49 protein-coding genes and 5 tRNA genes (2 of these 54 only partly in view) are annotated in these 57145 nt (G+C 70.1%); 34 read left to right on the top strand and 20 right to left on the bottom strand.

What is annotated here, in order from left to right; genetic code table 11:
• Positions 1-398, bottom strand: the 5' end (the start) of a protein-coding gene (locus ACIP6U_RS26710) for an NADP-dependent oxidoreductase (protein ID WP_401722611.1). Its footprint begins 592 nt before the window's first position; 398 of the gene's 990 nt are visible here — the first part of the coding sequence; it begins with the start codon at positions 396-398; the stop codon falls past the left edge of the window.
• A gap of 101 nt (positions 399-499) precedes the next feature.
• On the opposite strand from ACIP6U_RS26710, the gene ACIP6U_RS26715 reads away from it, so the two are divergent.
• Positions 500-1411, top strand: a complete 912-nt coding sequence (locus ACIP6U_RS26715; protein WP_401723105.1) for a LysR family transcriptional regulator — start codon at positions 500-502, stop codon at positions 1409-1411.
• 245 nt (positions 1412-1656) lie between these two features.
• Complete coding sequence (locus ACIP6U_RS26720; protein WP_123997543.1) at positions 1657-1788, top strand: hypothetical protein; 132 nt, start codon at positions 1657-1659, stop codon at positions 1786-1788.
• Between the two features lie 79 nt (positions 1789-1867).
• Here ACIP6U_RS26720 and ACIP6U_RS26725 read toward each other — a convergent pair whose 3' ends face one another.
• Positions 1868-3454, bottom strand: a complete 1587-nt coding sequence (locus ACIP6U_RS26725) for a purple acid phosphatase family protein (RefSeq protein WP_401722614.1) — start codon at positions 3452-3454, stop codon at positions 1868-1870.
• 164 nt (positions 3455-3618) lie between these two features.
• On the opposite strand from ACIP6U_RS26725, the gene ACIP6U_RS26730 reads away from it, so the two are divergent.
• Positions 3619-4662: a 3-isopropylmalate dehydrogenase gene (locus ACIP6U_RS26730; RefSeq protein ID WP_401722617.1), complete on the top strand. Its 1044-nt coding sequence runs from the start codon at positions 3619-3621 to the stop codon at positions 4660-4662.
• A gap of 263 nt (positions 4663-4925) precedes the next feature.
• Positions 4926-6014, top strand: coding sequence for a branched-chain amino acid aminotransferase (locus tag ACIP6U_RS26735; RefSeq protein WP_401722620.1), 1089 nt, complete (start codon positions 4926-4928; stop codon positions 6012-6014).
• A 6-nt stretch (positions 6015-6020) separates the two neighbouring features.
• Here ACIP6U_RS26735 and ACIP6U_RS26740 read toward each other — a convergent pair whose 3' ends face one another.
• Positions 6021-7448: a cytosine permease gene (locus ACIP6U_RS26740; RefSeq protein ID WP_401722623.1), complete on the bottom strand. Its 1428-nt coding sequence runs from the start codon at positions 7446-7448 to the stop codon at positions 6021-6023.
• A gap of 138 nt (positions 7449-7586) precedes the next feature.
• Between ACIP6U_RS26740 and ureA the strand changes: the two genes are divergently transcribed.
• From ureA to cimA, 7 genes are all read left to right on the top strand, one after another.
• Positions 7587-8267 carry an urease subunit gamma gene (gene ureA, locus ACIP6U_RS26745; protein WP_401722625.1) on the top strand — a complete coding sequence of 227 codons (681 nt, stop codon included), beginning with the start codon at positions 7587-7589 and terminating at the stop codon, positions 8265-8267.
• On the top strand, positions 8264-9949 hold the full coding sequence (locus ACIP6U_RS26750) for an urease subunit alpha (RefSeq protein WP_401722628.1): 1686 nt from the start codon (positions 8264-8266) through the stop codon (positions 9947-9949). Before ureA ends, ACIP6U_RS26750 begins: the two co-directional genes overlap by 4 nt.
• Before the next feature lie 49 nt (positions 9950-9998).
• Entirely contained in the window at positions 9999-11018 is a 1020-nt protein-coding gene (locus ACIP6U_RS26755; protein WP_401722631.1) for an agmatine/peptidylarginine deiminase, read from the top strand.
• 25 nt (positions 11019-11043) lie between these two features.
• Entirely contained in the window at positions 11044-11643 is a 600-nt protein-coding gene (locus ACIP6U_RS26760) for a TetR/AcrR family transcriptional regulator (protein ID WP_401722634.1), read from the top strand.
• 123 nt (positions 11644-11766) lie between these two features.
• Positions 11767-13833: a hypothetical protein gene (locus ACIP6U_RS26765; RefSeq protein ID WP_401722637.1), complete on the top strand. Its 2067-nt coding sequence runs from the start codon at positions 11767-11769 to the stop codon at positions 13831-13833.
• A 49-nt stretch (positions 13834-13882) separates the two neighbouring features.
• Positions 13883-15148 carry a TolB family protein gene (locus ACIP6U_RS26770; RefSeq protein ID WP_401722638.1) on the top strand — a complete coding sequence of 422 codons (1266 nt, stop codon included), beginning with the start codon at positions 13883-13885 and terminating at the stop codon, positions 15146-15148.
• A gap of 307 nt (positions 15149-15455) precedes the next feature.
• Positions 15456-17060, top strand: a complete 1605-nt coding sequence (cimA, locus tag ACIP6U_RS26775; protein ID WP_401722641.1) for a citramalate synthase — start codon at positions 15456-15458, stop codon at positions 17058-17060.
• Positions 17061-17091: 31 nt separating this feature from the next.
• On the opposite strand, the gene ACIP6U_RS26780 is transcribed toward cimA, so the two are convergent.
• Together ACIP6U_RS26780 and ACIP6U_RS26785 are read right to left on the bottom strand one after the other, a co-directional pair.
• On the bottom strand, positions 17092-17580 hold the full coding sequence (locus ACIP6U_RS26780) for a hypothetical protein (RefSeq protein WP_401722643.1): 489 nt from the start codon (positions 17578-17580) through the stop codon (positions 17092-17094).
• A 37-nt stretch (positions 17581-17617) separates the two neighbouring features.
• Positions 17618-19483 (bottom strand): ricin-type beta-trefoil lectin domain protein, encoded by a 1866-nt coding sequence (locus ACIP6U_RS26785; protein ID WP_401722645.1) that lies wholly within the window; start codon positions 19481-19483, stop codon positions 17618-17620.
• Between the two features lie 114 nt (positions 19484-19597).
• Between ACIP6U_RS26785 and ACIP6U_RS26790 the strand changes: the two genes are divergently transcribed.
• From ACIP6U_RS26790 to ACIP6U_RS26800, 3 genes are all read left to right on the top strand, one after another.
• Complete coding sequence (locus ACIP6U_RS26790) at positions 19598-22612, top strand: glycoside hydrolase family 3 protein (protein WP_401722648.1); 3015 nt, start codon at positions 19598-19600, stop codon at positions 22610-22612.
• Positions 22613-22672: 60 nt separating this feature from the next.
• Positions 22673-24040, top strand: coding sequence for a hypothetical protein (locus tag ACIP6U_RS26795; RefSeq protein ID WP_401722651.1), 1368 nt, complete (start codon positions 22673-22675; stop codon positions 24038-24040).
• Positions 24041-24137: 97 nt separating this feature from the next.
• On the top strand, positions 24138-24701 hold the full coding sequence (locus ACIP6U_RS26800; RefSeq protein ID WP_401722653.1) for a hypothetical protein: 564 nt from the start codon (positions 24138-24140) through the stop codon (positions 24699-24701).
• A 6-nt stretch (positions 24702-24707) separates the two neighbouring features.
• Here ACIP6U_RS26800 and ACIP6U_RS26805 read toward each other — a convergent pair whose 3' ends face one another.
• A complete protein-coding gene (locus tag ACIP6U_RS26805) occupies positions 24708-25367 on the bottom strand; it encodes a response regulator (RefSeq protein WP_401722656.1) in 660 nt (219 codons plus the stop codon).
• Entirely contained in the window at positions 25364-26575 is a 1212-nt protein-coding gene (locus ACIP6U_RS26810; protein ID WP_401722659.1) for a sensor histidine kinase, read from the bottom strand. Before ACIP6U_RS26810 ends, ACIP6U_RS26805 begins: the two co-directional genes overlap by 4 nt.
• A 101-nt stretch (positions 26576-26676) precedes the next feature.
• Here ACIP6U_RS26810 and ACIP6U_RS26815 point away from each other — a divergent pair, with 101 nt between their 5' ends.
• The 3 genes from ACIP6U_RS26815 to ACIP6U_RS26825 are packed head-to-tail and all read left to right on the top strand — an operon-like array spanning position 26677 to position 29932.
• Positions 26677-27627 carry an ABC transporter ATP-binding protein gene (locus ACIP6U_RS26815; RefSeq protein WP_401722662.1) on the top strand — a complete coding sequence of 317 codons (951 nt, stop codon included), beginning with the start codon at positions 26677-26679 and terminating at the stop codon, positions 27625-27627.
• Positions 27624-29189, top strand: coding sequence for an ABC transporter permease subunit (locus tag ACIP6U_RS26820; RefSeq protein ID WP_401722664.1), 1566 nt, complete (start codon positions 27624-27626; stop codon positions 29187-29189). The genes ACIP6U_RS26815 and ACIP6U_RS26820 overlap by 4 nt, the downstream gene beginning before the upstream one ends.
• On the top strand, positions 29186-29932 hold the full coding sequence (locus ACIP6U_RS26825) for an ABC transporter permease (protein ID WP_401722667.1): 747 nt from the start codon (positions 29186-29188) through the stop codon (positions 29930-29932). Before ACIP6U_RS26820 ends, ACIP6U_RS26825 begins: the two co-directional genes overlap by 4 nt.
• A 65-nt stretch (positions 29933-29997) precedes the next feature.
• Here ACIP6U_RS26825 and ACIP6U_RS26830 read toward each other — a convergent pair whose 3' ends face one another.
• Complete coding sequence (locus ACIP6U_RS26830; protein ID WP_401722670.1) at positions 29998-30606, bottom strand: YceI family protein; 609 nt, start codon at positions 30604-30606, stop codon at positions 29998-30000.
• Between the two features lie 158 nt (positions 30607-30764).
• On the opposite strand from ACIP6U_RS26830, the gene ACIP6U_RS26835 reads away from it, so the two are divergent.
• The 3 genes from ACIP6U_RS26835 to ACIP6U_RS26845 all read left to right on the top strand — a co-directional run bounded on the left by ACIP6U_RS26835 (position 30765) and on the right by ACIP6U_RS26845 (position 35013).
• A complete protein-coding gene (locus ACIP6U_RS26835; protein WP_401722672.1) occupies positions 30765-33011 on the top strand; it encodes a polysaccharide lyase 8 family protein in 2247 nt (748 codons plus the stop codon).
• A gap of 154 nt (positions 33012-33165) precedes the next feature.
• The gene (locus tag ACIP6U_RS26840; protein ID WP_401722675.1) at positions 33166-34758 is read left to right on the top strand and encodes an acyl-CoA carboxylase subunit beta; all 1593 of its coding nucleotides are present in this window, start codon (positions 33166-33168) and stop codon (positions 34756-34758) included.
• A gap of 57 nt (positions 34759-34815) precedes the next feature.
• Positions 34816-35013 carry an acyl-CoA carboxylase subunit epsilon gene (locus ACIP6U_RS26845; RefSeq protein WP_401722678.1) on the top strand — a complete coding sequence of 66 codons (198 nt, stop codon included), beginning with the start codon at positions 34816-34818 and terminating at the stop codon, positions 35011-35013.
• A gap of 66 nt (positions 35014-35079) precedes the next feature.
• Here the strand turns inward: ACIP6U_RS26845 and ACIP6U_RS26850 are convergent, their stop codons facing one another.
• The 10 genes from ACIP6U_RS26850 to ACIP6U_RS26895 form a co-directional block, all read right to left on the bottom strand.
• Entirely contained in the window at positions 35080-35265 is a 186-nt protein-coding gene (locus ACIP6U_RS26850) for a hypothetical protein (protein ID WP_401722681.1), read from the bottom strand.
• A 29-nt stretch (positions 35266-35294) separates the two neighbouring features.
• Entirely contained in the window at positions 35295-36335 is a 1041-nt protein-coding gene (locus tag ACIP6U_RS26855) for a hypothetical protein (protein WP_401722684.1), read from the bottom strand.
• Between the two features lie 94 nt (positions 36336-36429).
• Positions 36430-37011 carry an ATP/GTP-binding protein gene (locus tag ACIP6U_RS26860; protein WP_026248371.1) on the bottom strand — a complete coding sequence of 194 codons (582 nt, stop codon included), beginning with the start codon at positions 37009-37011 and terminating at the stop codon, positions 36430-36432.
• Complete coding sequence (locus ACIP6U_RS26865; RefSeq protein WP_123997516.1) at positions 36992-37573, bottom strand: DUF742 domain-containing protein; 582 nt, start codon at positions 37571-37573, stop codon at positions 36992-36994. Before ACIP6U_RS26865 ends, ACIP6U_RS26860 begins: the two co-directional genes overlap by 20 nt.
• A 95-nt stretch (positions 37574-37668) precedes the next feature.
• Positions 37669-38082, bottom strand: a complete 414-nt coding sequence (locus ACIP6U_RS26870) for a roadblock/LC7 domain-containing protein (protein ID WP_005479603.1) — start codon at positions 38080-38082, stop codon at positions 37669-37671.
• A gap of 10 nt (positions 38083-38092) precedes the next feature.
• Positions 38093-41398, bottom strand: a complete 3306-nt coding sequence (locus ACIP6U_RS26875) for a nitrate- and nitrite sensing domain-containing protein (RefSeq protein ID WP_401722687.1) — start codon at positions 41396-41398, stop codon at positions 38093-38095.
• Between the two features lie 391 nt (positions 41399-41789).
• The gene (locus ACIP6U_RS26880) at positions 41790-42365 is read right to left on the bottom strand and encodes an ATP/GTP-binding protein (protein ID WP_015657619.1); all 576 of its coding nucleotides are present in this window, start codon (positions 42363-42365) and stop codon (positions 41790-41792) included.
• Positions 42346-42741, bottom strand: coding sequence for a DUF742 domain-containing protein (locus ACIP6U_RS26885; RefSeq protein WP_016432454.1), 396 nt, complete (start codon positions 42739-42741; stop codon positions 42346-42348). The genes ACIP6U_RS26880 and ACIP6U_RS26885 overlap by 20 nt, the downstream gene beginning before the upstream one ends.
• Positions 42742-42852: 111 nt before the next feature.
• On the bottom strand, positions 42853-43266 hold the full coding sequence (locus tag ACIP6U_RS26890; protein WP_030667329.1) for a roadblock/LC7 domain-containing protein: 414 nt from the start codon (positions 43264-43266) through the stop codon (positions 42853-42855).
• A 9-nt stretch (positions 43267-43275) separates the two neighbouring features.
• Entirely contained in the window at positions 43276-47181 is a 3906-nt protein-coding gene (locus tag ACIP6U_RS26895; RefSeq protein ID WP_401722692.1) for a nitrate- and nitrite sensing domain-containing protein, read from the bottom strand.
• 605 nt (positions 47182-47786) lie between these two features.
• Here ACIP6U_RS26895 and ACIP6U_RS26900 point away from each other — a divergent pair.
• The 10 genes from ACIP6U_RS26900 to ACIP6U_RS26945 all read left to right on the top strand — a co-directional run bounded on the left by ACIP6U_RS26900 (position 47787) and on the right by ACIP6U_RS26945 (position 52389).
• On the top strand, positions 47787-47975 hold the full coding sequence (locus ACIP6U_RS26900) for a hypothetical protein (protein WP_401722694.1): 189 nt from the start codon (positions 47787-47789) through the stop codon (positions 47973-47975).
• Positions 47976-48109: 134 nt separating this feature from the next.
• Positions 48110-48895: a fumarylacetoacetate hydrolase family protein gene (locus ACIP6U_RS26905; protein ID WP_123997513.1), complete on the top strand. Its 786-nt coding sequence runs from the start codon at positions 48110-48112 to the stop codon at positions 48893-48895.
• Entirely contained in the window at positions 48888-50369 is a 1482-nt protein-coding gene (gene gltX, locus ACIP6U_RS26910) for a glutamate--tRNA ligase (RefSeq protein WP_401722697.1), read from the top strand. Before ACIP6U_RS26905 ends, gltX begins: the two co-directional genes overlap by 8 nt.
• A 160-nt stretch (positions 50370-50529) precedes the next feature.
• A complete protein-coding gene (locus ACIP6U_RS26915) occupies positions 50530-51030 on the top strand; it encodes a hypothetical protein (protein WP_401722700.1) in 501 nt (166 codons plus the stop codon).
• A 22-nt stretch (positions 51031-51052) separates the two neighbouring features.
• Entirely contained in the window at positions 51053-51784 is a 732-nt protein-coding gene (locus tag ACIP6U_RS26920; protein WP_401722703.1) for an HAD family hydrolase, read from the top strand.
• 91 nt (positions 51785-51875) lie between these two features.
• Positions 51876-51947, top strand: a tRNA-Gln gene (locus tag ACIP6U_RS26925).
• Positions 51948-51989: 42 nt separating this feature from the next.
• Positions 51990-52062, top strand: a tRNA-Glu gene (locus tag ACIP6U_RS26930).
• 62 nt (positions 52063-52124) lie between these two features.
• Positions 52125-52197 (top strand) — tRNA-Glu (locus ACIP6U_RS26935).
• A gap of 19 nt (positions 52198-52216) precedes the next feature.
• A tRNA-Gln gene (locus tag ACIP6U_RS26940) sits at positions 52217-52288 on the top strand.
• A gap of 28 nt (positions 52289-52316) precedes the next feature.
• Positions 52317-52389 (top strand) — tRNA-Glu (locus ACIP6U_RS26945).
• A 198-nt stretch (positions 52390-52587) separates the two neighbouring features.
• Here the strand turns inward: ACIP6U_RS26945 and ndgR are convergent.
• Positions 52588-53304, bottom strand: coding sequence for an IclR family transcriptional regulator NdgR (gene ndgR, locus ACIP6U_RS26950; protein WP_123997509.1), 717 nt, complete (start codon positions 53302-53304; stop codon positions 52588-52590).
• Between the two features lie 186 nt (positions 53305-53490).
• Between ndgR and leuC the strand changes: the two genes are divergently transcribed.
• The 4 genes from leuC (at position 53491) to ACIP6U_RS26970 (ending at position 56800) form a co-directional block, all read left to right on the top strand.
• On the top strand, positions 53491-54915 hold the full coding sequence (leuC, locus tag ACIP6U_RS26955; RefSeq protein WP_401722706.1) for a 3-isopropylmalate dehydratase large subunit: 1425 nt from the start codon (positions 53491-53493) through the stop codon (positions 54913-54915).
• A gap of 5 nt (positions 54916-54920) precedes the next feature.
• Entirely contained in the window at positions 54921-55514 is a 594-nt protein-coding gene (gene leuD, locus ACIP6U_RS26960) for a 3-isopropylmalate dehydratase small subunit (protein ID WP_401722708.1), read from the top strand.
• 264 nt (positions 55515-55778) lie between these two features.
• The gene (locus ACIP6U_RS26965) at positions 55779-56009 is read left to right on the top strand and encodes a hypothetical protein (RefSeq protein ID WP_123997506.1); all 231 of its coding nucleotides are present in this window, start codon (positions 55779-55781) and stop codon (positions 56007-56009) included.
• A gap of 137 nt (positions 56010-56146) precedes the next feature.
• Positions 56147-56800 (top strand): HU family DNA-binding protein, encoded by a 654-nt coding sequence (locus tag ACIP6U_RS26970; protein WP_401722711.1) that lies wholly within the window; start codon positions 56147-56149, stop codon positions 56798-56800.
• A 150-nt stretch (positions 56801-56950) separates the two neighbouring features.
• Here ACIP6U_RS26970 and ACIP6U_RS26975 read toward each other — a convergent pair whose 3' ends face one another.
• A protein-coding gene (locus ACIP6U_RS26975; RefSeq protein ID WP_123997504.1) for a hypothetical protein crosses the window boundary here: on the bottom strand, positions 56951-57145 show its 3' portion. The gene runs 9 nt beyond the window's last position; only the last 195 of its 204 coding nucleotides appear in the window; the start codon falls outside the window, past its right edge — the gene reads right to left on this strand; its stop codon occupies positions 56951-56953.

The following is a 57145-nucleotide window of genomic DNA, read 5'->3' on the forward strand; positions in this document are numbered from 1 at the left end:
CGGGTGAGGCCGACGTACGCCGTCAGGCCCGTGCCGCCGAGGACGCTCAAGTACGCGGAGAGGGGCACGCCTTCGTGCCGGGGGAGCCGTCTCACCTCGGCCGGGGACACCACCGAGTGGGTCCGCCAGCCCTTGCGGTGGAAGACGATCTCGCCCTCGGGCAGGGACGGTTCGCGCGAGGCGGTGATCCGGCCCAGCGCGCGTCCCTCCAGCGGGGAGTTCAACTCGAAGTCCCCGTCCATCATTTCGCGGTGGTAGGGGTCGACCGACCAGTAGAGGTTCTCGACCACGGCCGTGCCGGGCGCGGGGGAGGGGACGGGGGACTGGGTGAAGCGGAAGTGGTCGGGGGTCGGGAAGCCGGTGGGGCGGGCGGTCTGGTGCACGGTGAGCGCGGTCATGAGGGCGACCGTAGGGAGGAATGGCCGGCGTGGGCAGGGGGTTGGGTTCATGGGACGGGCGGATCCATGAGCCGCTCGCATACGGGCAGGTGGTGGCGTGGATGGAGGGCAGGGTCGGCACGGTCGATCTCGCGCCGCAGGAGCTTAGGACGCTGGTCGCCGTGGCCGACGAGGGCGGTTTCTCGGCCGCCGCGATACGGCTCGGGAGCACCCAGTCCGCCGTCTCGCATGCCGTGCGCGGCATCGAACGCAAGCTGGGGGTCGTGCTGTTCGAGCGCGGGCGCTACGGGGCCAGGGCCACGCCCGCCGGTGCCCGGGCCGTCGCGCACGCGCGGCGCGTCCTGCGGCTGCTGGAGGTGATGGTCGCCGAGACCAGGGGGCTCGGGACAGGACCGGGTACGGGTCTCGGGACGGGCGTCGTCGGCGGCCCCCTGCGCATCGCCGCCTTCCGGAGCGCGGCCCTGCATCTCCTGCCGCCCGTGCTGGAGCGGCTCACCGCCGCGCACCCGGCGATCGAGCCGACCGTGCGCGTGGTCCGCGAGGTCGGGGCGGGCACCGCCGGTGAGGTGGCCCAGGGCCGCGCCGATCTCGGCATCGCGACCATCGGCACCGGCTCGCCGATCCCGCCGGAGCTGGTGGGTGACGTACTCCTGGAAGAGCCGTACGCGCTGGTGCACCCGGCCGGTCATCCGGCGCCGCGCTCGCTGCCGCTGGTCGACTGGGCCGAGAACTGCTCCTCCTACACGCGCGCGTGGTGGGCCGCGCAGGACTGGATCCCGGCGGCGAGCGTGCGCGCGGAGGACGACGGGGCGGTGCTGTCGCTGGTGGGCAGCGGGTTCGGGATGGCCATCATGCCGAGGCTCTCGCTCACCGGAGCGCCGCCGTCGGTCGCGGTCACCGATCTCGGGGCGGAGCGGCCGACGCGGACCGTCGGCTATGTGACCACTCCCGAACTGGCGGCGACGGCCGCCGTCCGGGCCCTTGTGCGCGAACTGCGGGCCGGGAAGAAATAGCAGGTCAGCGTGGTGTGACTCATGGCGCCGTCTCAGATAGTAGGAAGTCCGACTAATTGTGGAGACAGACCGGCCCCCCTCACTTAACTTTGTAGGAGCCGAACGTCTCGCTCGATCAAGCGAATGGCGGTCGTGAGCCGGACACCGTGCAGGCAACCCCTGTGGTCCGTCGCTCCACCGCCCCATCCGGCGTCTCGAATCCCCCCATTTCCGCACTCCGTTGATGTCGAAGGAGTCGATTTCCCATGGCCGAGACGACCGCACGCCGCCGAGTCCGTCACACGTCCCGCACGAGCGAGTCCGACCGCAAGAACGCCGCCGCCGCGCTCCAGCGCGCCCTCGACCGCCGGGACAACGGCGGCGAGACCGGCCACTGAGCCGACGCGATTTTCCGGGCGCCGCTCCTGAGCGCACGCCCGTAGGCCGGGAGCCGCCCGCAAGGGGTGCGGCGCGGGGTCAGCTCCCGCGCCGCACCTCGAAGTGATCGATGCGCTCGCCGCTCTGCGCGAGCGCCGACACCTTCAGGGCCGGCCTGCTGCCGCTCTCCGCCTCCACCGAGAGGAAGGAGAACCCGCGGTAGCGCACCCGCGACCACTCCACGGTCTCCTGGGCCGAGCCGTGCGACTTCGTCCACCGGAAGGTGTCGACCGAGTCGTGCCGCGTGACGTGCCCCTCGTAGCTCTCCTTCACGCCCGACGGGAAGCCGTACAGATCACGGCCGCCGCCGCCCGCGGTGACGTAGACGATCCCGTCCTTCGTCGGATCGGTCGACGCGCCGATGGGCACCGCCCGGCCGACCTTGTCGCCCTTGACGGCGTCCGTGCGCTCGTAGACGTGGTTGTGGCCGTTGATCACCAGGTCCACCTCGTGCTTCTCGAACAGCGGCAGCCACTCGGTGCGCACCCCGCCGTCCGAGGCGTGGGCCGAGGTCGAGTAGGCGCAGTGGTGGAAGAAGACGACCACGAAGTCGACGCCCTTCGCCGCGCGCAGCTCACCCAGTTTCGTGTCCAGCCACTTGGTCTGCTTGCCTTGCGAGTAGCCGAAGTTGGCGGGGATCTCGTACGACACGTCGTTGGCGTCCAGCGCCACGAAGCCGACGTTGCCGTACGTGAACGCGTACACGCCCGGCGAGTTGCGCGGGTCGAAGCCGTTGTCCGGGAGGGACCAGCGGGCGAGCTGTCCGCCGTAGCCGTCCGGCGAGTACCAGGCCTCCATGTCGTGGTTGCCGGTCGTCACCATCCACGGCACGGACCTCGCCACCGACTCGTTCTGCTTGAGGAACAGGTCCCAGTAGCCGGGGTCGTAGCCGTCGGCCTTCTCGCCGCGGCCGTTGGTGTCCGCGTAGCAGATGTCACCGGCGTGCAGATGGAAGGCGGGCTCGCGGCGCAGGATCGCGTGGTCGCCGGTGGCCGCGGCCTGGCTGACGCCCTGGTCGCCGAAGGCCGTGAACACGAACTTCTCCGGGCTCGCCGGCGCCGTGCGGAACTCGCCGATGGTCGAGCGGTGTCGGGGCGCGGTCGGGTCGAAGCCCTCGTGGCCCACGCCGTAGTAGTACGTGGTGCCGGGGCGCAGGCCGTCCAGGGCCGCGTGCACGTAGTACTGCTCCAGGGCGGAGCGGACGCCGGTCAGGCCCGGGGTGTGCAGGTCGCGGATCTCCGCGGTGACGGTACGGCCCAGGTCGTCCGGCTTCGTGCCGACACGGACGTACGGCTTCTTGACCGCGAACGGCACCTGCCAGGAGACGCGCATCTGCGACTTCGGGTCGGCGCCGAAGGCGAGATGGCGGCCGAAGGGGGTGACGACCGCGCCGGACACCTTCGAGGTGGCGGGGCTGCTCGCGGCGCCGGGGCTGCTGGTCCGTCCGCCGGTCGACCTGCCGTCGGTTCCCGTGCCCGCGCACCCCGTCAGCAGCCCGCCCGCCACCGCGCCCGCGGTCACCAGCGTGCGGCGCCGGGACAGCTTGGTGCGCAGGTACTCGTACTGCTCGGCCATGGTCATCCGGCGTGCGAGCTGCTCCGGTATGCCGACATCAGGTGTCTCCATGTCGATGAAGTTCCCAGTGAACCTCAACGAGGGCCATGCGTAAGGGTGAACGGAGGTCGAACGACTGACGCCCGCCCACTCCCCGGCGGCCCGAAACCGCCCCGTGGCTGTCCGTATCGCGGACACCTCATGTCATCCCATGGGACGAGGAGTAGGGTGCCGACATGTCTCGCAGCATCAATCTCGCAGTGATCCCCGGGGACGGCATCGGCCAGGAAGTCGTGGCCGAGGGTCTGAAGGTCCTCTCCGCCGTCCTTCCGCAGGATGTGAAGCTGGAGACCCGGGAGTACGACTTCGGTGCCAAGCGCTACCGCGCCACCGGTGAGACCCTCACCGACGCCGACCTGGACTCCCTCAAGCAGCACGACGCGATCCTGCTCGGCGCCATCGGCGACCCGTCGGTCCCGTCCGGTGTCCTGGAGCGCGGCTTCCTGCTGAAGCTCCGGTTCGCCTTCGACCACCACGTCAACCTGCGGCCGAGCAAGCTGCTCCCGGGTGTGGCGACCCCCCTCGCCGGACAGCCGGAGATCGACTTCGTGGTCGTCCGCGAGGGCACCGAGGGTCCGTACACGGGCAACGGCGGCACGATCCGCAAGGGCACCGAGCACGAGGTCGCCACCGAGGTCTCCGTGAACACGGCGTTCGGTGTCGAGCGGGTCGTCCGGGACGCGTTCGCCCGCGCCCAGGCCCGTCCGCGCAAGAAGCTCACGCTGGTCCACAAGAACAACGTGCTGACCTTCGCGGGTCACCTGTGGACGAACGTCTTCAACAAGGTGGCCGAGGAGTTCCCCGAGGTCACCACGGACTACATCCACGTCGACGCGGCGACGATCTACCTCGTCACCGACCCGGCCCGCTTCGACGTGATCGTCACCGACAACCTCTTCGGCGACATCATCACCGACCTCGCCGCGGCCGTCTCCGGCGGCATCGGCGTCGCCGCCAGCGGGAACATCAACCCGTCCGGCGAGTTCCCCTCGATGTTCGAGCCCGTGCACGGCTCGGCCCCGGACATCGCGGGCCAGGGCAAGGCCGACCCCAGCGCCACGGTCCTGTCCGTCGCCCTGCTCCTGCGTCACCTCGGCTACGAGGCCGAGGCCGCCCGCATCGACGAGGCGGTCGCCGCCGACCTCGCCGACCGCACCGGCAAGCCCGCGCGCAGCACGTCCGAGATCGGCGACGCGCTGTCCGTACGAGTAGCCGGCTGACCCGCCGAGTCACTCGAAACTCTCGCAGTCTTCGAAGCCGCCGGGTCGCATATGCACCCGGCGGCTTTCGCTATGTCCCCGCCGGGTGCCACCATCATCCCCTGGGTCGCATTCACGCCGTTTTCTTCCACGGCAGCCCGCGCGCGATAATCGAACGCGGAGCCGCGGTATGAGGGAATGCTCGGACGTCCTAACACTGGCCATTGGCAGTAGCGGGCGTGAGCGCGGCCCGTCACTACACAACCGGTGAAGGACACCTACTCATGACGACGCCCACGATCGAGCTCAAGCCCTCGGCCTCGCCACTTTCCGCCGCCGAGCGGGACGCGATTCTGGCGAACCCCGGGTTCGGCCGCCACTTCACCGATCACATGGTGACGATCAAGTGGACCGAGGGCCGCGGCTGGCACGACGGCCAGCTGGTTCCGTACGGTCCGATCTCCATCGACCCCTCCACGCACGTCCTGCACTACGGGCAGGAGATCTTCGAAGGTCTCAAGGCCTACCGCCAGGCCGACGGCTCGGTCGCGGTCTTCCGCCCCGAGGCCAACGCCCGCCGCTTCCAGAACTCCGCCCGCCGGATGGCCATGGCGGAGCTGCCCGAGGAGTTGTTCATCGAGGCCCTGGACGTGCTGCTCGGGCAGGACGCGGCCTGGGTCCCGCCGCACGGCGGCGAGGAGTCGCTGTACCTGCGCCCGTTCATGTTCGCCACGGAGGCCGCGCTCGGCGTCCACCCGGCCAACGAGTACCTGTTCATGCTGATCGCCTCCCCGTCCGGCGCGTACTTCGCCGGGGGCGTCAAGCCGGTCACCATCTGGGTCTCCGAGGACTACGTCCGTGCCGTCCCCGGCGGCACCGGCGACGCCAAGACGGGCGGCAACTACGCGGCCTCCCTGCTCCCGCAGGCCGAGGCCGCCCGCAACGGCTGCGACCAGGTCGTCTACCTCGACGCGGTGACCCGCACCAAGGTCGAGGAGTCCGGCAGCATGAACATCGCCTTCGTGTACGGCGACCGCATCGTCACCCCCGCGCTGACCGGCTCGATCCTGGAGGGCATCACCCGCGACTCCCTCCTCCAGGTCGCCCGCGACCTCGGCTACACCGCCGAGGAGGACGTGGTCACCCTCCAGCAGTGGCGCGAGGACGCGGCCTCCGGCGCCCTCACCGAGGTCTTCGCCTGCGGCACGGCCGCGGTCGTCACCCCCATCGGCCACGCCAAGACCAAGGACGCCGCCTGGACCCACGGCGACGGCACCCCGGGCCCGGTCACGGCCCGCCTGCGCGAGGCGCTGCTGGGCATCCAGCGGGGCGTCAACGAGGACAAGCACGGCTGGATGCACAAGCTCGGCTAGACGCCGCTAGATCCGGCTGGTCACTTTGGGGGCCGTCGCGGACTCGGTGTCCGTGACGGCCCCCGTCGGCAACAGAAGGAAGGTCAGCCCGCCGACCGCCCCCGACAGCAGGAAGCTGCAGTCGACCCCGCCCGTCAGCGACAGCAGCGGACCCTCGTACGACGGCAGTGACACGGCGAGCAGTCCGACCGCCGCGCCCACCGCCCAGGACACCGTGGCCGGGATGTTCCAGCCCGCGCGGTACCAGTAGATCCCGCCCCGCGAGCGGCGGTTGAAGACCTGGAGGGCGTCCGCGTCGTACACGCCCCGGCAGCGCACGAAGCCGATCAGGGTGATCACCGCCCATGGCGTGCCGATCGCCGTCAGGAGCAGGACGAAGGACGTCATCGCGGACTGGGCGTTCCAGGCGTAGTGGCCGACGAAGACGCACACCGTGGCGACGACGGCGACCGTGCAGGTGGCCCGCGCGCGGGAGGCGCGGGGCAGGATCGCGTCCAGGTCGAGGCCCATGGAGTAGAGCATCAGGCCCGCGTTGCCGACCGAGCCCGCGGAGGCGGCGAGCAGCAGCGGGACCAGGTACCAGGTGGGCGACGCCGACACCAGCGGGCCCGCGTAGTCGAGGGCCGCTCGCGCCCCGAACGCCGTGAACGTGCCGAAGAGCTGGGGCACGAGGAGACCGGCGATCAGGCCGAGCCAGGTCGCGTGCAGGACCCGGCGCGAGGTGTGGCGGACCGGGGAGATGTAGCGCGTGTAGTCGCCGAGGAGGGTGATGAACGCGATCGGTCCGGACAGCCCCGCCGCCACCGTCGCCAGGCACCACGTCGGCCAGAACCCGCCCAGCAGATAGCCGCCCGCCTCCGGCAGCGCGCCGGTCGTGAAGTGCGGGGCGTACGCGAACACGCCCAGGACCAGCAGGGCGGTCATGCCGATGGACAGCACCCGGGACATGGCCAGCAGCACCCGGTACCCGTACACCGCGCCCGCCACGGTCGCCGCCGCGAGCAGCCCGTACACGACGGCGTACGAGCCACCGCCCGCCGGCAGCCCGAACAGCCGCCCCAGCACACCCACCATCACATCGCCGCCGATCCACACGGTCAGCGCCGTGTAGCCGAGGGCGAGCAGCAGCCCGACCACCGAGCCGACCAGCCGGCCCCGCACCCCGAACTGGGCGCCGGACGACGTCGACAGGTTGGTCGCCGTGCGCAGCGAGACCAGTGCCAGCGGGGCCGTGAACAGCGTGCCGACCACCGTGCCCGCCACGATCGAGCTCACCGACGCCCACCAGCCGAGCCCGAAGGACGGCGGCAGCCAGCCGAAGATGATCACACCGAGACAGAGATTGGAGCCGAGCAGGATCGACACGAGGTCGCGTGGGCCGCTGGTGCGCTCCTCGTCGGGGATGGTGTCGACTCCGCGCTGTTCTATCGGCATGGTGGGTCTCCTTCGACGGCCGCCAAGTTTTTTAGAGCGGCGTTCAATGTGACCCGTGCCAAGCTTGTGCGTCAATCTTTCCGTTCCGTGAATCTTCCGTTTAGAGTGTTGCTCTAAATGGCTAGGAGGTGCCGCCCCGTGAGACTGACTCCCACGGAACGTGACCGGCTGCTGCTGTTCTCGGCCGCCGAACTGGCCCGCGCCCGCAAGGCGCGCGGCCTCAGGCTCAACGTGCCGGAGGCCACCGCGCTCATCGCGGACACGGTGTGCGAGGCGGCCCGGGACGGGCGGCGGCTGGCCGAGGCCATCGAGCGCGCCCGGTCGGTCCTGGGACCGGACGACGTCCTGCCGGGTGTCGCCGACATCGTCACCGAGGTGCATGTCGAGGCCGTCTTCGACGACGGTTCGCGCCTCGCGGTGGTCTCGGACCCGATCGGCGGGGGAGCGGCCGAGGACGCTCCGGGCGCCCTGCTTCCGGGGCCCGAGCACGCCGAGCCCGAGGTCGTCGCCCGGGTCACGGTCACCAACACCGCGACCGTGCCGGTCTCCGTCACCTCCCACTTCCACTTCTTCGAGGCCAACCCGCGCCTCGACTTCCCCCGCGCCGCCGCCTACGGCATGCGGCTCGCGGTACCGGCCGGATCGTCCGTCCGCTTCGGCCCCGGCGAGAGCGTCGAGGTCGGCCTGCTGCCGATCGGCGGCGAGCGGATCGCGATCGGTTTCGCCGGTCTCGTCGACGGACCGCTGGACGCGCCGGGCGCGAGGGAAGAGGCCCTGCGCCGGGCGATCGCCTGCGGCTACCTGGGAGTCGAGCAGTGAATCCGTACGAGTACGCCGCCACCCACGGCCCCCGCGCCGGCGACCGCGTCCGCCTCGGCGACTCGGGGCTGACCATCCGCGTCGAGTCCGACTCGCAGCGCCACGGCGACGAGTTCCTGGCCGGTTTCGGCAAGACCGCGCGCGACGGGCTGCACCTCAAGGCCGCCGCCGTGCGCGACACCTGCGATGTCGTGATCAGCAACGTCGTCGTGATCGACGCCGTGCAGGGCATCCGGAAAGTGTCCATCGGGATCCGCGAAGGGCGGATCTGTTCCCTCGGGCGGGCCGGCAATCCCGACACCCTCGACGGGGTCGATGTCGTGGTCGGTACGGGTACCTCGATCGTGTCCGGCGAGGGGCTGATCGCCACCGCCGGTGCCGTCGACACCCACGTCCACCTGCTCTCGCCGCGCATCATGGAGGCCTCGCTGGCGTCCGGCGTGACGACGATCATCGGGCAGGAGTTCGGCCCGGTGTGGGGCGTCGGCGTCAACTCGCCCTGGGCGCTGCGGCACGCGTTCAACGCCTTTGACGCCTGGCCGGTCAACATCGGGTTCCTGGGCCGGGGTTCGTCGTCCGACGCGGCCCCGCTGATCGAGGCGCTGGCCGAGGGCGGCGCTTCCGGCTTCAAGGTGCACGAGGACATGGGCGCCCACACCCGCGCGCTGGACACCGCGCTGCGGGTCGCCGAGGAGCACGACGTCCAAGTCGCCCTGCACAGCGACGGGTTGAACGAGTGCCTGTCCGTCGAGGACACCCTGCGCGTGCTGGAGGGCCGGACGATCCACGCCTTCCACATCGAGGGCTGCGGCGGCGGACACGTGCCGAACGTGTTGAAGATGGCGGGCGTTCCGAACGTCATCGGCTCCTCCACCAACCCCACCCTGCCCTTCGGCCGGGACGCCGTCGCCGAGCACTACGGCATGATCGTCTCCGTCCACGACCTGAAGACCGACCTGCCCGGCGACGCCGCCATGGCCCGCGACCGCATCCGCGCCGGGACGATGGGCGCCGAGGACGTGCTGCACGACCTGGGCGCGATCGGCATCACCTCGTCGGACGCGCAGGGCATGGGCCGGGCCGGCGAGACCGTCCGCCGTACCTTCGCGATGGCCGGGAAGATGAAGGCCGAGTTCGGCGCGCTCGGCGGTTTCCCGGAGGCGGACCACGACAACGACCGCGTGCTGCGCTACATCGCCAAGCTGACCATCAACCCCGCCATCGCGCACGGCCTTTCGCACGAGGTCGGGTCGATCGAGGTCGGCAAGCTGGCGGACATCGTGCTGTGGCGGCCCGAGTACTTCGGCGCGAAACCGCAGCTCGTCCTGAAGTCCGGCTTTCCGGCGTACGGCGTGGTCGGCGACCCCAACGCGGCCACCGACACCTGCGAACCCCTCGTCCTGGGCCCGCAGTTCGGCGCGCACGGCAGCACGCCCGCCGACATCTCCGTGGCCTTCGTCGCCCAGGCCGCCCTCGACCAGGGCAACGACTCGATGCCGACGAGGCGCCGCCGCGTGGCCGTTCGCGGGACGCGCGGCATCGGGCCGGCCGACTTGCGCCTCAACTCCCGTACCGGAGCGGTCGATGTGGATCAGCGCACCGGTCTGGTCACCCTCGACGGCGAGCCGATCCGCTCGGAACCGGCCGAGTCGGTCTCCCTCAACCGCCTGTACTTCCTCTAGAACACACCGCTTTCTACTTCCTCCGGATCACTAGGACTTGGGACTTCTGATGAGCTTCCGTATGCCGCCCGAGTGGGCCCCGCACGAGCGCACCTGGATGGCCTGGCCCGGGCCCAACCCGACGTTCTCGAACGACGAGGAGCTGGCGGACGCACGCGCCGCCTGGGCGTCCGTGGCCCGTGCCGTGCGCCGCTTCGAGCCGGTGACGATGGTGCACGGGCCGGGGCAGGGCGAGTCGGCGCGCGAGCTCCTCGGCCCGGACGTCGAGCTGGTCGAACGCCAGCTGGACGACGCGTGGATGCGGGACATCGGCCCCACCTTCGTCACCGACGGACGTGAACTGGCCGCCGTGGACTGGACGTTCAACGGCTGGGGCGCCCAGGACTGGGCCCGCTGGGAGCACGACTCTGAGATCGCCCGCGAGGTCGCGGACCTGGCCGGGGTGCCGGCGCTGAGCAGCAGCCTGGTCAACGAGGGCGGCGCGATCCACGTCGACGGCGAGGGCACGGTCCTGCTCACAGAGACGGTCCAGCTCGGCGCCGGCCGCAACGCCGGCTGGACGCGCGAGCAGGTCGAGGCGGAGATCCACGCGAAGCTCGGCACGACCAGGGCGATCTGGCTCCCGCGCGGCCTCACCGGCGACTATCCCCCGTACGGCTTCGGGACGCTCGGCCATGTCGACATCGTGGCCGCCTTCGCGCGCCCCGGTGTCGTGGTCGCGCACTCCCAGCCGGACCCGGCCCACCCCGACCACGAGGTGAGCAAGGAGATCATCGGCCTGCTGAACGCGCAGACCGACGCCCGCGGCCGGCGCCTGGAGGTCGTCGAGGTCCCGGCCCCGACCGTCCTGGAGGCCGACGGCCACTGGGCCGACTACTCCTACATCAACCACTACCTCTGCAACGACGGCGTGGTGCTGTGCGCCTTCGACGACCCGCGCGACGAGACGGCGGCCGGAATCTTCCGGCGCCTGTTCCCCGAGCGGACGGTGACCCTGGTCGACGCCCGTACGATCTTCTCGGGTGGGGGAGGCATCCACTGCATCACGCAACAGCAGCCGAGGGTCTGAGGACCCAGCGAGAGGGAGATGGGCGATGGCCGGTGCGCGGAAGATCGCGCCGCCGCGCGAGGAGGTCCTCGCCGCAGCCATGGGCATGATCGCCGAAAGCGGTCTGGAGCAGCTCACCATGGCCGCGCTCGGCCGCGAGGTCGGCATGAGCAGCGGCCATCTCCTCTACTACTTCGGCTCCAAGGACGAACTCCTGCTGCGCACCCTGGAGTGGAGCGAGGGCCGCCTCGGCACCGAGCGCGGCCGGCTGCTGGTCGGCGCCGGCCCGGCCCGCGAACGCCTCGACGCGTACGTCGACCTGTACGTCCCCGACGGCCACCGCGACCCGCACTGGACCCTGTGGCTGGAGGTCTGGAACCGCTCGCAGAACGCCGACGAGGCGGCCCGCGACCGGCAGGCCGCCATCGAGGGAGCCTGGCACCGCGACCTGGTGGCGCTGCTCGCCGAAGGCGTCTCGCGGGGCGAGTTCCGCCGCGTCGACCCCGACCGTTTCGCCGCCCGTCTGCGCGCCCTGCTCGACGGCTTCTCCATCCATGTGGCGATCGGACTGCGCGGCACGGACCGGGCGCAAGTTCTCGGCCATGTACGGGAGTTCCTCGACGAAGGCCTCCTCGCGGACGTCTGAGGCTGTGCCCTGGTTGTACGCAATACGACCGATTGACCCTGTAGCGGGCGGTGCGTTTGCCTCGAAGAGAGCCCTCGGCGCAGGGCCGGGGGAGAAGCGTCCACGGGGATCTCAGGGGGAACCATGTCCAGAGCCGCAGGGGTGTCCGGCGTCTGCTTGGGGGTGACGCTGCTGGTCGCACTCGTCTCGCCGACCGCAGCGACCGCCGCACCGCGAGCGCCGCACCCGCCCAGCACGGAGAGAGCGAGCACGGGCGCCGACGGCGGCCAGGCCGACGGAGCCTCGAACGACCCCGCGTTCAGCGCCGACGGCCGCCATGTCGCGTTCGTGTCCGAGGCGCCGAGCTTCGGCTGCGCGCGCTTCGCCGAGTGCCTGCTGGAGAAGGACCTGGACACCGGCGAGGTCACCAGGATCGACCTCGGCAGCGGCACCACGTACGGCTCGCCGATGCTGAGCGCCGACGGGAGCCGCGTCGCCTTCTCCGCGGGCACCCGGTTCCTGGCGCCCTACCTGTACGACCGCGCCACCGGCAGCGCGGAGAAGCTGTGGCCCCAGGACCCGCCCGGCTCCAACGAGTTGGGCCGCGTCGAGTCGATCAGCCCGGACGGCACGCATGTCGCGTACACCATCGGCAACCGCAACGGCTCCGAGAGTTCCCGGCTGTTGTACGTCCGCGACACCGCCACCGGGACGGACGAGCTGATCTCACCCGCCGAGGAGGGCGGCAAGGGCGGGGCCTCGGTGAGCGGCGACGGCGAGCGGGTCGCGTACGGCGTCCGCGTCGACTCCGAGACGGATCCGAACGACGTGTTCGTCAAGGACCGGGCGACGGGCGAGCGGATCCAGGTCGACAAGAACCTTGGCACCGCCTTCCTGGTCCGCATCACCGCGGACGGCAACCGCGTCCTGCTCGACGCCGAGGGCGGTGTGTACGTCCACGATCTGCGCACCGGCAAGGACCGGCGGGTGGCCGACGGGAATCCATGGTCGGCCACGGCGGACGGCCGTTACGCCGTCGTCGCGGGCGAGGACGGCATACGGGTGCGTGACCTGCGGACGGGGCTGCGCGGGGCCGCCCTCCCGAGGACCGCCGTCGCGGCCGGCGACCTCGTGGCCGCCACGGGGCGCGCGGTGGTGGCGTTCAGTTCGACCGCGTCCCACCTGGTGGCGGGCGACACCAACGACGAGTCGGACGTGTTCGTCTTCTCGGGCGAACTCGCGAGGAACCCCGCCCCGATGCCGTCCGTCACCGAACGGATCAGCACCACACGGGACGGACAGCAGCTCGCCGTGGCGTCCCACGACCCGGTGATGGCGGACGGCCGTGTCGTCTCCTTCACGTCGGGCGACGACGTTCTTGTCAACGCGCCGGGCGGGGTCTCCGGGGTCAACTCCAGTACGCAGAAGCCCTCGTCCGACAGCACGCCCTGCACGAGTGGGCGCATGGTGAGCTACCTGGCACCGCACGCGACCGACGGCGGCCCCGAGGTCTTCGTCCGCAACCGCTCGGTCGGCAAACTCACCGGCATCGCGACCCACGAGGGTGTCCGCTTCACCTGGATGGGACACTCCCAGGTCGACCCCACCTGCCAGTGGGTCACCTGGGCCGCCACGCTGCCCGCCACCGAGGCCGACCCGCACCCCCAACCCCGCGTCTACCGCTTCAAGTTCAACGGCGGTGACGTCGACGTCGTCAGCGCGCCCACGGGCGAGGCGGCGACCAATCCGTCCATCAGCTACGACGGCCGGTACATCGCCTTCGACCAGGGCGGTGCGATCTACGTCCGTGACCTGGACACCGGCGCCCTGGAGAAGGCCGGCTCCGGTGCGTCGGCGCCCTCGAACAGCGCGGACGGCCGCAAGGTCGCCTTCCAGCACGGCCGGGACATCCACGTCCGTGACCTCGACGCCGGGACCACGACCAAGGTCCGCGGCACGCAGCCCTCGCTCGCCGGGGACGGCACGCATCTCGCGTACGTCCGGGGCGGGGCCGTATATCTGCGCGAACTGCCCACGGGCAAGGCCCAGTTGATCAGCGTGGACCGCTGGGGCGGCCGCAACGACCTCCCGGCCCGGCACCCGTCCGTCGACTACGACGGCACGGTCGTCGCGTTCGAGTCGGCGTCACCCGATCTGGTGGAGGGGGACACCAACGGGGTGTCGGACGTGTTCCTGAGGACAGTGCAGTGACAGGCAACGACCACTCATGACAAGCGACAACCGCTACGGGGGAACAACCATGCGCACGAGAACGCGACGCACCGCACTCGCCGCCGGGCTCGCGGCCGGCCTGATCACGCTGTCCTCGGCCACCGCGTCCGCCGCGCCGCCGCCCCGCACCGAGCGGATCACCCTGTCGGAGACGGGGGAGCAGATCGGGAAGGGCGGGGGCGGCGCGGCCCTCAGCGCCGACGGGCGCTACGCCGCGTTCGTCTCGGACGATCCCGAGGTGGTGCCCGGCGACACCAACGGCGCGACCGACGTGTTCGTCCGGGACCTGCGCCGGGGAACCGTCGAGCGGGTCAACGTGGCCTCGGACGGGACACAGGCGGACGGCGGCAGCAGCTACCGGGCGGAGATCAGCGCCGACGGCCGGTACGTCGCCTTCATCTCCTCCGCGAAGAACCTCGACGAGTGGTCGGACCCCGACCCCTACGCCAGTGACCTCTACGTCCACGACCGTCGTACCGGCCGCACGGAACGGGTCAGCGTCGCTCCCGACGGCGGCACGGCCCGGGTCTTCGACGGCTTCGACATGTCCGCCGACGGCCGGTACCTCGCCTTCACCGCCTCCTCGAAGCGGATGGAAGGGGCCGCGAACGACCAGATCCTCGGCTACGTCCTCGACCGCCGCACCGGCGCCGTCAAGAAGGTCAGCGACCACATCCCGGCGGACTGGTACGTCTTCAGCATCCAGCTCAGCGCCGACGGCAACCACCTCACCTACGTACAGCGCCATCCTCGCGGCGGGCGCCACGAGTTGTGGCTCGTCGACCTGCGCAGCGGTGAGCAGAAACTGGTGAACGCCACACCCGAGGGCGACCCCACCAACGGCGAACCACTGGGCGCGTCGCTCTCCGCGGACGGCAGCCTCCTGTCGTACTCCTCCTTCGACGAGACCACGGTCCCCGAGGCCCCGAGGTACACCTGGGAGCTCTACCTGTTCGACAGCCGCACGGGGAAGACCCGGTGGGTGACCCACGAGGGCAAGGGCGAGCTGGGCGGCGGCGTCCTCAGCCCCGACGGCCGCAGGCTGGCCTACCACACCACGACCCCCCTCGGTGACGAGCCGGTCATCGAGAACGTCCATGTGCGCGACCTGCGGACCGGCCGGACGGAACTCGTCACCCGCACGCTCACGGGGGGACCGGTGGCCGAGGGGTACGCATCACCCAGCGCGTTCAGCCGCGACGGCCGACTGCTCGCCTTCTACTCGACCGCGCCCGACCTCGTCCCCGGCGACACCAACGACACGGGAGACGGCTTCCTGCGCCGCCTGCGGTGACCGGCGGCATGCTCGCATCCTGAGACACCCATGAGCGGAGCGCGGAGGCTGTGCCAGACTGCCTCCGTGCTCTCGTTCGCCATGATTATTGGCAGCAGGCGCGCCGGTCCGCAGTGACCGCCACGTACGACCAGGTACGGGCGGACACCGTCGTTCTCGACCCGCGCGCAGACCTCTCGCACCCGCGAGGGGTTTTTCGCTTTTCTGGCCCACCTCAAGCCGGGAGCGGAGCGCGAGGGATCATTGGAGGACGGTGGAGCCGGTCATTCCGGTACAGACCGAGATCCAACACAGGAGCCTTGACACCATGACGGAAACCAGCGAGCTCGACGACTCGTTCCACGTCTTCGACACCACCCTGCGCGACGGCGCCCAGCGCGAGGGCATCAACCTCACCGTCGCGGACAAGCTGGCTATCGCCCGTCACCTGGACGACTTCGGCGTCGGCTTCATCGAGGGCGGCTGGCCGGGCGCCAACCCGCGGGACACCGAGTTCTTCGCCCGTGCCCGGCAGGAGATCGACTTCCAGCACGCCGAGCTGGTCGCCTTCGGCGCGACCCGCCGGGCCGGCGGCAAGGCGAGCGAGGACCCGCAGGTCAAGGCACTCCTGGACTCCGGCGCCGAAGTGATCACGCTGGTCGCCAAGTCCCACGACCGGCACGTCGAGCTCGCGCTGCGCACCACGCTGGACGAGAACCTGGAGATGGTCCGCGACACGGTGTCCTTCCTCAAGGACCAGGGCCGCCGCGTCTTCGTCGACTGCGAGCACTTCTTCGACGGCTACCGTGCCAACCCGGAGTACGCGAAGGCGGTCGTACGGACCGCAGCGGAGGCCGGCGCCTCCGTCGTGATCCTGTGCGACACCAACGGCGGGATGCTCCCGGCCCAGATCCAGGCCGTGGTCGCCACCGTCCTCGCCGACACCGGCGCCCGGCTCGGCATCCACACCCAGGACGACACCGGCTGCGCGGTCGCCAACACCCTCGCCGCCGTCGACGCGGGCGCCACCCACGTCCAGTGCACGGCGAACGGCTACGGCGAGCGGGTCGGCAACGCCAACCTGTTCCCGGTGGTGGCGGCCCTGGAGCTGAAGTACGGCAAGAAGGTCCTGCCCGACGGCAAGCTCCGCGAGATGACCCGCATCTCGCACGCGATCGCCGAGGTCGTCAACCTCACCCCCTCCACCCACCAGCCCTACGTCGGCGTCTCGGCCTTCGCGCACAAGGCGGGACTGCACGCCTCCGCGATCAAGGTCGACCCGGACCTGTACCAGCACATCGACCCCGAGCAGGTCGGCAACACCATGCGGATGCTGGTCTCCGACATGGCGGGCCGCGCCTCCATCGAGCTCAAGGGCAAGGAACTGGGCGTGGACCTCGGCGGCGACCGCGCGCTGGTCGGCCGGGTCGTGGAGCGCGTGAAGGAGCGCGAACTCCAGGGCTACACCTACGAGGCCGCCGACGCCTCCTTCGAACTCCTCCTGCGCGGCGAGGTCGAGGGCCGTCCCCTGAAGTACTTCGAGGTCGAGTCCTGGCGGGCCATCGTCGAGGACCGCCCCGACGGCTCCCACGCCAACGAGGCCACCGTCAAGCTCTACGCCAAGGGCGAGCGCATCGTCGCCACCGCCGAGGGCAACGGCCCGGTCAACGCCCTGGACCGCGCCCTGCGCGTGGCCCTCGAAAAGCTCTACCCGCAGCTCGCCAAGCTCGACCTGGTCGACTACAAGGTCCGCATCCTGGAGGGCGTCCATGGCACGTCCTCCACCACCCGGGTCCTGATCTCCACCACCGACGGCTCGGGCGAGTGGTCGACGGTGGGCGTCGCGGAGAACGTGATCGCCGCGTCCTGGCAGGCCCTTGAGGACGCCTACACCTTCGGCCTGCTGCGCGCGGGCGTGGAGCCGCCCGCGTAACTCCGGTCCGGTACAGGCGGATCGGGCCGCCTCAGCAGGAGTCCTCGGCGAGTCTCTCGAACTCGCCGAGGCTCATGGCCTTGTCGTCGGCCCAGACCTGGCCGGGCTTGAGGGCGGCGAGATCCGCTGCGCGGAAGATGACGCGACCGGTGTACTCGTAGGTGTACTCCGCCTTGCCGAAGGCGAGTTCGTACGTGTAGTCCGGCACCAGCCGCTGTTCACCCACAGCACGGGCCTGCCACGCGGACGGCGGTGCGAAGAGCGGGAACCCGGCGTCGGTGCCGTGCCGCTTCCCGGGCACCCGCCAGCCCGAGTAGTTCCGTTCGGACTCCGTGTCGGCCGGGGCCCCGACGAGCGAGAGCCCCTGGATCAGGTCGTCACCGCACGGCCGCAGGACAGCCTGTGGCGCCCCTGTCGCGTCCACGCCCACCGCGGCCAGCGGAAGGTCGATCGCCCCGCACCCGCTGAGCAACAGACACCCGGCCACCGCACCCGCGACGGCCACCCCTGAACGTCTCATGTCCCGCCCCCCCGTGAGGGCGGGACATGATCCCGCCCTACTGCAGGTGCCACTTCTGGTTGGCGGCTCCCGTGCAGGTCCAGATCTGTGCCCGAGCCCCGTTGGCCGAGGAATTCCCGGTCACGTCAAGGCACTTGTTCGCCGCGGCATTCACCACATCACCGGTCGTCGCGTTGTACGACCACTGTTGCGCACCGGTCCCGTTGCAGTCGTACAACTGCACCTTGGCCCCGTCCGCCGTCGACGCGGAGGTCACGTCCAGGCACTTGCCGAGCGAGCGCACCGAGCCGTCGGTCCCCACGGTCCACTGCTGGGCCGTCGAGCCGTTGCAGTCGTAGAGCTGCACGGCGGTGCCGTTGGTGGTCGAACCGCCCGCCACGTCCAGGCACTTGCTCGCCAGGCCGACGAAGGCGCCGGTCCGGCTGCCGCCCCCGGACTGCGTGCCCGTCCAGGTGAACGTCGCCGACGTCTTGCCCGGCAGGGAGTAAGTGGCGTGCTGGCCGCCCCAGTTGATGGTCACCGTCTTGGCGGCGGACCCGTCGTTGTAGGCGATCAGCGCCTTGGACCCGTCGGGGTTGCGCCAGGCCACGTTCGGCACGTTGGTGGACGCCGTCGAAGCGATCCGCTGAGCGCCCGGCCGGACGAACTTCGTCAGGTGGCCCATCGTGTAGTACTCGACGGTGTAGTCGACGGTCCCGCTCGCGCCGTCCCCGTTGTGTACGGTGATCAGGCCGGTGCAGGTGCCGCAGCCGCCGTTGTGCGGGCCCATGTTCTGGTCCACGGCGAGCGACCACTTGGTCACCGACTTCGCCCAGTTGCGGGTGTAGTCGATGATGTTGTTCATGTCCTCGCGCTGCTGGTTGGCGATCCAGGTGCCACCGGAGTGCTCGGTCCCGAAGGCGTCCAGCGTCGGGTACTGGTTGTGCACGGTGGTCTGCTTGTTGATGTCACCGCCGTACCCGTGCCAGGCGATCCCGCCGAAGTTCGGGTGCGAACGGACCGCCGCGTCGTCGACGGTCGGCGCCGCGTAGGAGTCGTAGACGTCCCAGTTCCAGTCGTGCGCGAGGACCTTGGTCGTCAGCCCGGCCGCCTGGAGCTTCGGCAGCAGCTCGCTCTTGGTGAAGTAGGCGAGCCCGCTCCCGTTCCAGCTCATCGACGGGTAGCCCGAACAACAGGTCGGCTCGTTCTGCGCGGTCACGTACGAGACGTTGACGCCCTGGGCCTTGTACGCCTGGAGGTACTTCACGAAGTAGTTGGCGTACGCCCCGTAGTTCTCGGCCTTCAGCCAGCCGCCGTTGAGCGACCCGCTGTCCTTCATCCAGGCCGGCGCCGTCCATGGCGAGGCCATGACAGTCAAAGAGGGGTTGAGACTCACCGCCTGCTTGGTCAGCGGCACGACGTCGGCGAGGTCGTGCGCGATCGAGAAGGAGTTGAGGTTCGGGTCGGTCTGTCCGGCCGGCACGTCGTCGTACGAGTAGCCGTACCGCGCCAGGTCGGACGCGCCCATCGGGTTGCGCAGGAACGAGAGACCGATGCCGTCCGTCGGCGAGAACAGCTTGGTCATGGTCGCGTTCCGGGTCGACGCGGACAACGCCCCGCTGCTGTTCATCAGCCAGGCCGCGGTGTCGGTGAAGGACGCGCCGCCGCCGGTGAAGGTCTGGTACCGGGTGTTCTCGTCGACGGTGATGTTCTCGCCGCTGCCGCCCGAACCGGACTGGAAGGCGAACGGCGTCTGCGCCTGGAGGCCGCGCGTGACATGGCGGCCGCCGGCGTCGTCGGTGGTGGTGAGATAGGCGGTGACCTGTTCGCCTGCGGCTTGTGCGGGGACGGTGGCCGCGGTGATGCCGGCCGTGGAGAGCAGACCGGCCAACAGCAGCCGGATCGCGCGGGGGGTTCTCCTCATGCTGGTCGCCCTTCCCGAAATGTCTGACGTGACGTCTTGACGGGTGTGTGGGCCGTTAGTTAACTCACGGCGTGATCTAAGTCATGAGTGAACCAGAGAGTCGAGGAATGGTCTATGCCAAGAACCGCTCTGCTCGTCTCCGCCGCCTTGCTCACCGCTCTGCTGTCACCAACCGTCTCCCAGGCCGCCGCCGACCCCGCTCCGGTGCCCGTGGACCGCTTCGAGGGGGAGGTGCCGTTCGCGAGCCAGCCCGCCGACGGCATCTTCACCTGGGGTAGTGACAACGACGACCCGCCGCAACTCCAGTTCGCCGACCGCGCCGACGCCCCCGAGGGCGCCAAGGTCCTCTCCGGGACCTACGACATCAGCGGCTACGGCGGCTTCACCCACGACTTCGCCGCCGCCGAACCCGCCCACGACTGGTCCGCCCACAAGGGCATCCGGTTCTGGTGGGACGGCCAGAACAATGCCAAGAAGATCGCCTTCGAGCTCAAGGACGGCGGCGCCCACGGCGAGGCCTCCGAGCTGTGGACCACGTCCTTCACGGACGACTTCAGCGGCTGGAGACAGATCGAGATCCCCTTCACCGATTTCGTATACCGAACCGACTACCAGCCCGTCGGCGGCATCGACCACGTCCTGGGCCTGACCCAGATGTGGGGTTACGCCCTCACCCTCCCCGTCGGCGCTCCGGGGCAGTTCGCCATGGACGACGTCGAGTTGTACGGCAAGGCCGACCAGGCCCTGCGCGCCAACGTCACCACGGACGCCGCCGTCTACCCGGTCAAGGAGGGCCGCACGGCGACCGTCAAGGTCACCGTCGCCACCACCGGCTCGGCCCCGATCGACGACCCGGTGACCGTCACCTACGAGACCGCCGCGACCGGCACCGCCGAACCCGGCAAGGACTACACCCCGGTCACCGGCACCCTCACCTTCCCGGCCGGCACCGTCTCCGGCACGACGCGGACCGTCAAGGTCCCCACCCTCAAGGACAAGTCCGCCGAGAACGCCGAGACCATCCCGCTCAAGCTCACGGTCACCGGCGCCAAGGCCCCGACCGAGCAGCCCGAGGTCGTGGTCGACGCGCACGGACTGCCGTACCTGGACAGCAAGCTGCCCATCAAGAAGCGCGTCGCCGACCTCGTCTCCCGCATGTCCCTCGAGGAGAAGGCCGGTCAGATGACCCAGGCCGAGCGCGGCGCCATGGGCACGCCCTCGGACATCGCCTCCTACGACCTCGGCTCGCTGCTCTCCGGCGGCGGCTCGACGCCCACGCCCAACACCGCGGCGGCCTGGGCCAAGATGATCGACGGCTTCCAACTCCGCACCCAGGCAACCCGGTTCCAGATCCCGCTGATCTACGGTGTCGACGCGGTGCACGGCCACAACAACCTGGCCGGCGCCACGGTCATGCCGCACAACATCGGCATCGGCGCCACCCGCGATCCCCAACTCGCCCAGAAGACCGGCTCGGTGACCGCCTCCGAGGTCCGCGCCACCGGCGTCCCGTGGGACTTCGCCCCCTGCCTCTGCGTCACCCGCGACGAACGCTGGGGCCGCTCCTACGAGTCCTTCGGTGAGGACCCGGCACTGGTCAAGTCCATGGAGACGGTCATCCAGGGCCTCCAAGGAGCCGCCGACGGCAAGGACTTGAAGGACGACGACAAGGTCCTCGCCACCGCCAAGCACTTCGTCGGCGACGGCGGCACCGAGTACGGCTCCTCCACCACCGGCTCCTACACCATCGACCAGGGCGTCACCAAGGTCACCCGGCAGCAGCTGGAAGCCGTCCACCTGTCGCCGTACCAGACCGCCGTGGACCGGGGCGTGGGCACGGTCATGCCGTCCTACTCCTCGCTCGACATCCTCGGCGACGGCCAGGGCCCGGTGAAGATGCACGCCCGCGCCGACATGATCAACGGCGTGCTCAAGGGCCGGATGGGCTTCGACGGGTTCGTCATCAGCGACTGGAACGCCATCGACCAACTCCCGGGCGACTACGCGGCCCACGTCTCCACCTCGGTCAACGCGGGCGTCGACATGATGATGGTCCCGTACAGCTACAAGGACTTCACCACGACCCTGATCGCCCAGGTGAAGGCCGGCGCCGTCACCGAGAAGCGGATCGACGACGCCGTATCCCGCATCCTCACCCAGAAGTTCAAGCTCGGCCTCTTCGAGCACCCCTACGCCGACACCGGCAACGCCTCGAAGATCGGCTCGGCCTCGCACCGGGCCGTGGCCCGGCAGGCGGCGGCCGAATCGCAGGTCCTGCTGAAGAACGCGGGTGACGTCCTGCCGCTGAAGAAGAACCAGAAGGTCTACGTGGCCGGTTCGAACGCCGATGACCTCGGCAACCAGACCGGTGGCTGGACCATCACCTGGCAGGGCTCCTCCGGCACCAACACCACCGGCACGACGATCCTCCAGGGCATGAAGAACGCCGGCGGGAACGTCACCTACTCCAAGGACGCCTCGGCCGCGACCAGCGGCTACGACGTCGGTGTGGTCGTCGTCGGCGAGACCCCGTACGCCGAGGGCATCGGAGACGTCGGCAACGGCAACGACCTCGCCCTCACCCCGGCCGACCAGGCAGCGGTCGACAAGGTGTGCGCGGCGATGAAGTGCGCGGTGCTGATCGTCTCCGGGCGCCCGCAGCTGATCGGCAATCAACTCGGCGACATCGACGCCCTGGTGGCGTCCTGGCTGCCGGGCACCGAGGGCGACGGCGTGGCCGACGTCCTCTACGGCAAGCGGGCCTTCACCGGCCAACTCCCGGTCACCTGGCCCAAGTCGGAGGCCCAGCTGCCGATCAACGTCGGCGACACGGCGTACGACCCGCAGTACCCGTACGGCTGGGGCCTGACCACGAAGACCAAGGTCCCGGGCGGTGGCACGACGACGCTGAAGGCGCTCGCGGTGGCCGCCGCGCTCGCCGACCGGCACGGCGCCGACGAGGCGGGCCGCGCGCTCGTCGACAAGGCGCGGCTGATCGTCCAGCAGAAGATCGGCCAGAACGTCACGGCCGCGACGGCGAAGCCCTTCGCGGACGCCGACCACCTCTCGCTCACCGGGAAGTACGGAGAGGCGGTGGAGAAGCTGCTCACCGCCTACCGGGCGGCCTGACCGCAGGACTGTCACCTGCATGAACGGCGGGCTGCGGGGGGCTTCGGGTAGCGTCGACGTATGAAGGTCGTCGCACGGACCCGAAGCCTCCCGGGGCTGCTCCTGGCCCTGCTGCTCGCCGCCCTGACCGTCCTGTCGACGGCCTCCGCGCCCGCCTCCGCCACCACCACCGCGACCGGCGTCGGCACGATCGCCGAGGCCCTGCGCAAGAGCCCCGTCTACGTCGACCCGGCCGCGTCCGCGCAGCTGTCCACGGCCGACGCCGACGCCCTCGCGAAGCAGATCGAGGACGCCGACAAGCCGCTGTTCGTCGCGGTCCTCCCGGCCGGCTACCCGACCCAGGACCTCTTCCAGAACCTGCGCACCGACACCGGCGTCACCGGCCTGTACGCGATCCGCCTCGGCGACCGCTTCGACGCCAAGGCCGACTCCGCCGTCCTGCCGCGCACGGCGGTGACGAACCTGGTCACCAGCGTCAAGGGCGACACCGACGCCAGGACCCAGCTGACCGACTTCACCGACCGCGCCCTCGCCAACATGGGCGGCTCGGCCCCGGCGAGCTGGGGTTCCTCCTCCGACGGCGGCGGGGTGTCGACCGGCGCGCTGATCGGCGTCGGCGCGGTCGTGGTGCTCGGCGGCGGAGGTGCTTACGCCCTGGTCCGCCGCAACCGCCGCCGCAAGGCGGAAGAGCAGCGCGCCGCCCTGGAGCGGCTGCGGATCGTCGTCGACGAGGACATCACGGCCTTCGGCGAGGAACTGGACCGCCTCGACTTCCATCCCGCGGAGGCAGGTGCCGACGACGCCATGCGCGGGGACTACGAACGCGCCCTCGACGCCTACGAGCAGGCGAAGTCGGCCATGGCGGCGGCCACGAAACCGGAGGACGTACGGCCGGTCACCGAGGCTCTGGAGGACGGCCGCTTCTCGCTCGCCCAGCTCGCCGCCCGCCGAGAGGGCCGCGCGCTGCCCGAGCGCCGGCCGCCCTGCTTCTTCGACCCGCGCCACGGCCCGTCCGTCGCCGACGCCGTCTGGACGCCGGCCGGCGGCGCCCCGCGCGAGGTACCCGTCTGCGCTGCCGACCGGGCCCGCCTCGCCGACGGCCACGACCCGGCGATCCGCGAGGTCGACACCGACTACGGCCGCCGCCCCTACTGGGACGCGGGCCCGGCCTACGGCCCCTGGGCGGGCGGCTACTTCGGCGGCGGCCTGCTCCCCGGCCTCCTCGTCGGCACCCTGCTCGGCAGCATGATGGCCACCCCGTCCTACGCCGCCGATTACGGCTCCGGCTACGGCGACTTCACCTCCGGCGGCTACGACGGCGGCGACGTCTCCGGCGCCGACTTCGACTCCGGCGACTTCAGCGGCGGCTTCGGGGACGGCGGGGGCGGCGACTTCGGCGGGGGAGGGGACTTCGGCGGCGGGTTCTGACCGGCGCGGGTACGGGTCGACGTACGGCCAGGTGCCGGTGCGGAGCGAGCCGTTCGGCCGATGCCGTTCGGCCCGCCGGGCGCCCTGGGCTCACGCCATGGTGACCCCACCGGGGGACGACGACGTCGTCGAGATCCTCGGCGCGGACCGGCCGATGATCAGCGACCACTGGCACGGCCTGCCGCGCCGCACCCGCCTGACGCTCACCGCCGCGACCTGCACGATCCTGCTCGGCGGTCTCCTGGCCTACGTCGCCACCCACCGCCCGCCGCCCCCACCCCCCGACCCGGTCGCGGCCACCAGCATCAGCATCACGGACGTCGAGGTCCCCGTCGGCTACAGCCCCGACTTCGGCATCACCCTGAGCGCGTCGGCGAGCACCCGGGTCGCGTTCGGGCGGACGGCGGAGGGGTACGGCAATCTCGTCCTGCACGTCACCCCGGGAGCGGGCGCCGTGCTCGGCCCCGGTCACACGCGGGTGCTGTACGCCCGTGCCGTCGTCTGCACCTGCCATGTACGCCACCCGGCGCGCGGCACGCCCCTGCTGTTCGTGACCCTGCGCAACGCGCGCGGCGAGGGTCGGGTCCAAGTCGTGCCCACCGCGGTCCAGTTCGACCTCATCGACCGTGCCGTACGGCACGCCTGCGGCGGCACGGTCTGACCGGCCTCATCCCACCCCGGGCACCACAAGGCCCGTCTCGTACGCCATCACCACCGCCTGCGTACGGTCCCGCAGCCCGAGCTTGGACAGGATGCGGCTGACGTGGGTCTTCACGGTCTCCTCGCCGACGTGCAGGCGGAGGGCGAGCTCCAAGTTGGACAGACCCTGGGCCAACAGCCGCAGCACGTCGGTCTCGCGCGGAGTGAGGGCGTCAAGTGCCGTGTGCGCGGGGCCGGTTCGGGGACGCTGACGCGTGAACTCGGCGATCAGCCGCCGGGTGATCGCGGGCGCGAGCAGGGCCTCGCCGGCGGCCACGACCCGCACCGCGTCGAAGAGCCGCTCCGCCGTCACGTCCTTGAGCAGGAACCCGCTCGCCCCCGCGGTCAGCGCGTCGTACACGTGCTCGTCCAGGTCGAAGGTGGTCAGCACCAACACGCGTGGCGCGTCCGGGCCTTGAAGCCGCGCGGTCGCCCGGATCCCGTCCATGACCGGCATGCGTACGTCCATGAGGACCACGTCGGGCAGCTGCTCCCGGCACACCCGCACCGCCTCGGCGCCGTCGGGGGCGGTCCCGACGACCGTGAAGTCGGCCTGGGTGGCGAGGAGTCCGGCATACCCGACCCGGACGATCTCGTGGTCGTCGGCGACGACGATCCGGATGCTCACGCGAGCGCCTCCGCCCGCACCGGCAACCGCGCCTCGACCAGGAACCCGCCGCCGGGAGCCGGCCCGGTGCGCAGGGTTCCCCCGACGGTCGCCGCGCGCTCGCGCATGCCGAGCAGGCCGTGACCGGGGGAGGAGGGTGCGGGCCCCGGCCCGTTGTCACGCACACGCAGGGCCAACTCCGCCTCCCCGTACCGCAGTTCCACGTCCACGGCGGCGCCCGGCGCATGCCGGCGGGCATTGGTGAGTGCCTCCTGGACGATCCGGTACGCGGTGACCTCGACGCCCGGGTCGAGCGCGCCGACCGGCCCGCTGACGATCAGCCGGGTCGCCGCGCCGGCCGCGTCCCGTGACGCGTCGATCAGATCGAGGAGTTGGCCGAGCCCGGGCTGCGGGGCCCGCTGGACGCCGGTGTCCGCGTCCTCCCGCAACACCCCCAACAGCCGCCGCATCTCCGTCAGGGCGGTGCGCGCGGTGTCCCCGATGGCCAGGAAACGGTCGGCACCCTCCGGCGGCAGACCGCGGGTGGTGAGCCGGCCGGTCTCCGCCTGGACGGCGATCATCGAGATGTGATGGGCGACGACATCGTGCAACTCCCGTGCGATACGCGCCCGTTCACCCCGGGCCGCATGTTCGAGGAGCGTGTCCGCGAACGCCCGCTCGGTCGCGCTGTGCGCGAGCACGGTGCTGCGCACGTGATGCGTGATACCGGTCGCCGCCGCGGCGGACCCGAGCGTGGCGAGCAGGACGGCGACGATCCGGGTGGCGTCCTCATGGCTGAACAGCGCGACGACGACGTACGGCACCACGAGCAGTCCGGCCGGCAGCGGCCACCCCGTCCGCGCCAGTACGTACACGCAGACCAACTGGGCCACGGCGGCGCCCACGGTGAGCGCCTGGAACGGCACGAGTGCGAGCACACACGCGGCGCTCACGGCGAGCGCGGCCGCGACCCGGCTGCCCCGCCCGGTCCCCAGGACGAACGAGAGCGGCCCGGTCGTGGCGAGCGCGAGCAGCAGCACGACGGCGAGGCTGCTCTGCGGATCACCGCTGCGGATCAGGCCCTCGCCCACGGCGAGCACCGTCAGCACGGCGGGCAGGACAGCGGGCAGCCCGGTGGGCACCACGCCGGGCAACGCCCGCTGCGCACCGGCGATCCGTGTCCTGATGCCACCGCGTGCCCTTGCCGCGGTCGAAGCCTTCTCACCCACGTCCGCCATTGTCCCGAGCCACCTCCTCCGCGCATCCCCTACGCGAGGGACCTCCACGGCGTGACGACGCCCCCGCACCGCCGCCCCTAGCCTCCCTCACCATGAGCGACGCAACCATCGAAGTCCGCGGTCTGCGCAAACGGTTCGGCCGGACCCTCGCGGTCGACGGCCTCTCCTTCACCGTCGAGCCCGGCACGGTCACGGGCTTCGTCGGCCCCAACGGCGCGGGGAAGTCGACCACTTTGCGGGCCCTCCTCGGCCTGGACGCCCCCGACGAGGGCCAGGCCCTCATCGCAGGGCGCCCCTACCACGCCCTGCGCACCCCCTTGTTGGAGGTCGGCGCCCTCCTGGACGCGGCCGCCCTGCATCCCGCCCGCCGCGGCCGTGACCACCTCCGCTGGCTGGCCCACTCCCACGGGCTGCCCACCCGTCGCGTGGACGACGTCCTCGCCCAGGTCGGCCTGGAGTCCGCCGCCCGCCGCCGGGCCGGCGGCTACTCCCTCGGCATGCGCCAGCGTCTCGGCATAGCGGCGGCCCTGCTCGGCGACCCGCCGATCCTGCTCCTGGACGAGCCGGTCAACGGCCTCGACCCCGAGGGCATCCAGTGGATCCGCCGTCTGCTGCGCCGACTGGCCGCCGAGGGCCGCGCCATCCTCGTCTCCAGCCACCTGATGAGCGAACTGGAGGACACCGCCGACCACTTGGTGGTCATCGGCCGGGGCCGCCTGATCGCCGACACCTCGGTCTCCGAACTCCTGCACGCCGCCTCCGGCGACCGCGTCCGACTGCGAACCGAGGCCCGTACGGAGGCGATGGAACTCCTCGCCCGTGAGGGCGGCCGGGTCGCCGTCACCGACCGCGACACCCTCATCGTCACCGGCCTGCCCGCACCCCGCGTGGTGGAACTCCTGACCGCGGCCCGCGTCCCCTTCGCCGAGATCGGCGCCCACCGGGCGACCTTGGAGGAGGCGTACATGGAACTCACCCGGGACAAGGCCGAGTTCACGACCGAGTCCGCTGCCGTGGGGACCTCCGACGAGGTGACCCGATGACGACGAGGACAACATCGGAGCCCGAGACCACGCCCACCCCCTACCGCTCCCACCTCCACCCCACCCGCGCCGGCTTCCCCCGCCTCCTGCACGCCGAGTGGACCAAGTTCCGTACGGTCCGCGCCTGGCCGTTCGTCCTGGCGGTCGCCGCCGTGGTGACCGTACTGATCACCCAACTGAGCGCGAGCGGCTCCGTGACCAGCGGGGGACCGGACATCATCCAGGGCCCCGACGGCACATCGGTCACAGACGCCTTCCGCTTCACGCACCGCCCGCTCACCGGTGACGGCAGCGTCACGGCCCGGGTCACCGGCCTGAAGACCGCCGACGGCAGAAGCGTGGAGCCCTGGGCGAAGGCCGGGATCATCGTCAAGTCGAGCCTGGAACAAGGCTCTTCGTACGCGGCCGTCCTGGCCACCCCCGGCCACGGCGTGCGCATGCAGTGGAACTTCACGCACGACACGGCCGGTTCGGACTCCGAGGTGACGGAGGTGCCGCGTTGGCTGCGCCTGACGCGGACCGGCGACCGCCTCACCGGCTACGAGTCCGCCGACGGCGCCAAGTGGACGAAGATCAAGGACGTCAGCCTGTCCGGCCTCCCGAAGACCGTGCAGGTGGGCCTCGTCCTGGCCACTCCGGGCCACCAGGACGTGCGCCGCTCCTTCGGCGGTTCGAGCCAGTCGACCGGCGGCGCGCACGCCACCGCCACCTATGACCACCTGACCCTGAACGGCACTTCGACCACCACCGCTTGGACCAGCACGGACGTCGGCGCCCCCACCCCCGACGCGCCCGCCCCCGGCCCCGCCCCCCGCAACGCCCGACCGGACTCCTCCACCACCGTCACGGACGGCACCTACACGCTCACCGGCCAGGGAGACATCGGCCCCGACCAGGGCGGCCCGGACATCGTCCAGATGAGCTTCCAGGGTGTCTTCGTCGGCATCCTGTTCATGATCGCCCTCGGCGCGCTCTTCGTGACCGGCGAATACAAACGGGGCATGATCCGTACGACGTTCACGGCGACGCCGGCCCGGTTGAAGGTGCTGGCGGCGAAGACGACCGTGATCGGCGCGGTGACCTTCGTGGTGGGCCTCGCGGCCGTCGCCATCGGCTACTCGCTCGCCCAGAGCACCCTGCGCGGCAACGGCTTCGGCCCCCCGGCCTTCCCCGACTACCCCCTGCTGGAGAACCCGGCCCTGCGCGCGGTAGTGGGCAGCGCCGCCCTGCTCTCCCTGGTGGCCGTACTGGCCCTGGCCGTCGGGGTCGTGCTCCGCAACAGTGCGGGCGCGATCGCCACCGTCGTCATGCTCGTGATCCTCCCGCAGATCCTGTCCTTCGCCTTCCCGCTCCCGGCCGCCCGCTGGCTGCTGCGGGTGACCCCGGCGGCGGCCTTCGCGGTCCAGCAGGGCGTCAAGAAGTACGACTTCACCGCGCACAACTGCCTCCCAGAGGGCGGCTGTTACCCACTGTCCCCCGGCAACGGCTTCGCCGTCCTGGCCGCGTACACCGTGGCGGCCCTGCTCCTGGCGGCCTGGACCGTACGCAGGAGGGACGCGTGAAGGCGCTGCGCCCGCTCCACGCCGAGTGGACGAAACTCCGTACCCTGCCCAGCACTTGGTGGCTGCTCGCGGCCCTCGTCGCCCTCACTCTCGCGATCGGCGCCGCCGCGATCACCCCGGTCGCCGCCGACGTCTGCCCGGGCGGCCCCTGCGACGAGGACACGGTCAAGCTCAGCCTCACCGGAGTCTGGCTGGGCCAGGCGGCCTGTCTGATCCTGGGCGTCCTGACGATGGGCGCGGAGTACGGCACGGGCACGATCCGCACGACCCTCGCGGCGATGCCGACGCGCCGGCGGGTCCTCGCGTCCAAGGCGACGGTGCTGGCGCTGCTGACGGCGGCCGGGGGAGCGCTGGGCATCCTGGCGTCGACGCTGCTGGCCGACGCACTCCTCCCGGACTACGCCCCCGCCCTGCGCCCCACCGTGGGTTCGGTCCTCTGCCTGGCCCTGGTCGCGCTGCTGGGCCTGGCCCTGGCGACCATGCTCCGCGACACGTCAGCGGCGATCACCCTGGGCCTGGGCATCCTCTACGTCGTCCCGCTCCTGGTCACGATCATCCCGTCCCCGACGTGGCAACACCGCCTGGAGCGTTGGGCCCCCATGCCGGCGGCCCTCTCCATCCAGTCGACCCGCCACCTGGCGGACCTGCCGATAGCCCCTTGGCCGGGCCTGGGCGTGTTGGCGGCGTACGCGGCGGCGCTGCTCGCCCTCGCGTGCGTGCTGTTCCGATTCCGGGACGCGTGAACAGCGAAGGCGGCGGAGTCGTAGTGATCGGCACTACGACTCCGCCGCCCGAATCCCCTGTGGGGTCACGCGTTCTTGATCGCGGAGATGTCGAAGTTGAGCTTGATCTTGTCGGAGACGAGCACGCCGCCGGTCTCCAGCGCCGCGTTCCACGTGAGGCCCCACTCGGAGCGCAGGATCTCGGCCTTGCCCTCGAAACCGACGCGCTCGTTGCCGAACGGGTCCTTCGCGGCACCGTTGAACTCGAGGTCGATGGTGAGCGGCTTGGTGGTGCCGAGGATCTCCAGGTCACCCGTGATGCGGTAGTCGTCGCCGCCCAGGGACTCGGCCGAGGTCGAACGGAAGGTCATCGTCGGGAATTCTTCGATCTTGAAGAAGTCGGCGCTCTTCAGGTGACCGTCACGGTCCGCGGAACCGGTGTCGATGCTGTCCATCTTGGCGTCGATCGAGGCCGTCGACTTGGCCGGGTCCGAGCCGTCCAGGTGCAGCGTGCCGTTGAAGTCGAGGAATTTGCCCTTGACGTTGGTGACCATGGCGTGGCGGGCCGTGAAACCGAGCGTCGAGTGCGCCGGGTCGATCGTGTACTCGCCGGTCAGCGCGGCAAGCTCGGGGTTGACCGCGGAGGGCGCGGCGGTCTCGGTCTCGGTGCTGTCCTTGCGGCCGAAGATGCCCATGATGTGCTCCTGTGGGGACGATAGGCGGTGATGTTGAATGTTCAACGATGCCAACACGGAAGACCGTAGACCTATTCCGTTCGGGTTTCAACATCATCCACGTGTATTCATGGAATTACACTCCGTTGGCGGATTCCGGACTTCCAGAGGAGTGCTGCATGACCGTGCACCGGACCGATTCCGACCCCTATGACGTGCTCCGCCTGCGCTGGCTCGACATCGCCCTCGGCACCGGATACGACCCGGGTGCCGAACCGTACGCCGCCCGTCTCACCGGCACCGGCGAACGGGCCCGCGCCTTCCGCGCGACCATGGCCCCGACCCCGGTCTCCCTCTGGCCGGGCCGCCCCTTCGACCCGCCGTCCGGCATCACCCAGAGCTACGCCCGCCTGGAGACGATGGCCCGCGCCTACGTCCAGCCGGGCACCGGCTCGACCGGCGACCCGGACCTCCTCGCGGACGTCCTGCGCGGCCTCGACCACCTCTCCGCCACGGTCTACCACCCCGGCACCACCCGCTACGGCAACTGGTGGGAGTGGCAGATCGGCAGCCCCAGGCTCCTCCTGGACATCGTCGCGGCCCTGTACGACCACCTCACGGACGCCCGAATCGCCGCCGCCTGCGCGGCAGTCGACCACTTCATCCCCGACGCCCTGCTCACGGACTACTCCGGCACCTCGACCGGCGCCAACCGCGTCGACCTGTGCCGCTCGGTCGCCCTGCGCGGCATCCTGGGCCGCGCGCCGGACAGGATCGCCCTCGCCCGCGACGCCCTCTCGCCGGTCTTCCCGTACGTCACCAAGGGGGACGGGCTGTACGCCGACGGCTCGTTCGTGCAGCACACCCGGGTGCCGTACTCGGGAACGTACGGACAGGTCATGCTCGACGGCCTGGGCCGCCTCTTCGCGCTGCTCGCCGGGTCGGAGTGGGAGGTCACGGACCCCCATCGCCAAGTCGTCCTCGACAGCGTCGAGCACGCCTACGCGCCCCTGATCCACGACGGGTTGATCATGGACGGCGTCAACGGCCGTGCCATCAGCCGGGGTTACCTGAAGAACGACGAACTGCACGTCATGCGCAGCGACCACTTCCACGGACAGGGCGTCATCGCCGCGATCGCGCTGCTGGCCGACGCGGCGAGCCCGGCCGAGCGCGACCGGTGGCACGGCATGATCAAGGGCTGGGTCCAACGGGACACGGTCACACCGATTCTGACGGCGCCTCAGTTCGACGTGGCCGATCTCGCGCGACTGCACGCGGTCGCCGCCCGGCCGCTCGCGCCCGTCGCCGAACCCCTAGGCCACCGCCTCTTCCCGGCCATGGACCGTGCCGTGCACCGCCGTCCCGGCTTCACGGTGAGCCTCGCGATGGCCAGCGACCGGATCGCGTACTACGAGTGCGGCAACGGCGAGAACCCGCGCGGCTGGCACACGGGTGCCGGGATGCTCTCCTGGTGGGCGGCTGGCGCGAGCGACCAGTACACGGACTGGTTCTGGCCGACGGTCGACTGGTACCGGCTGCCCGGCACCACCGTCTCCACCAAGCGTCTGCCCGACCGCGCCGGCGGCGAGTGGGGCGCCCCCGGACCCGACGTGCGCTGGGTCGGCGGCACGACGGACGGCGCGTACGCGGCCGTCGGCCAGCACCTCAAGGGGCTCGGCTCGACACTGGAGGCGCGCAAGTCGTGGTTCTGCGTCGCGGACGCGGTGATCTGCCTCGGGACCGGGATCAGCTGCTCGGACGGGGTGCCGGTCGAGACGGTGGTGGACAACCGGAACCTGGGGGAGGGCGGGAGCGCGCGGCTGGTGCAGCGGCCGGGCTGGGCGCATCTGGAGGGGCACGGCGGCTGGGTGGTCCAGGAGGGCGGGCTGAAGAGCCTGCGCGAGGACCGGACCGGGGCCTGGTCCGACATCAACACCACGAGCACGACCGAGCGGGCCACTCGCCGCTGGCAGACCCTCTGGCTCGACCACGGCACGGACCCCGTAGACGCCCGCTACCTCTACCTCCTCATGCCGGGCGCGACCCGCGGGAAGGTCCAGGCCCGCGCCGCCGACCACCACTGGCTGTCGGTCCTGGCCAACGACGGTGTGAGCCAGGCCGTGCAGGTCCATTCCCTCGGACTGACGGCCGCGAACTTCTGGCAGGCGGGCACCGCGGGCCCGCTCACCGTCTCCGCGGGGGCGAGCGTGCTGGTCCGCCGCAGGGGTCGTACCGCTACCCTCTGCGTGAGCGAGCCGCCCCGCACCGGCGAGCCGCTGGAGATCACCTGGCACCACCCCGTACGCGAGGTCGTGCGGGCCGACGACACGGTCGACATCCTCGCCACGGGCCGCCGGCTCCGCCTCCGCGTCACTCCGGGGATGGCATGCGCCACGCATGAATGTGAGGTGACTCTCAGCTGACGGGTTTGTGCGACCCCTACAAGGCCGGAGCCCCCTGAGCAGTCGGAACGGCTGCATGCCGCCAAGGTTCTGTTCAGTGCTACCAGGAAAACGGGTCGGAGACTGTACGGAGTCGACGTCCCGCTCACCTCGCTCTCCTTCGTAAGGTCGCTACATGACCGTTTTGGATGATGCTGTTTCTCCCGGGAGCGAGCCGACGGACGCGCGCGGGCGGGTGGCCGAGCTGCACGAGATCCGTGCGCAGGCTCTGGCCGGCCCCAGCGAGAAGGCGACCGAGGCGCAGCACGCCAAGGGCAAGCTGACCGCGCGCGAGCGCATCGAGCTGCTCCTGGACCCGGGCACCTTCCAGGAGGTCGAGCAACTGCGCCGGCACCGGGCGACCGGCTTCGGCCTGGAGGCCAAGAAGCCGTACTCGGACGGTGTCATCACCGGCTGGGGCACGGTGGAGGGCCGTACGGTCTTCGTCTACGCCCATGACTTCCGCATCTTCGGCGGCGCGCTGGGCGAGGCCCACGCCACGAAGATCCACAAGATCATGGACATGGCCATCGCGGCCGGCGCTCCGCTGGTCTCGCTCAACGACGGCGCCGGCGCCCGGATCCAGGAGGGCGTCAGCGCCCTCGCCGGTTACGGCGGCATCTTCCAGCGCAACACCAAGGCCTCCGGCGTCATCCCGCAGATCTCGGTGATGCTGGGCCCGTGCGCGGGCGGCGCGGCGTACAGCCCCGCCCTCACCGACTTCGTATTCATGGTCCGCGAGACGTCCCAGATGTTCATCACGGGCCCGGACGTCGTCAAGGCGGTCACCGGCGAGGAGATCACGCAGAACGGCCTGGGCGGCGCCGACGTGCACGCCGAGACCAGCGGTGTCTGCCACTTCGCGTATGACGACGAGGAGACGTGCATCGCGGAGGTGCGCTACCTCCTGTCTCTGCTCCCGCAGAACAACCGCGAGAACCCGCCCCGCGTCGACTCCACGGACGCGGCGGACCGCCGTAGCGACGTCCTGCTCGACCTGGTCCCGGCGGACGGCAACCGTCCGTACGACATGGCCAAGGTCATCGAGGAGATCGTCGACGACGGCGAGTACCTGGAGGTCCACGAGCGCTGGGCCCGCAACATCATCTGCGCCCTGGCCCGCCTCGACGGCCAGGTGGTGGGCATCGTCGCCAACCAGCCGCAGAGCCTGGCGGGCGTGCTGGACATCGAGGCCAGTGAAAAAGCTGCGCGCTTTGTCCAGATGTGTGACGCTTTCAATATCCCGATCGTCACCTTCCTGGACGTGCCGGGCTTCCTTCCCGGCGTCGACCAGGAGCACGGCGGCATCATCCGCCACGGCGCGAAGCTCCTTTACGCCTACTGCAACGCGACCGTGCCCCGGATCTCGCTGATCCTGCGCAAGGCGTACGGCGGGGCCTACATCGTCATGGACAGCCAGTCCATCGGCGCCGACCTCACCTACGCATGGCCGACGAACGAGATCGCGGTGATGGGCGCCGAAGGTGCCGCCAACGTCATCTTCCGCAGGCAGATCGCCGAGGCCGAGGACCCCGACGCCATGCGGGCCCGCATGGTCAAGGAGTACAAGTCCGAGCTGATGCACCCGTACTACGCGGCCGAGCGCGGCCTGGTCGACGACGTCATCGACCCGACCGAGACCCGCGAGATCCTCGTCCGCTCCCTCGCGATGCTGCAGACCAAGCACGCCGACCTGCCGTCCCGCAAGCACGGCAACCCCCCGCAGTAACCCAGCGGACTCTCCGCGCTACCCGTGCGGAAACCTCTCTCACGGAGACTGAGACCTATGACCACGCCTGACATCCGCGTCGAGAAGGGCCACGCCGAGCCCGAGGAAGTCGCCGCCATCACGGCCGTCCTCCTGGCCCGCGCCGCCGCCACGCCGTCCACGGACCCGTCCGACGGCGCCACCCCCAAGCCGAAGGCGGGTTGGCGCCGCCTGGAGCGCGAGGGTGGGTTCAGGGCGCCGCACAGCTGGCACTGAGCTTTTCAGTACGTTCACGACGGCCCCACTCTTCTTCGGGAGGGTGGGGCCGTCGCTGTTCGCGGGTCAGCGGATGCTGAGGTGTTTGACCGGTAGGTCGAGGGTGGTGATGGGGACACCGTCGGGAGACCGGCAGGACGTGATGGACAGCGTGTCGGGGGAACTCAGGTCGCGGTAGGCGCGGGAGTCCCCGGGCACGACGCAGTCGTAGAGGGTGAGCCCCTGCAGCTTGGGAGGACGAAGCCCAGGCATCTTCAGCCAGTGAGACAGATCAAAACCGTTTAGGCCGAGGGAGTAGAGCGCGCGCAGGGCGGAGAGACCGTTCGAGTCACGCAGCGTGCTGGTGCTTCCGGCCAACAGGTACAGATGCGTGATGTGGGGGAAGTCGCCCAATGAGGCCAGATCCAAGGTGTCGCTCTGCGTACAGAGCAGGTGATAGAAGAACGGCAGGCTCCGCGCAGGAGCACGCGTGAGGCGCCCCCCAGCGCCGATTCCACCCGCATCCCGGAGCTCTCGGTCCCGAACTCCTCCCAGCCGCTGAGATCCGGCCTGAGCGGCAGCGCACGGACGCTCCTTCGCCGCGTACCGTCGTCCCCCGTGGCGCGCAGGCTGACGTACGCCACCGACAACCGGACCTGGGCCGCGGCACGGTCGGACGTGCGGCGGAACAGCTCGACCTCGTCGAGGTTGTTGCTGACCAGCTCCATGTACCAGCGGCGGAACTCGTGGTCCTGATCGGTGCCGTCGGGGGCGAACAGCGAGCGGTCCGGGAGGCGTTCGAGGACACGGGCGACTCCGTCGCTCAACGAGCTGGTGCGAGCGAGGAGTTCGGCCAGCGTCCGCTCCTCGAAGACCGGCAGGGTCCGCACGATGCTGACGTAGTACTCGCAGCACTCGCTGAAGAGAAGCTCGTAGAGTTGTGTCTCCGGTTCGCTCAGGCCGACCGGTGCGCTCACCGATCCCGTGATGCGGCGGATCAGTTCGGCCGGCTGCGCGTCGGCCGCCAGGACCGCCTCGTCCGACAGGTCGGCGTGCGCGAACGTGTCGCACACCCCGTTGAGCGCGGCCTCCCGGCTGCTCTCGTCGAGACCGCGGAACTCCTGGGCCAGGAACGGTTCGATCCGCGCGGCCACGGCATCGGCCATCTCCTCGAACTGGCGCCGCACGCTGCGCTGTTGCCGCAACCCCGGCACCCGCACCAGCACCAGCTTCTCCATCGGCAGCCGGCGCTCCTGCTCCCGCCGCTTGCCCCCGAGCCACATCTGCGCCGCCGTGTTCGCCACGGTCGTCCCCAGACGTAATGCAGCTGCCTCAGCGCTCATCCCCGTACCCCTCCCGCAAACGACCTACGGCCCCCGTTCCTCCCACAGGAGGAACGGGGGCCGCAAGCCGAACGAGCCGGATACAGCGGAATTGCTACCGCAGCCGCGCCATCAACGCGTGCTCCACGAGCGTGATCAGCGCCGACTTGGCGTCCGCGCGGTGGCGGGCGTCCGTCGTGATGATCGGGGTGTCGGGGCCGATCTGCAGGGCCTCCCGGACCTCGTCCGGGTTGTACGGCTGGTTGCCGTCGAAGCCGTTGAGCGCGATCACGAACGGCAGACCGGAGTTCTCGAAGTAGTCCACCGCCGGGAAGCAGTCGGCGAGACGGCGCGTGTCCACAAGGACGATCGCGCCGATCGCGCCACGCACCAGGTCGTCCCACATGAACCAGAACCGGTCCTGTCCCGGGGTGCCGAACAGGTACAGGATGAGGTCCTGGTCCAGGGTGATGCGTCCGAAGTCCATGGCGACCGTGGTGGTCGTCTTGTCTCCGGTGTGGGTGAGGTCGTCGATGCCCGCGGACGCGGACGTCATCACGGCCTCGGTACGCAGCGGGTTGATCTCCGAGACGGCCCCGACGAACGTGGTCTTGCCCACGCCGAAGCCACCCGCCACCACGATCTTCGCCGAGGTGGTGGAGCGGGAAGGACCGCCGCTAGAGCTTGCGAAGTCCACTGAGCACCCTTTCGAGCAGTGTCACGTCTGGCTGACCGCCGGCGTTCTCGTCGCCGCCGGGCTGATGAATGGCGACCAGGCCCGCCTCCGCCAAGTCGGCGACGAGGATCCTGGCCACGCCGAGAGGGATGGTCAGCAGTGCCGAGATCTCGGCCACCGACTTGATCTCGCGGCACAGATTGCAGATCCGCTGATGCTCGGGCAACTGCCCCTGCATCTGGTGCGGCTGTGCGGTGGTGTGCACCAGCGCCTCGATGGCGAGCTGGTAACGCGGGCGCGTCCGGCCGCCGGTCATGGCGTACGGACGTACCAACGGGTTGTTCGCCGCCCCTGCGGGCGACGGCTCGGAGCGTCGCTGCGGCTGCACGGGCTGGATACGCGGCGCCGGCGGCTGGTCGTACGGCGAGGGACCGGGTCCCTGGGGCGCGTACGGTTGCTGCCGTCGGTGGCTGGGCGCGGAGGGGAAGTTGTAACGGTTCGGGTTCTGGGAACCGTCGCCCTGGCCCTGGGCAGGGCCGTACGACCAGTTGCCCGAATTAGAACCGCCTGGGGGTGTTGCCACTTTCTCCTCCTCCGACTGTGCCGGGCACCCGATCCCTGTGGAGCCGCGTCCCGAAACCTTACGGCCCCGGGACGCCAATACGCACCGTCTGACTGTTAGTTGAGCAGGCTGCCTTGAAGCTCCGCACGAAGGTCCGGGGTCAGGACCGTACCGGCACGGTCGACCAGAAGTGCCATCTCGTACCCAATGAGGCCGATGTCCGCCTCAGGGTGTGCAAGTACCGCGAGCGATGAACCGTCGGAGACGGACATGATGAAGAGGAATCCCCGCTCCATCTCCACAACTGTCTGGTTCACGCTGCCGCCTTCGAAGATGCGCGAGGCACCGGCGGTCAGCGAGGTCAGACCGGAGGCGACGGCCGCGAGCTGATCGGCACGGTCGCGGGGAAACCCTTCGGACATCGCCAGAAGGAGGCCGTCGGCGGAGACCACCACCGTGTGGGACACCCCCGGGGTGTTGTCCACGAAGTTGGTGATCAACCAGTTCAGGTTCTGTGCCGCCTGGCTCATCGGGCTCACACTAACGCTCCTGGTTGTAGGTGCTGTCAGAGCCGAAGCCCTGGCCGTTCGTTTCACTGCTGCCCGCCGCGCTGCGTCCGCGCTGGACGCCTCGCCGCAGGTTGCTCAGCCGGCCCCGGACGTCCTCCGGGGCACGGGAGACCTGTGGGCCTCCCTGAGGAGTGCTCTCGGCAGCGCCCTCGACCAGGTTGGCCTTGGGTACCCGCCGGGGCAGACCGGAGGAGGTGACTCCGCCTGCCTTGGGCTTCTTCAGCGCCGAGGCCTGCTGCCAGCGCGCGTCGTTCGCCGAGCGCCAACTGTCGCCGCTGCCGATGCCGTTGGTGTTGCCGTTGTTGTTCCCATGGGCACCGCTCTCCGTTGCCGGAGCGGGGGCCGTCGCTTCCAGGCTCGCGTGCCGCACACCGTTCGACCCGTTCGTCCCGCCCGCCATGGAGCCACGGCGCGGAAGCCCGGCGTCGGTCAGGTCGTGGCCGACGGAAGGAGTCGGTCCCGGACGGTCGAAGCCTACGTGGTCGCGCTCGGTCACGTCAGCGGCCTGCGGGGATTCCGCTTCGGGAGCGTACTGGTCGGCGTACCCGTTCTGGTAACCGTCCTGCTGCGGCCAGTCGTCCTGGTAGCGACGCTCTTCGAAGGCCGCGAAGGCCGGAGCGGCTCCGGCCCGCTCGGCCGGCCGCTCGTCCTGGACCGGCTCCGTATAAGCGGGCTCCGGGTAACCGCCGTTGGGCGAGAAGGTGTCGTTCTGCGGCAGTCCGCCGTTCGGCGCGTAGTACGGCTCGTCGTACGACGGCTGCTGGTGCTCCTCGTACGGGGCCTGCTGCGGCTCCTCGTACGCCGGACCGACCTCGTACGCCCCGGTCTGCTCCGGGTAGCCGCCCTGGCCGTTGTCGTACGCCGGCTGCGCGTCGAACGAGTCGGGGTACCCGGAGCCGTCAGCGGACTCCTGACCGGGCTGCTGGCCCGCCTGGGCCTCCAGGGCCGCCCGGCGCTCCTCACGCATCAGCGAGCGGCCTACGGGGTCCAGCTCCCGTATGTCGTCCGGGACCTCCGCGTAGCGGCTGTCGTCGAAGCCGAGTTCGGCCGCCGTGCGCAGCGGGGCGAGGTTGAAGTCCTCGCCGCCGAAGTTCTGCTCCGGGATGATCTGCGAGACCGTGAACTCGTCGCGGTCCAGCTGCTGCTCGCCACCACCACCGTGGGTGATCGCGTCCGGCAGCATGACCAGCGAGGTGGTGCCGGCCTGCTCGCCCGAGGGGCGGAGCTGGACGCGGATGCCGTGGCGGTCCGACAGCCGGCCGACCACGAAGAGCCCCATGCGCTGGGAGATCGCGGCGTCCACGGTCGGCGGGTTGGCCAGCTTGTGGTTGATGTCCGCGAAGTCCTCGGCGGTGAGGCCGATGCCCTTGTCGTGGATCTCGATCATGACGCGGCCGTCGGGGAGACGGGTCGCGGTGACGCGGACCTTGGTCTGCGGCGAGGAGAACGTGGTCGCGTTCTCCAGCAGCTCGGCGAGCAGGTGCACGAGGTCGGTGACCGCGCGGCCGTGGATCTCGGCCTCCGGGACGCCCGACAGCTCGACACGCTCGTACTGCTCCACCTCGGAGGAGGCGGCGCGCAGCACGTCGACCAGCGGGACCGGCTGGTCCCAGCGACGGCCGGGCTCCTCGCCGGCGAGGACCAGGAGGTTCTCGCCGTTGCGGCGCATACGGGTCGCGAGGTGGTCCAGGCGGAAGAGGTTCTCCAGCTGGTCCGGGTCGGCCTCGTTGTTCTCCAGCTCGGTGATCAGGGTCAGCTGGCCCTCGATCAGCGACTGGTTGCGGCGCGAGAGGTTGGTGAAGATCGCGTTGATGTTGCCGCGGAGCAGGGCCTGCTCGGAGGCGAGCCGGACCGCCTCGCGGTGGACCTGGTCGAAGGCCCGGGCGACCTCGCCGATCTCGTCCTTGGTGGTGATCGGGATCGGCGCGACCCGGGTGTCGACGCGGCCGGGGTCGGTGCGCGAGAGCTGGTCGACCAGCATCGGCAGCCGCTGTTCGGCGATGCCGAAGGCGGCGTTGCGCAGCTGGCGCATGGCGCGGGACATCTGGCGGGCCACCGCGCCGGCCAGGATGAAGGCCAGCAGCAGGGCGACCACGACGGCGGCACCGGTGATCAGCGCGTCACGCTTGGCGTTGTCCGCGATGTCGGTGGCCTCGCTCACCGCCTTGTCGGCCAGGTCCGACTCGATCTGGCGGTAGGCGTTGTACTTGAGCGTGTTGACCGCCCACCAGTTCTCGGCGGTGGTGCCCTCCTGGGCGAGGGCGGCACGGGCGCTGGGGTCGGTCGTCTGCAGGGTCGCCAGCGCCGTGACCATCTTGGTCGGGTCGGACGGCGGCGGCACATAGGTCTCGCCCTTGGCCTTCGCGTCGGCGGCGGCCTTCTGCGCCAGCGCGGCACCCTCGGTCTTGATCTTCGCCGTGGCGACGTCGAGCTTCTTCGCGTCCGCGGCGGTACCACCACCGACGTACTCCTCGATGGCGATGCCTTCGAGGTAGGCGTACGAGGAGAGGGCCAGGCGCTGCTTGCCGAGCGAGTCGGCCGAGGGGCCGGGGTTGATCAGCAGGTGCATGCCGATCGAGCGCTCCAGCGACAGCGAGGCCTTCGTCAGCGAGATCGCGTAGACGGTACGGCCGTAGCTGGTGATGTTTCCGGTACCCAGACCGAGCTCGTTGGCGAACTCCATCAAGGGGTGTGCGATCTTGATGTAGCCCTCTTCGGTCTGCACACCGGGGAGCTTGGAGGTGTACGCCGCCGCGCGCAGGCCCTGGAGCTTGGGCTCCTGGGCCCGGAACAGGCTGAGGCGGCGCAACAGGCCGGCCTTCTGCGGCATGTTCTGCGCCGCCTCGTCGAAGGCGTCGGCGGCCTTGTCCGTATTGGCGCGTACGGCCTTGACGGTGGCCTTGTCGGCGGCGCTCTGCGAGGAGCCCTTGAGGAGCGGGGCCGCGCTGATGTCGCGCTCGTTGTAGAGGGCGTCGCCGTAGGTCAGCGAGGCCCGCACCAGACGCGCGGTGTCCGACGCGTCCTCGGCGTCCTGCCAGGTGTCGATCGAGCTCTTCACCTGGAAGCCGCCCATGACGAGGCCGACCAGCACGGGTATGAGCAGGATCGCGTTCAGCCGCGTCGGCACTCGCCAGTTGCGGGGGGAGAAACGGCCGCCGCTCGATGGAGGCGCGGCCGTCGGCTCCGGACCAGGCATAGGGGCGGGCGCCGCTCCGCGCGGCGGCGGGGTGAAGTTGCCCCGTGCCGACGGCTCGGGACCGTTCTTGCTTCGCCTCACTCGACCAACAACCTTCCGGCGGTCGGCACCAACGGTGTGCCGCAGTGTGTCAGAGCCCAGTTCACCCATGAGTACGCAGTACTACTGAGTACGTCTCTCACCAATGGGCAGTTCAGGCATTCCAGCACGACGACCAGTGCTCTTCCAAACAGTGGAAAGCACGGGTTCGACGTGATGTAAGCCCCAGATAAAACGGTCATAAAGAACGAGCCCCGTCAAAAGACGGGGCCTTCGTGCGCACAGTGACACCGGCTGACGACGAGGCGTGGCCGTACCACCCGATTCCTCTGCCGAAACGTTATGAACACCGAGGCCGACCGTGTCAAAGGCCACAGTCGGCTCCGGGACATCTACGACAACTGCCGTACAGCATTGCCGACTTGGGTGCCGCCTACCGCAACCGTGCCATCAGGGCGTGCTCGACCAGAGTGATCAGCGCGCTCTTGGCATCGGACCGGTGTCGGGCGTCAGTGGTGATGATGGGGGTGTCGGGCCCGATCTGCAAGGCCTCGCGCACCTCCTCGGGAGCGTAGGGCTGGTGCCCGTCGAAGCCGTTGAGGGCGACGACGAACGGCAGACCCGAGTTCTCGAAGTAGTCCACGGCCGGGAAGCAGTCGGCCAGGCGCCGGGTGTCCACGAGCACCACCGCGCCGATGGCACCCCGCACCAGGTCGTCCCACATGAACCAGAAGCGGTCCTGACCCGGCGTACCGAACAGGTACAGGATCAGGTCCTGGTCGAGCGTGATACGGCCGAAGTCCATGGCCACCGTGGTGGTGGTCTTGTCCCCGGTGTGGGTGAGGTCGTCGATGCCCGCGGACGCGGACGTCATGACGGCCTCCGTGCGCAGCGGGTTGATCTCGGAGACGGCGCCCACGAACGTGGTCTTGCCGACGCCGAAGCCACCCGCCACCACGATCTTCGCGGAGGTGGTTGCCCGCCCTCCGTCAGAGCTTGCGAAGTCCACTGAGCACCCTTTCGAGCAGGGTCACGTCCGGCGCACCGGTCGTCTCGTCGCCACCAGGCTGGTGGATGGCGACGAGCCCGGCCTCAGCCAGGTCCGCGACAAGGATCCGGGCCACACCCAGCGGCATGGCCAGGAGCGCCGACACCTCCGCGACCGACTTCACCTCACGGCACAGGTGGCAGATGCGCTGGTGTTCCGGGAGCAGCCCCATGAGCGCTGCCGGGTCGGCCGTGGTGCTGATCAGCGCTTCTATCGCGAGCTGATAGCGCGGCCGGGTCCGGCCGCCGGTCATCGCGTAAGGACGTACCAGCGGCTGGTCGCCCTCATCCTCGTACGGCTCCGCGTACGGATCATGAGAGGCGGTGGGCGGGGTCATGAATCCTCCGGGCGGGACAGCAAGTCGGTCAGTCGTGCCGTCTGACGAGGCCGGTGGGGGGATTGTGGCGGCCGGACGGTGATTTGGTGAGACAGGTGGTGCCGGGGCCGATCAGTGGAGCAGACTGCCTTGTAGTTCGGCGCGCAGATCGGGCGTGAGCACGGCGCCCGCGCGATCGACCAGGAGTGCCATCTCGTAACCGACGAGGCCGATGTCGCAGTCGGGGTGTGCGAGCACGGCCAGGGACGACCCGTCCGAGACGGACATGAGGAAGAGAAAACCGCGTTCCATCTCGACGACCGTCTGCGCCACGTCGCCTCCCTCGAAGATCCGGGAGGCCCCGGCCGTCAACGAGGTGAGCCCGGACGCGACAGCCGCCAACTGGTCGGCACGGTCGCGCGGAAAGCCTTCCGACATCGCCAGAAGGAGACCGTCGGCGGAGACGACGACGGTGTGGGACACACCTGGGGTGTTGTCCACGAAGTTGGTGATCAACCAGTTGAGATTCTGTGCCGCCTGGCTCATCTGGCTCAACTAACGCTCCTGCTGGTGAGTGGGGCTCGGGAAGCTGCCGGTCTGGCCGGTGTTGGCCCGACCCTGCGCGATGCCCCGACGGAGATTGGTCAGCCGGCCGCGTACGTCATCAGGCGCACGCGATACCTGCGGACCGGCTTGGTGCTGTTGCTGCTGAGCCGTGCCCGGGACCAGGTTCGCCCGGGGCACCCGGCGCGGCAGGCCGGAGGTGGTGACGCCGCCCGCGGCCGGCTGCCGTACGCGCTCCGCCTGTCGAACGAGGTCGTCGTTCGGAGACGTGCGCCAGGAAGTCGGGGCGGGACGCTGAGGGGGAGCCGAGGGAGCCTGCGGCTGGGGGACCGGCGCGGAGCCGTTCCCGTTGCTGGTCGGCCGACCGCTCGGCTGACCGTTCTGCTGGCCGTTCGGGACGACCCCGTTGGAGCCGGTCCCGTTCTGGCCGTGCTGCCCGCCCTGACCGTTCTGGCCCTGACCGTGGAACCAGTTGGTCTCCAGCGTGTCGTACAGCGGGGTACGACCGTCGCCCGGTCCGGCCGGGGGCAGTGCCTCGGGCTCCGGACGGGTGGGACGCTGCTGGGGGCGCGGCGGAGCGGGCTGCCGCGGCTGACCGTAGTCGCCGCCGTTGCCGTTCGCCTGCGGGCGCTCGAACTGCCCGGTACCACCGGGGTTCTGACGGCCCGGCAGGGAGTGCTGGCCGGTGGAGCCGTTGTCGTAGCCCGGCACGGCGAACTGCCCGGTGGAACCGGGGTCGTAGGCCTGGGGGCTGGCGAACTGGCCCGTGTTGGCGGGGTTGTTCGGGTTGTTGGAGTTGTTCTGCTGGTTCGGTCCGTGGTTCGGGCTGCCGAAGACGTCGGAGCGGACGAACTGCCCCGTGTTCTGGGAGCCGTTCGCGCCCTGCTGCTGCGGCGCGTCGAGGTCGGGACGCGGGAACTGTCCGGTGTGGTGCGGCGATTCCGCGCCGGGACGGGCGAACTGGCCCGTCTGCTGCGGGTTGCCGTTGGCACCGAAGTCGGGGCGCGCGAACTCGGAGGTGGAGGCCGGGCCCTGCCGCTCGTCGTAGCGCGGCACCGCCGGCATCTCGCTCGTCGCGTCGATCCGCGGCATCCGGGAGGTCTCGTCATGGCCACGCGGGGTGTCCAGCGAGGCCCGCGGCACCGGCGGCTGCGCGTTGTCGTCGCTCCAGCTCGGCGTGCGCGGCTGCTGCGGGTTGCCGCCCGGCAGCTCGGCCCGCGGTCCACCGCGGCCCGGCAGCAGCGGCTGACGACCACGCCGGCCGCCACCACCCTGTCCCTGCTCGGAAGGCGCGTTCCCACGTCCGGCCTGCGGCGGTACGGCACCACGGGCGCCGCCGAAGCTGTCCTGGCCGAAGCTGTCCTGACCCACGGACTGCATGCCCTGCGTCGAGCCCGGTCCCTGACCGAACCCGGCGCCCGCACCCGCGGGAGCGGGCCGGCCCTGGGGGGCACCGCCGGGAGACTGCGGTCCACGCTGTCCGCCCGGTCCACCCGGACGACCGCCGCCCTGGCCCGCACCGGGCAGCGCGGCCCGCGGACCCTGACCGGCGGCGAGCCGGCCACCGGAGGGGGCACCGGCACCGAGGGCGCCACCGCCCGACGCACCCGCGCCGAGGGCACTGCCCGCCGGAGCACCGGCACCGGCCTGACGTCGGGCCGCGGCCATACCGGCGGCGGCCTGCGCGGCGGCCGGACCGCCGGCGACACCCTGACCCGGCTTGCCCTGCGTCTTCTTGCCGCCCTGGGCGACATCGACGGGCAGCATGACCAGCGCGGTCGTACCACCGGAGTCGGACGGGCGCAGCTGGATGCGGATGCCGTGGCGCTGCGACAGGCGGCCGACCACGAACAGACCCATGCGGCGGGAGACGGAGACGTCCACGGTGGGCGGCGAGGCGAGCCGCTCGTTGATCGCCGCGAGGTCCTCGGGGGAGAGGCCGATACCGGTGTCGTGGATCTCGATCAGGACGCGGCCGTCGGGCAGCGCGTGACCGGTGACCTTGACCTTGGTCTGCGGCGAGGAGAAGGAGGTCGCGTTCTCGAGCAGCTCCGCGAGGAGGTGCACGAGGTCGTTGACCACGCGGCCGGCCACTTCGGTGGTCGGCACGGAGGCCAGTTCGATGCGCTCGTACTGCTCCACCTCGGAGGCGGCGGCGCGGAGCACGTCGACCAGCGGGACCGGACGGGTCCAGCGGCGGCCGGGCTCTTCACCGGCGAGGACCAGCAGGTTCTCACCGTTACGGCGCATGCGGGTCGCGAGGTGGTCGAGCTTGAAGAGCGAGGAGAGCTGGTCCGGGTCGGCCTCGCGCGACTCCAGTTCGGAGATGAGCGAGAGCTGACGCTGGATGAGGCCCTGGGAACGGCGCGAGAGGTTGGTGAACATCGCGTTGACGTTGCCTCGGAGCATGGCCTGCTCGGAGGCGAGGCGGACCGCCTCGCGGTGCACGTCGTCGAAGGCCGCGGCCACCTGGCCGATCTCGTCCCGGGAGTGCACACCGACCGACTCGACGGAGGTGTCGACGTCCTGCGGGTCCGACTCGGAGAGCTGCTTGACCAGCTCGGGCAGCCGGTCCTGGGCGACCTTGTTGGCCGTCTCCTGGAGCCTGCGCAGCGAGCGGATCATGGACCGGGCGATGACGAAGGCGCCGACCAGGGAGACACCGAGCACGAGCAGGATCAGCGCACCGGAGATGATCGCCTCGCGCTCGGAGGCGGAGCGCAGCTGGCGGGCCTTCTGCTCCATGTCCTCGAGGAGCGTGTGCTCGATCTTCTTCATCTGGTCGATCTTGGTGGAACTGTCGTCCACCCAGTCCTGGTAGGACCGCTTCTGCAGGTCGTCGAGGCCGTCGGTGCTGGCCAGCGCGCGGCCCGCGTAGGTGTCCGTGGCCTTGATCGTCGCGTTGTTCTCCTCGATGGGCTTGAGGAGGTTGGCCGCGGCCTCGGTGCCGTAGATGCTCTTGAAGCTGCGCAGTTCGGAGGTCTGGCTCTGCAGGGCCGACTGCGCGTAGAGCCGGTCGTTGTCCGAGAGGTCGCCGAAGGTGTTGTCGGTGACGGGCAGCGCGGCCGCCAGGACCGCGCGCTGCATCGACGCGTACTCCTTGGCGGAGGAGAACGACGACAGGGCGCGCGTGCGCTGGATCATCTCGGGGTTGCTCGTGGCCTCGGCCATGTCCTGGGAGAGGTCGAGCAGGTGCGTGATGAGGCGGTGGTAGGCCTCCACGGTCTGCGTGGAGTTGCCCTTGGCCTCGTAGGCGGTGGAGCGGATCTTCGCCAGCTGGTCGAGGTCGCTGACCACACCGACCAGGCTCTCGCGGACGCCCTGGAGGTTGCCGTCCTTGCTGGAGGTGTCGATCTCCTCGGCCGCGTCCACGAAGTTCTGGACGGCGCGGTCCGACTTGTCCCGGACGCCCTTGACCGTGTACGCGCTCGACTTCGAGTTGTGCGCCAGCGGGCCGGCGGACTGGTCGCGCTCCTCCTGGAGCGCGGCGGCCAGCTCGGTCGCCTGCTTGGTCATGTCCGTCAGCAGCTTCATGTTGTCGAGCTGCTGGATGTCGTCCATGTTGTCGCTGATGCGCAGGGCGCCCAGCGAGGTGGCCGCGACCACGGGCAGCGCGAGCAGCGACACCAGGCGGGTGGAGATTCGCCAGTTGCGCAGCGCCACGCGCGGTCCGGGGCCGGCCGGGCTCTTGGGCGGTTTGGCCGGTGGAGCGGGCGTACCCGCGGGTCCTCCGGTCGTCGACGCACCAGGGCGCCCGGCGCCTCCGCCGTCACCTGACGGGGCCGGGCCCGGGTTCTGGGCGTGCTGGGGCGAGGAGCTGCCAGCCTTGGGGCCAGCCCCGCCGTGCGGCTCCGGCTCCGCCGAAGCACTGCCATCCCTCTTGAAACGTCCCTGCACTAGCGTCGCAACCTCTGGACCAGGCACCCCTCCGCGTGAACGGAAGGACACGGTGTCGGCGTTGGGGAACGCCCTGAACGCGCGCCCCAATGTTTGGTCGTGAGTGACCGGCGCTGGTTCCCCCTCTCGCCGCCACTGGCGCTGAGTTCACGCCCCCTGTGCGCCGGCTCGATCCTGCGGCGGTCCGTGGAATTCCAGCACAGTGCCGGATCTCCAACAAGGCCCGTGGGCCATGCCGTGACCTACGTGACAGCATGTGAGTGGCGAGTCACCGGACGTAGAAAGTGATCTCCTGCATAACGGACTTATGTCCGCGAGTCGGCCACGTAAGGGGGGTGTCCCAGTCGCCATGATCAGGAGCGGAATGAGGTCTTCAGGCGCCCAATGTCCCTTTCGTCGGGGTCGGTTGCGGGCCTGAATTGACCGGTTTGCCCAGGGGTCAGTGAGCAAACTCACACGGGGTTCAGGGGGTCCTGGCGTCTTCCGGTGGGAATTGCATGTTTAGCCTGACGCTTTACAAGACGTAACACTTTGACAACCGCGCCCGCCAGAGCCCGTATCGGCCCTGGTCCGGGGGCCCGTACACGACAAGGTCACGTACAACGGTGAAGACGACGATGATGTTCCGCACGATAGCCAACCCGCGGCGCACGACGCTGGTGCACCTCGAGGGCGCAGAGGAACTGCAGACCCTGGAGCAGCCGGAGCACTCCGTCGACCTCCCGACCAACACGGCCAACCCCCGTCGCACGATCCTCATGGAACTGCCCGAGACGGCAGCCGTCGCGCACTAGTACGCGGAGCGGGGACGGGTGATTCAGAAGTGCACGGCCGGCCGCGCGCCACAATGCGCGCGGCCCGGCCCCCTTCACCGCGTTAGCCTGGAGCGTCAGACTCCAGCCGGCTCAGTGAGGGGCGCCAGGATCCCGTGCGCATCGCCAGATTCTCCATCGACGGGAACGTCGCCTTCGGCGCGGTAGAGGGCGACAAGCCGGACGAGCTCGTCCTCGACATCATCAAGGGCATCCCGTTCACGGACTTCGAGCTCTCCGGTACGAAGGTCCCGCTCAGCAAGGTCCGGCTGCTGCCGCCGGTGCTCCCCAGCAAGGTCGTGGCCTTCGGCCGCAACTACGCGGAGCACGCGCGCGAACTGGGCAACGAGGTCCCGGACGCCCCCTTCGCCTTCTTCAAGCCGTCCACCTCGGTGATCGGCTCCGGCGACGAGATCCAGTACCCGCCCTTCTCCGAGGAACTGCACCACGAGGCCGAACTGGCCGTGGTCATCGGCCGGTTGTGCCGTGAGGTCCCGCGCGAGCGCGTCCAGGACGTGATCTTCGGCTACACCTGCGCGAACGACGTCACCGCGCGCGACGTCCAGAAGCGCGAGAAGCAGTGGGCCCGGGCCAAGGGCTTCGACACCTCCTGCCCGCTGGGCCCCTGGGTGGAGACGGACCTCGACCTCGCGACGGCGTCCGACCTGACCGTCCAGCTCACGGTCAACGGCGCCCAGCGCCAACTCGGCCGTACCAGCGAGATGATCCACTCGATCGAGGATCTGATCGTCAACATCACCGAGGCCATGACGCTGCTTCCCGGCGACGTGATCCTCACGGGCACCCCGGCAGGCGTCGGACCGCTCACCGTCGGCGACGAGGTCGCCGTCACCATCGAAGGCATCGGCACTCTCACCAACAAGGTTGTCAAGCGTGGCTAGCGCACCCGGTTCCCCCGTACGCGTCCGTTTCTGCCCCTCGCCGACCGGTAACCCCCACGTGGGCCTGGTCCGCACCGCCCTGTTCAACTGGGCGTTCGCCCGCCACCACCAGGGCACGCTGGTCTTCCGCATCGAGGACACCGACGCGGCCCGCGACTCCGAGGAGTCCTACGGCCAACTCCTCGACGCGATGCGCTGGTTGGGCTTCGACTGGAACGAGGGCCCCGAGGTCGGCGGCCCGCACGCGCCGTACCGCCAGTCGCAGCGGATGGACATCTACAAGGATGTCGCCCGCAAGCTCCAGGACGCCGGTCACGCCTACTACTGCTACTGCTCCACCGAGGAACTGGACGCCCGCCGCGAGGCCGCCCGCGCGGCCGGCAAGCCGTCCGGTTACGACGGTCACTGCCGCGACCTGACCGACGAGCAGAAGGCCGCGTACGTGGCCGAGGGCCGTACGCCGATCGTCCGCTTCCGCATGCCCGACGAGACGATCACCTTCACGGACCTGGTCCGCGGCGAGCTGACGTTCACCGCGGAGAACGTCCCGGACTACGGGATCGTACGAGCCAACGGCGCCCCGCTGTACACGCTCGTCAACCCGGTCGACGACGCCCTGATGGAGATCACGCACGTCCTGCGCGGCGAGGACCTGCTCTCCTCCACCCCGCGCCAGATCGCGCTCTACAAGGCGCTGATCGACCTGGGCATCGCGAAGCAGATCCCCTCCTTCGGGCACCTGCCGTACGTGATGGGCGAGGGCAACAAGAAGCTCTCCAAGCGTGACCCCGAGTCGTCCCTCAACCTCTACCGCGAGCGCGGCTTCCTGCCCGAGGGACTGCTCAACTACCTCTCCCTGCTGGGCTGGTCGCTCTCGGCCGACCGGGACGTCTTCACGATGGACGAGATGGTCGCGGCCTTCGACATCGCCGACGTGAACCCCAACCCGGCCCGCTTCGACCTCAAGAAGGCCGAGGCGATCAACGCCGACCACATCCGCCTCCTGGACGTGAAGGACTTCACCGAGCGCTGCGCCCCGTGGCTGAAGGCCCCGTTCGCCCCCTGGGCGCCGGAGGACTTCGACGAGGCCAAGTGGCAGGCGGTCGCCCCGCACGCGCAGACCCGCATGAAGGTGCTGTCGGAGATCACGGACAACGTCGACTTCCTGTTCCTTCCGGAGCCGGTCGAGGACGAGGCGTCCTGGACGAAGGCGATGAAGGAGGGCTCCGACGCGCTTCTCCGTACGGCCCGCGAGAAGCTGGAGTCCGCGGACTGGACCTCGCCCGAGTCGCTCAAGGAGGCCGTCCTGGCCGCCGGTGAGCTCCACGGCCTCAAGCTCGGCAAGGCCCAGGCCCCGGTCCGCGTGGCCGTCACCGGCCGCACGATCGGCCTCCCCCTCTTCGAGTCCCTGGAGATCCTGGGCAAGGAGAAGACCCTGACCCGCATCGACGCGGCGCTGGCAAAGCTGAGCTGAGCTGGGCTGGGCTGACTGAGCAACGCACGCACGCGTGAAGGGCGGTGGCCGATACGGCCGTCGCCCTTCCGCTTTTCTCCATGCCGACGTCGGGTGATCGACGGGGTCTGTTCATGATCGGTTCGCGGAGATGTCGTAAGCGACCCCAATTCTCATGATCATGTCATCCTGGAGAACTTCCCTGAGAGTGGCCGTCCCCGCGGGCGCCACCGCCCTGCTGCTGGCCGCCGGCGGCACTCTGTCCTACGCGTCCGCGGCCAACTGGACGTACATGAACGACTACGAGGGCAACTGTCTGGTCGCCTCGGCGACGACCGACAAGGTCTGGTCGGACACCTGCAACGACGCGCTCTCCACCCGTAACTGGCACTGGGGCTCGGCGACGCAGGACGGCTTCGGCTACACCTTCCGCCGACTGGTGAGCAACGCCAACGGCGACTGCCTCACCACGGACTGGAAGTCCCAGAACAACGCTGTCTGGACGAGCCCGTGCGGCGGCAGCGGCCAGCAGTTCTGGAACGGCGACGACAACCGCCTCATGAACCTCTGGGCGCACCAACTGCGCACCTCCGACAACGGCGTGGCCATCTACAGCAGCACGGCCGAGGTCACGGACCAGATCCCGATCGAGCGGTTCGTCTGGTGGGGCGCCCACGACTGACGGGTTGGGTTACCGTCGGATCATGAGCATTCGCGCCGTGGTCTGGGACGTCGACGACACTCTTTTCGACTACACGGGCGCGGACCGGATCGGCATGGGCGCGCATCTCGCCGCCGAGGCCCTCCTCGACGGGTACGGCACCGTCGAGGAGGGCATCGCCCACTGGCGGGAGATCACCGACCAGCAGTGGGCGAGGTTCTCGGCGGGGGAGACGACCTTCGAGGGCCAACGCCGGGACCGCGTACGGGTGTTCCTGGGCGAGGACCTGAGCGACGCCGAGGCGGACGACTGGTTCCGGCGCTACCTGACGCACTACGAGGCCGCCTGGGCCCTCTTCCCGGACGTGCTGCCCGTCCTGGACGCCCTCGCGGCCAGCCACCGGCATGCCGTGCTCTCCAACTCCAGCATCACCGTCCAGGACCGCAAACTCCGCGCCCTCGGCGTGCACGACCGCTTCGAGGTCATCCTGTGCGCCGCCGAACTCGGAGTCTCCAAGCCCGAGGCCGGCGCCTTCCTGGCCGCCTGCGACGCCCTGGGACTCACCCCCGGCCAAGTCGCCTACGTCGGGGACCATCCGGAGATCGACGGCCGCGGTGCGGCGGACGCCGGACTGCTGTCGGTGTGGATCGACCGCGGCGGCGTATACAGCGGCGGCGACGCCCCCGAGGGCCCGCACCGGATCGCCTCCCTCGCCGAACTCCCCATGATCCTCGGCTCGGATACCCGTTTTGGAGCCCCGTCCACCTTCAGGTAATGTTCTTCCTGCGCCGCCGGGGAGCGGGTCGAAAGGCCGGAAACCGAAGGTGCACACTAGAACAAGATCCCCACAGGGGCTTGAGTTCCAGTGGCCTATGGTGTAATTGGCAGCACGACGGTTTCTGGTTCCGTTAGTCTTGGTTCGAGTCCAGGTAGGCCAGCTCGCAGAGCTCATCTGCACATGTGGAGATCAGCTCCACGAAGCCCCCGTTGTGTAGCGGCCTAGCACGCTGCCCTCTCAAGGCAGTAGCGCCGGTTCGAATCCGGTCGGGGGTACAGATCCTTCCCGCGAGGATGGTTCGGGTAGCTCCCGCCGACCTCGATGCAGGATCGCTAGGGCCCCCGTTGTGTAGCGGCCTAGCACGCCGCCCTCTCAAGGCGGTAGCGCCGGTTCGAATCCGGTCGGGGGTACGTTTTACTTGTATTACATTGGTCTATGGTGTAATTGGCAACACTACGGTTTCTGGTACCGTCATTCTAGGTTCGAGTCCTGGTAGACCAGCTTTGAACTGCGGAAACGCAGAAAATAGGCCCCCGTTGTGTAGCGGCCTAGCACGCCGCCCTCTCAAGGCGGTAGCGCCGGTTCGAATCCGGTCGGGGGTACGCGGACGATGGCTCTTCGCCTTGGCAGACGCCGAGGTGGGGGGCCGTTTCTGTTTGTCGGCGGGTGCGCGTTGTGTGTGGCTGGTCGCGCAGTTCCCCGCGCCCCTGAGGTTGGACCAGCGTGCCCCTTACTGATACGTGCAGGGGATTCAGGGTCTGCCGCGGCGTTGAGGCCGACCCCTGTTTCCCCCTGAGGCGTCAGCTGGTGCGGCGTAGGGCCTCTGAGAGGCGGCCTGCGGCGTCGATGACCGCTTGGGCGTGCATGCGGCCGGGGTGGCGGGTGAGGCGCTCGATGGGGCCGGAGACCGAGACGGCGGCGACCACGCGGTTGGAGGGGCCACGGACGGGGGCCGAGACGGACGCCACTCCCGGCTCGCGCTCGCCGATGGACTGGGCCCAGCCCCTGCGTCGTACGCCCGAGAGGGCCGTCGCCGTGAAGCGGGCCCCTTGCAGGCCCCGGTGCAGGCGCTCCGGCTCTTCCCAGGCCATGAGGATCTGGGCGGAGGAGCCGGCCTTCATCGTGAGGGTCGAACCGACCGGGACCGTGTCCCGCAGTCCGGACAGGCGTTCCGCGGCGGCGACGCAGATGCGCATGTCGCCCTGGCGGCGGTAGAGCTGGGCGCTCTCGCCCGTGATGTCCCGCAGATGCGTGAGGACCGGGCCCGCGGTCGCGAGCAGACGGTCCTCGCCCGCCGCCGCGGCCAACTCCGCCAGCCGGGGGCCGAGAATGAAACGGCCCTGCATGTCCCGTGCCACCATGCGGTGGTGCTCCAGGGCCACGGCCAGTCGGTGGGCCGTTGGTCGTGCGAGTCCGGTGGCCGCGACCAGCCCCGCGAGGGTGGCCGGGCCGGACTCCAGGGCGCTCAGGACAAGGGCCGCCTTGTCCAGAACGCCCACGCCGCTACTGTTGTCCATGAAACGATACTCGCGTCTCACTCTGTGAAACGCAAGTTCATTTTTCCGTGAGACGCGCAACCCTGGATGCATGGCGGCCCGAAGACCGACGGGCCTGGTGGCGGGTGCCCGGGTACAGGGGCGCGGGCGTCGCCTCCACAGATCTCTAGTTGGGCCGGCGCGTCATGGCCGGCCGGAGGGAAAGCGATGGGTAGGACACTCGCGGAGAAGGTCTGGGACGACCACGTCGTCCGGCGCGCCGAGGGCGAGCCCGACCTCCTCTTCATCGATCTGCACCTGCTGCACGAAGTGACCAGCCCGCAGGCCTTCGACGGACTGCGGCAGGCGGGGCGTCCCGTGCGCCGGCTGGACCTCACCATCGCCACCGAGGACCACAACACCCCGACCCTCGACATCGACAAGCCCATCGCGGACCCGGTCTCCCGCGCCCAGTTGGAGACGCTGCGCAAGAACTGCGCCGAGTTCGGGGTGCGCCTGCACTCGCTCGGCGACGTCGAGCAGGGTGTCGTCCACGTCGTGGGCCCGCAGCTGGGTCTGACCCAGCCCGGTACGACGGTCGTCTGCGGCGACTCCCACACCTCCACCCACGGCGCGTTCGGCGCGCTGGCGTTCGGCATCGGCACCTCGCAGGTCGAGCATGTGCTGGCCACCCAGACGCTGCCGCTGGCCCGCCCCAAGACCATGGCCATCACCGTCGACGGCGAACTGCCCGACGGCGTCACCGCCAAGGACCTGATCCTCGCCATCATCGCGAAGATCGGTACCGGCGGCGGCCAGGGCTACATCCTGGAATATCGCGGCTCGGCCATCGAGAAACTCTCGATGGAGGCCCGGATGACCATCTGCAACATGTCGATCGAGGCCGGCGCCCGCGCGGGCATGATCGCGCCCGACGAGACCACCTTCGCGTACATCAAGGGCCGCGCCCACGCGCCCGAGGGCGAGGACTGGGACGCGGCCGTCGCGTACTGGAAGACCCTGAAGACCGACGAGGACGCGGAATTCGACGCCGAGGTCGTCATCGACGGGCCCTCGCTGGCGCCGTTCGTCACCTGGGGCACCAACCCCGGTCAGGGCGCGCCGCTTTCGGCCTCCGTCCCCGACCCTGCTTCGTACGAAGACGCTTCGGAGCGCCTCGCCGCCGAAAAGGCCCTGGAATACATGGGGTTGGAGGCCGGTCAGCCGCTGCGCGACATCAAGGTGGACACCGTCTTCGTAGGTTCATGCACCAACGGCCGTATCGAGGACCTGCGGGCGGCCGCCGAGATCGTCAAGGACCGCAAAGTCGCCGACGGCGTACGGATGCTGGTCGTCCCGGGCTCCGCGCGGGTCGGTCTGCAGGCCGTCTCCGAGGGCCTGGACGTCGTGTTCAAGGACGCCGGTGCCGAATGGCGGCACGCCGGTTGCTCGATGTGTCTGGGCATGAACCCCGACCAGCTGGCGCCCGGTGAGCGCTCCGCGTCCACCTCCAACCGCAACTTCGAGGGCAGGCAGGGCAAGGGCGGCCGTACGCACCTCGTCTCGCCGCAGGTCGCCGCCGCGACCGCCGTGTTGGGCCATCTGGCCTCGCCCGCCGACCTGTCCGACGCACCCGTGCCCGCTGGAGTCTGAGAGTCATGGAAGCATTCACCACACACACCGGCCGGGCCGTTCCGCTGCGCCGCTCCAACGTCGACACCGACCAGATCATCCCAGCTCACTGGCTCAAGAAGGTGACCAGGGACGGTTTCGAGGACGGACTCTTCGAGGCCTGGCGCAAGGACGCGAACTTCGTCCTCAACCGCCCCGAGCGCAAGGGCGCGACGGTCCTGGTGGCAGGACCCGACTTCGGCACCGGCTCCTCCCGCGAGCACGCCGTGTGGGCGCTGCAGAACTACGGTTTCAAGGCCGTCATCTCCTCCCGCTTCGCCGACATCTTCCGCGGCAACTCGCTCAAGAACGGCCTGCTCACGGTGGTTCTGGAGCAGAAGATCGTGGACGCGCTGCAGGAACTCACCGAACGGGACCCGCAGGCCGAGGTCACGGTCGACCTGGAGGCCCGCGAGGTGCGCGCCGAGGGCATCACCGCGGCCTTCGAACTCGACGAGAACGCCCGCTGGCGGCTGCTGAACGGGCTGGACGACATCTCCATCACCCTCCAGAACGAGGGCGACATCTCCGCGTACGAGGCCAAGCGCCCCTCGTACAAGCCGCGGACGCTTCCGGTCTGACCCAGCAGGCCGGAGCCTGACGAGTTTCGGCCACCACGGACCCTTCCTGTACCCCCGATCAGCCCGATCGGGGGTACAGCCATGTCTGTACCCGAACGGCCCTGCGAGCGTTCGCAGTCGCGCTCAACTTCCCATGTTATTAAGGCCGTTGCAGGGGTAGCCGAGGGTTGTAACCGTGACTTCCGCAACCGCCCGGAAGGCCGTTTGAGGCATCAGTTGCGACCCCCGCAGGCGACAACTCGCCCCAGATGGCACAATCTGTGCATGGAACACGACGGCCAACTCAAGCTCTATGCGGCAGTCGCGGACCAACTCAAGGAAGCGCACACAAGGGTGCGCTCACTGCAAGTCCCGGAGGGCGTACGGATGGCGCTGACCCGGAAGCTGCTGGTCATTACGGCCGCGGCCAAGCACGATCTCGCCGACGCGGCAAGGCGTCTGGAGCGGTTCAGGTCGGACCTCGACGAGGGTCGATTCCCCGAAGAGGAACGCTGAACACGTCCCAGGCAGTCGAAACCGTTGCGGCACAAGGGTGATAAGCCCGTTTCGTGTTTGATTTGCGGTATATATCTGCCTAACGTGCGAAAAAGCTTGAACACTTTCGTTCTGGCAATGTCTCCGAAGGGGAAGACGTGAACAAGGCGCAGCTCGTAGAAGCGATTGCCGACAAGGTCGGTGGCCGTCAGCAGGCCGCCGAGGCGGTGGACGCGGTCCTGGACGCGATCGTCCGTGCGACCGTCGCGGGTGATCGGGTCTCGGTCACCGGGTTCGGCTCGTTCGAGAAGGTCGACCGTCCGGCCCGCTACGCCCGCAACCCCCAGACGGGCGAGCGGGTTCGGGTCAAGAAGACCTCCGTTCCGCGCTTCCGTGCGGGCCAGGGCTTCAAGGACCTGGTGAGCGGCTCGAAGAAGCTCCCGAAGAACGACGTCGCCGTCAAGAAGGCGCCCAAGGGCAGCCTGACCGGCGGAGCTTCCGCGACGGTCAAGAAGGCCGCGGCCAAGAAGGCCGCCCCCGCCAAGCGGGCGTCCGCCGCCGCCAAGAAGACGACGGCGAAGAAGGCCACGGCCAAGAAGACCACGGCCACCGCCAAGAAGGCGACCGCGAAGAAGGCCACGGCCAAGAAGACCTCGGCCACCGCCAAGACCGCCGCGGCGAAGAAGACCACCGCGAAGAAGGCGACGGCCAAGAAGGCCCCGGCGAAGAAGGCGACGGCCAAGAAGGCCCCCGCCAAGAAGTCCGCGGCGCGCACGACCACCGCCAAGAAGGCCACCGCTCGCAAGAGGTAAGGGCGCACGGGCACTCACGCGCCGGGCCGGACTCCGCAACGGAGTCCGGCCCGCGGCGCGTTGAGAGGTCCTGGGGGTTGCCGGAAGGGCTTCTGGCGGCTCTGCGGGGGCCGTTCGGCTCCCGAGGCTCCTGAGGGCCGTTCGGAAGGTTCAGAAGGTCTGGAGCGTCACCAGCGTGATGCGGCGGGCCTCGCCCGCGCCCTCGGTCTCGATCCGCACCCGCTGCCCGGCCCGCAACAGCCGTAGCCCGCCCGCGTCGAACGCCGGCGCGTCGAAGGGCACCGGGGTGCCGTCGTCGAGCAGCACCTGCCCGCTGCGGGTCTCGGGGTCGTAGGTGTACGCGGT

Source organism: Streptomyces sp. NPDC088794 (assembly GCF_044750545.1).
Classification (GTDB): Bacteria; Actinomycetota; Actinomycetes; order Streptomycetales; family Streptomycetaceae; genus Streptomyces.

Coding starts and splice junctions, on each gene's coding strand:
- ACIP6U_RS26715 (WP_401723105.1), top strand. CDS start 500: ATGGAGGGCAGGGTCGGCACGGTCGATCTCGCGCCGCAGGAGCTTAGG.
- ACIP6U_RS26720 (WP_123997543.1), top strand. CDS start 1,657: ATGGCCGAGACGACCGCACGCCGCCGAGTCCGTCACACGTCCCGCACG.
- ACIP6U_RS26725 (WP_401722614.1), bottom strand. CDS start 3,454: ATGGAGACACCTGATGTCGGCATACCGGAGCAGCTCGCACGCCGGATG.
- ACIP6U_RS26730 (WP_401722617.1), top strand. CDS start 3,619: ATGTCTCGCAGCATCAATCTCGCAGTGATCCCCGGGGACGGCATCGGC.
- ACIP6U_RS26735 (WP_401722620.1), top strand. CDS start 4,926: ATGACGACGCCCACGATCGAGCTCAAGCCCTCGGCCTCGCCACTTTCC.
- ACIP6U_RS26740 (WP_401722623.1), bottom strand. CDS start 7,448: ATGCCGATAGAACAGCGCGGAGTCGACACCATCCCCGACGAGGAGCGC.
- ACIP6U_RS26755 (WP_401722631.1), top strand. CDS start 9,999: ATGAGCTTCCGTATGCCGCCCGAGTGGGCCCCGCACGAGCGCACCTGG.
- ACIP6U_RS26760 (WP_401722634.1), top strand. CDS start 11,044: ATGGCCGGTGCGCGGAAGATCGCGCCGCCGCGCGAGGAGGTCCTCGCC.
- ACIP6U_RS26765 (WP_401722637.1), top strand. CDS start 11,767: ATGTCCAGAGCCGCAGGGGTGTCCGGCGTCTGCTTGGGGGTGACGCTG.
- ACIP6U_RS26770 (WP_401722638.1), top strand. CDS start 13,883: ATGCGCACGAGAACGCGACGCACCGCACTCGCCGCCGGGCTCGCGGCC.
- cimA (WP_401722641.1), top strand. CDS start 15,456: ATGACGGAAACCAGCGAGCTCGACGACTCGTTCCACGTCTTCGACACC.
- ACIP6U_RS26780 (WP_401722643.1), bottom strand. CDS start 17,580: ATGAGACGTTCAGGGGTGGCCGTCGCGGGTGCGGTGGCCGGGTGTCTG.
- ACIP6U_RS26785 (WP_401722645.1), bottom strand. CDS start 19,483: ATGAGGAGAACCCCCCGCGCGATCCGGCTGCTGTTGGCCGGTCTGCTC.
- ACIP6U_RS26790 (WP_401722648.1), top strand. CDS start 19,598: ATGCCAAGAACCGCTCTGCTCGTCTCCGCCGCCTTGCTCACCGCTCTG.
- ACIP6U_RS26795 (WP_401722651.1), top strand. CDS start 22,673: ATGAAGGTCGTCGCACGGACCCGAAGCCTCCCGGGGCTGCTCCTGGCC.
- ACIP6U_RS26800 (WP_401722653.1), top strand. CDS start 24,138: ATGGTGACCCCACCGGGGGACGACGACGTCGTCGAGATCCTCGGCGCG.
- ACIP6U_RS26815 (WP_401722662.1), top strand. CDS start 26,677: ATGAGCGACGCAACCATCGAAGTCCGCGGTCTGCGCAAACGGTTCGGC.
- ACIP6U_RS26820 (WP_401722664.1), top strand. CDS start 27,624: ATGACGACGAGGACAACATCGGAGCCCGAGACCACGCCCACCCCCTAC.
- ACIP6U_RS26830 (WP_401722670.1), bottom strand. CDS start 30,606: ATGGGCATCTTCGGCCGCAAGGACAGCACCGAGACCGAGACCGCCGCG.
- ACIP6U_RS26835 (WP_401722672.1), top strand. CDS start 30,765: ATGACCGTGCACCGGACCGATTCCGACCCCTATGACGTGCTCCGCCTG.
- ACIP6U_RS26840 (WP_401722675.1), top strand. CDS start 33,166: ATGACCGTTTTGGATGATGCTGTTTCTCCCGGGAGCGAGCCGACGGAC.
- ACIP6U_RS26845 (WP_401722678.1), top strand. CDS start 34,816: ATGACCACGCCTGACATCCGCGTCGAGAAGGGCCACGCCGAGCCCGAG.
- ACIP6U_RS26850 (WP_401722681.1), bottom strand. CDS start 35,265: ATGCCTGGGCTTCGTCCTCCCAAGCTGCAGGGGCTCACCCTCTACGAC.
- ACIP6U_RS26855 (WP_401722684.1), bottom strand. CDS start 36,335: ATGAGCGCTGAGGCAGCTGCATTACGTCTGGGGACGACCGTGGCGAAC.
- ACIP6U_RS26870 (WP_005479603.1), bottom strand. CDS start 38,082: ATGAGCCAGGCGGCACAGAACCTGAACTGGTTGATCACCAACTTCGTG.
- ACIP6U_RS26885 (WP_016432454.1), bottom strand. CDS start 42,741: ATGACCCCGCCCACCGCCTCTCATGATCCGTACGCGGAGCCGTACGAG.
- ACIP6U_RS26890 (WP_030667329.1), bottom strand. CDS start 43,266: ATGAGCCAGGCGGCACAGAATCTCAACTGGTTGATCACCAACTTCGTG.
- ACIP6U_RS26915 (WP_401722700.1), top strand. CDS start 50,530: ATGTCATCCTGGAGAACTTCCCTGAGAGTGGCCGTCCCCGCGGGCGCC.
- ACIP6U_RS26920 (WP_401722703.1), top strand. CDS start 51,053: ATGAGCATTCGCGCCGTGGTCTGGGACGTCGACGACACTCTTTTCGAC.
- ndgR (WP_123997509.1), bottom strand. CDS start 53,304: ATGGACAACAGTAGCGGCGTGGGCGTTCTGGACAAGGCGGCCCTTGTC.
- leuC (WP_401722706.1), top strand. CDS start 53,491: ATGGGTAGGACACTCGCGGAGAAGGTCTGGGACGACCACGTCGTCCGG.
- leuD (WP_401722708.1), top strand. CDS start 54,921: ATGGAAGCATTCACCACACACACCGGCCGGGCCGTTCCGCTGCGCCGC.
- ACIP6U_RS26965 (WP_123997506.1), top strand. CDS start 55,779: ATGGAACACGACGGCCAACTCAAGCTCTATGCGGCAGTCGCGGACCAA.